This window comes from Rhizobium sp. NZLR11, from assembly GCF_019685115.1.
Classification (GTDB): Bacteria; Pseudomonadota; Alphaproteobacteria; order Rhizobiales; family Rhizobiaceae; genus Rhizobium.
This window is the reverse complement of record NZ_JABDWD010000001.1, coordinates 1-56,484: the sequence shown is the minus strand read 5'-3', so window position 1 is coordinate 56,484 and position 56,484 is coordinate 1. Positions and strand designations below refer to the sequence as shown.

54 protein-coding genes and 1 pseudogene (1 of these 55 only partly in view) are annotated in these 56,484 nt (G+C 61.8%); 36 read left to right on the top strand and 19 right to left on the bottom strand.

Annotation, left to right across the window (positions count from 1 at the left end; translation table 11 throughout):
- Positions 1-293: the 3' portion of a hypothetical protein gene (locus HJB83_RS00275; RefSeq protein WP_221117573.1), read on the top strand. The gene continues 217 nt to the left of window position 1, outside the view; only the last 293 of its 510 coding nucleotides appear in the window; the start codon falls outside the window, past its left edge; it ends in the stop codon at positions 291-293.
- Positions 294-313: 20 nt separating this feature from the next.
- Here the strand turns inward: HJB83_RS00275 and HJB83_RS00270 are convergent, their stop codons facing one another.
- A complete protein-coding gene (locus HJB83_RS00270; RefSeq protein ID WP_207583085.1) occupies positions 314-1,018 on the bottom strand; it encodes an HAD family hydrolase in 705 nt (234 codons plus the stop codon).
- Between the two features lie 364 nt (positions 1,019-1,382).
- Here HJB83_RS00270 and HJB83_RS00265 point away from each other — a divergent pair, with 364 nt between their 5' ends.
- Positions 1,383-2,432 carry an aldo/keto reductase gene (locus HJB83_RS00265; protein WP_221117572.1) on the top strand — a complete coding sequence of 350 codons (1,050 nt, stop codon included), beginning with the start codon at positions 1,383-1,385 and terminating at the stop codon, positions 2,430-2,432.
- A gap of 72 nt (positions 2,433-2,504) precedes the next feature.
- On the opposite strand, the gene HJB83_RS00260 is transcribed toward HJB83_RS00265, so the two are convergent.
- From HJB83_RS00260 to HJB83_RS00250, 3 genes are all read right to left on the bottom strand, one after another.
- Positions 2,505-2,864, bottom strand: a complete 360-nt coding sequence (locus HJB83_RS00260; RefSeq protein WP_221117571.1) for a DUF305 domain-containing protein — start codon at positions 2,862-2,864, stop codon at positions 2,505-2,507.
- 71 nt (positions 2,865-2,935) lie between these two features.
- Positions 2,936-3,319: a hypothetical protein gene (locus tag HJB83_RS00255; RefSeq protein WP_207583088.1), complete on the bottom strand. Its 384-nt coding sequence runs from the start codon at positions 3,317-3,319 to the stop codon at positions 2,936-2,938.
- 83 nt (positions 3,320-3,402) lie between these two features.
- Positions 3,403-4,164, bottom strand: coding sequence for a hypothetical protein (locus HJB83_RS00250; RefSeq protein ID WP_221117570.1), 762 nt, complete (start codon positions 4,162-4,164; stop codon positions 3,403-3,405).
- Between the two features lie 129 nt (positions 4,165-4,293).
- Between HJB83_RS00250 and hisS the strand changes: the two genes are divergently transcribed.
- The 3 genes from hisS to hisG are packed head-to-tail and all read left to right on the top strand — an operon-like array spanning position 4,294 to position 7,673.
- The gene (hisS, locus tag HJB83_RS00245; RefSeq protein ID WP_221117569.1) at positions 4,294-5,817 is read left to right on the top strand and encodes a histidine--tRNA ligase; all 1,524 of its coding nucleotides are present in this window, start codon (positions 4,294-4,296) and stop codon (positions 5,815-5,817) included.
- Between the two features lie 42 nt (positions 5,818-5,859).
- Positions 5,860-6,981 carry an ATP phosphoribosyltransferase regulatory subunit gene (locus tag HJB83_RS00240; RefSeq protein WP_221117568.1) on the top strand — a complete coding sequence of 374 codons (1,122 nt, stop codon included), beginning with the start codon at positions 5,860-5,862 and terminating at the stop codon, positions 6,979-6,981.
- Positions 6,978-7,673 (top strand): ATP phosphoribosyltransferase, encoded by a 696-nt coding sequence (gene hisG, locus HJB83_RS00235; protein ID WP_221131108.1) that lies wholly within the window; start codon positions 6,978-6,980, stop codon positions 7,671-7,673. The genes HJB83_RS00240 and hisG overlap by 4 nt, the downstream gene beginning before the upstream one ends.
- Before the next feature lie 74 nt (positions 7,674-7,747).
- Here hisG and HJB83_RS00230 read toward each other — a convergent pair whose 3' ends face one another.
- Positions 7,748-8,185: a DoxX family protein gene (locus HJB83_RS00230; RefSeq protein ID WP_209887339.1), complete on the bottom strand. Its 438-nt coding sequence runs from the start codon at positions 8,183-8,185 to the stop codon at positions 7,748-7,750.
- Positions 8,186-8,397: 212 nt separating this feature from the next.
- Here HJB83_RS00230 and HJB83_RS00225 point away from each other — a divergent pair, with 212 nt between their 5' ends.
- Positions 8,398-9,108 carry a glutathione binding-like protein gene (locus tag HJB83_RS00225; RefSeq protein WP_221117566.1) on the top strand — a complete coding sequence of 237 codons (711 nt, stop codon included), beginning with the start codon at positions 8,398-8,400 and terminating at the stop codon, positions 9,106-9,108.
- A 66-nt stretch (positions 9,109-9,174) separates the two neighbouring features.
- On the opposite strand, the gene HJB83_RS00220 is transcribed toward HJB83_RS00225, so the two are convergent.
- The 3 genes from HJB83_RS00220 to groES form a co-directional block, all read right to left on the bottom strand.
- On the bottom strand, positions 9,175-9,621 hold the full coding sequence (locus tag HJB83_RS00220) for a hypothetical protein (RefSeq protein ID WP_207583095.1): 447 nt from the start codon (positions 9,619-9,621) through the stop codon (positions 9,175-9,177).
- Between the two features lie 675 nt (positions 9,622-10,296).
- Positions 10,297-11,940, bottom strand: coding sequence for a chaperonin GroEL (gene groL, locus HJB83_RS00215; protein ID WP_207583096.1), 1,644 nt, complete (start codon positions 11,938-11,940; stop codon positions 10,297-10,299).
- Positions 11,941-12,009: 69 nt separating this feature from the next.
- Positions 12,010-12,306, bottom strand: coding sequence for a co-chaperone GroES (gene groES / locus HJB83_RS00210; protein ID WP_003545797.1), 297 nt, complete (start codon positions 12,304-12,306; stop codon positions 12,010-12,012).
- Between the two features lie 284 nt (positions 12,307-12,590).
- Here groES and HJB83_RS00205 point away from each other — a divergent pair, with 284 nt between their 5' ends.
- From HJB83_RS00205 to HJB83_RS00190, 4 genes are all read left to right on the top strand, one after another.
- Positions 12,591-13,439, top strand: coding sequence for a TIGR01459 family HAD-type hydrolase (locus HJB83_RS00205; protein WP_207583097.1), 849 nt, complete (start codon positions 12,591-12,593; stop codon positions 13,437-13,439).
- Positions 13,440-13,453: 14 nt separating this feature from the next.
- Positions 13,454-14,437, top strand: a complete 984-nt coding sequence (locus HJB83_RS00200) for a bifunctional riboflavin kinase/FAD synthetase (RefSeq protein ID WP_221131107.1) — start codon at positions 13,454-13,456, stop codon at positions 14,435-14,437.
- Between the two features lie 287 nt (positions 14,438-14,724).
- Complete coding sequence (ileS, locus tag HJB83_RS00195) at positions 14,725-17,616, top strand: isoleucine--tRNA ligase (protein WP_221131106.1); 2,892 nt, start codon at positions 14,725-14,727, stop codon at positions 17,614-17,616.
- Between the two features lie 131 nt (positions 17,617-17,747).
- A complete protein-coding gene (locus HJB83_RS00190) occupies positions 17,748-18,377 on the top strand; it encodes a hypothetical protein (RefSeq protein WP_221131105.1) in 630 nt (209 codons plus the stop codon).
- A gap of 41 nt (positions 18,378-18,418) precedes the next feature.
- Here the strand turns inward: HJB83_RS00190 and HJB83_RS00185 are convergent, their stop codons facing one another.
- Complete coding sequence (locus tag HJB83_RS00185) at positions 18,419-18,856, bottom strand: nucleoside deaminase (RefSeq protein WP_209888859.1); 438 nt, start codon at positions 18,854-18,856, stop codon at positions 18,419-18,421.
- A gap of 90 nt (positions 18,857-18,946) precedes the next feature.
- On the opposite strand from HJB83_RS00185, the gene HJB83_RS00180 reads away from it, so the two are divergent.
- From HJB83_RS00180 to HJB83_RS00170, 3 genes are read left to right on the top strand one after another with little or no spacing between them, the layout of a single operon-like run.
- Positions 18,947-21,142 (top strand): pseudouridine synthase, encoded by a 2,196-nt coding sequence (locus HJB83_RS00180; protein ID WP_221131104.1) that lies wholly within the window; start codon positions 18,947-18,949, stop codon positions 21,140-21,142.
- Complete coding sequence (gene rsmD / locus HJB83_RS00175) at positions 21,123-21,683, top strand: 16S rRNA (guanine(966)-N(2))-methyltransferase RsmD (protein ID WP_039618105.1); 561 nt, start codon at positions 21,123-21,125, stop codon at positions 21,681-21,683. The genes HJB83_RS00180 and rsmD overlap by 20 nt, the downstream gene beginning before the upstream one ends.
- Positions 21,684-21,695: 12 nt before the next feature.
- Complete coding sequence (locus HJB83_RS00170; RefSeq protein ID WP_221131103.1) at positions 21,696-22,577, top strand: patatin-like phospholipase family protein; 882 nt, start codon at positions 21,696-21,698, stop codon at positions 22,575-22,577.
- 12 nt (positions 22,578-22,589) lie between these two features.
- Here the strand turns inward: HJB83_RS00170 and HJB83_RS00165 are convergent, their stop codons facing one another.
- On the bottom strand, positions 22,590-24,404 hold the full coding sequence (locus tag HJB83_RS00165; protein WP_207583103.1) for a monovalent cation:proton antiporter-2 (CPA2) family protein: 1,815 nt from the start codon (positions 24,402-24,404) through the stop codon (positions 22,590-22,592).
- A gap of 119 nt (positions 24,405-24,523) precedes the next feature.
- On the opposite strand from HJB83_RS00165, the gene HJB83_RS00160 reads away from it, so the two are divergent.
- The 6 genes from HJB83_RS00160 (at position 24,524) to lpxK (ending at position 30,661) form a co-directional block, all read left to right on the top strand.
- Complete coding sequence (locus tag HJB83_RS00160; protein ID WP_221131102.1) at positions 24,524-25,870, top strand: TldD/PmbA family protein; 1,347 nt, start codon at positions 24,524-24,526, stop codon at positions 25,868-25,870.
- A gap of 78 nt (positions 25,871-25,948) precedes the next feature.
- The gene (locus HJB83_RS00155; protein ID WP_207583105.1) at positions 25,949-26,758 is read left to right on the top strand and encodes a 3'(2'),5'-bisphosphate nucleotidase CysQ; all 810 of its coding nucleotides are present in this window, start codon (positions 25,949-25,951) and stop codon (positions 26,756-26,758) included.
- 61 nt (positions 26,759-26,819) lie between these two features.
- A complete protein-coding gene (locus tag HJB83_RS00150; RefSeq protein WP_207583106.1) occupies positions 26,820-27,068 on the top strand; it encodes a DUF4170 domain-containing protein in 249 nt (82 codons plus the stop codon).
- Between the two features lie 265 nt (positions 27,069-27,333).
- Positions 27,334-28,653 carry a lipid IV(A) 3-deoxy-D-manno-octulosonic acid transferase gene (gene waaA / locus HJB83_RS00145; RefSeq protein WP_207583107.1) on the top strand — a complete coding sequence of 440 codons (1,320 nt, stop codon included), beginning with the start codon at positions 27,334-27,336 and terminating at the stop codon, positions 28,651-28,653.
- A 9-nt stretch (positions 28,654-28,662) separates the two neighbouring features.
- On the top strand, positions 28,663-29,385 hold the full coding sequence (locus HJB83_RS00140; RefSeq protein WP_209887293.1) for an HAD family hydrolase: 723 nt from the start codon (positions 28,663-28,665) through the stop codon (positions 29,383-29,385).
- Between the two features lie 202 nt (positions 29,386-29,587).
- Positions 29,588-30,661, top strand: a complete 1,074-nt coding sequence (gene lpxK / locus HJB83_RS00135; protein ID WP_221131100.1) for a tetraacyldisaccharide 4'-kinase — start codon at positions 29,588-29,590, stop codon at positions 30,659-30,661.
- 89 nt (positions 30,662-30,750) lie between these two features.
- Here the strand turns inward: lpxK and HJB83_RS00130 are convergent, their stop codons facing one another.
- Positions 30,751-31,635 (bottom strand): GntR family transcriptional regulator, encoded by an 885-nt coding sequence (locus HJB83_RS00130; protein WP_207583110.1) that lies wholly within the window; start codon positions 31,633-31,635, stop codon positions 30,751-30,753.
- A 99-nt stretch (positions 31,636-31,734) separates the two neighbouring features.
- Here HJB83_RS00130 and HJB83_RS00125 point away from each other — a divergent pair, with 99 nt between their 5' ends.
- The 3 genes from HJB83_RS00125 (at position 31,735) to HJB83_RS00115 (ending at position 34,551) form a co-directional block, all read left to right on the top strand.
- Positions 31,735-32,793, top strand: a complete 1,059-nt coding sequence (locus tag HJB83_RS00125) for an ABC transporter permease (protein ID WP_221159348.1) — start codon at positions 31,735-31,737, stop codon at positions 32,791-32,793.
- Entirely contained in the window at positions 32,790-33,554 is a 765-nt protein-coding gene (locus HJB83_RS00120; RefSeq protein ID WP_221159347.1) for an ATP-binding cassette domain-containing protein, read from the top strand. Before HJB83_RS00125 ends, HJB83_RS00120 begins: the two co-directional genes overlap by 4 nt.
- Positions 33,555-33,633: 79 nt before the next feature.
- Entirely contained in the window at positions 33,634-34,551 is a 918-nt protein-coding gene (locus tag HJB83_RS00115) for a sugar ABC transporter substrate-binding protein (RefSeq protein WP_221159520.1), read from the top strand.
- A gap of 115 nt (positions 34,552-34,666) precedes the next feature.
- On the opposite strand, the gene HJB83_RS00110 is transcribed toward HJB83_RS00115, so the two are convergent.
- Positions 34,667-34,897, bottom strand: coding sequence for a DUF2093 domain-containing protein (locus HJB83_RS00110; protein ID WP_003588271.1), 231 nt, complete (start codon positions 34,895-34,897; stop codon positions 34,667-34,669).
- A 171-nt stretch (positions 34,898-35,068) separates the two neighbouring features.
- Positions 35,069-36,871 carry a DNA mismatch repair endonuclease MutL gene (gene mutL, locus HJB83_RS00105; protein WP_221159346.1) on the bottom strand — a complete coding sequence of 601 codons (1,803 nt, stop codon included), beginning with the start codon at positions 36,869-36,871 and terminating at the stop codon, positions 35,069-35,071.
- A 184-nt stretch (positions 36,872-37,055) separates the two neighbouring features.
- On the opposite strand from mutL, the gene HJB83_RS00100 reads away from it, so the two are divergent.
- Together HJB83_RS00100 and HJB83_RS00095 are read left to right on the top strand one after the other, a co-directional pair.
- Positions 37,056-38,777, top strand: a complete 1,722-nt coding sequence (locus HJB83_RS00100) for a response regulator (RefSeq protein ID WP_221117559.1) — start codon at positions 37,056-37,058, stop codon at positions 38,775-38,777.
- Positions 38,778-39,021: 244 nt separating this feature from the next.
- Entirely contained in the window at positions 39,022-40,386 is a 1,365-nt protein-coding gene (locus tag HJB83_RS00095; RefSeq protein WP_221117589.1) for an EAL domain-containing protein, read from the top strand.
- Between the two features lie 115 nt (positions 40,387-40,501).
- Here HJB83_RS00095 and HJB83_RS00090 read toward each other — a convergent pair whose 3' ends face one another.
- The 5 genes from HJB83_RS00090 to HJB83_RS00070 all read right to left on the bottom strand — a co-directional run bounded on the left by HJB83_RS00090 (position 40,502) and on the right by HJB83_RS00070 (position 44,561).
- Positions 40,502-41,107 (bottom strand): PRC-barrel domain-containing protein, encoded by a 606-nt coding sequence (locus HJB83_RS00090; protein WP_221159345.1) that lies wholly within the window; start codon positions 41,105-41,107, stop codon positions 40,502-40,504.
- Positions 41,108-41,341: 234 nt separating this feature from the next.
- Positions 41,342-42,229: an SMP-30/gluconolactonase/LRE family protein gene (locus HJB83_RS00085; RefSeq protein ID WP_207583117.1), complete on the bottom strand. Its 888-nt coding sequence runs from the start codon at positions 42,227-42,229 to the stop codon at positions 41,342-41,344.
- Positions 42,230-42,233: 4 nt separating this feature from the next.
- A complete protein-coding gene (locus HJB83_RS00080) occupies positions 42,234-42,866 on the bottom strand; it encodes a 2-dehydro-3-deoxy-6-phosphogalactonate aldolase (protein WP_221117558.1) in 633 nt (210 codons plus the stop codon).
- Positions 42,867-42,879: 13 nt separating this feature from the next.
- Positions 42,880-43,794, bottom strand: coding sequence for a 2-dehydro-3-deoxygalactonokinase (locus tag HJB83_RS00075; protein WP_207583119.1), 915 nt, complete (start codon positions 43,792-43,794; stop codon positions 42,880-42,882).
- Positions 43,794-44,561: an SDR family NAD(P)-dependent oxidoreductase gene (locus tag HJB83_RS00070; RefSeq protein ID WP_207583120.1), complete on the bottom strand. Its 768-nt coding sequence runs from the start codon at positions 44,559-44,561 to the stop codon at positions 43,794-43,796. Before HJB83_RS00070 ends, HJB83_RS00075 begins: the two co-directional genes overlap by 1 nt.
- Before the next feature lie 108 nt (positions 44,562-44,669).
- Here HJB83_RS00070 and HJB83_RS00065 point away from each other — a divergent pair, with 108 nt between their 5' ends.
- From HJB83_RS00065 to HJB83_RS00010, 12 genes are all read left to right on the top strand, one after another.
- Positions 44,670-45,467: an IclR family transcriptional regulator gene (locus tag HJB83_RS00065; protein WP_207583121.1), complete on the top strand. Its 798-nt coding sequence runs from the start codon at positions 44,670-44,672 to the stop codon at positions 45,465-45,467.
- Between the two features lie 282 nt (positions 45,468-45,749).
- Entirely contained in the window at positions 45,750-46,484 is a 735-nt protein-coding gene (locus HJB83_RS00060) for a LuxR family transcriptional regulator (protein ID WP_207583122.1), read from the top strand.
- A 152-nt stretch (positions 46,485-46,636) separates the two neighbouring features.
- Positions 46,637-46,993, top strand: a complete 357-nt coding sequence (locus tag HJB83_RS00055; protein ID WP_221117557.1) for a hypothetical protein — start codon at positions 46,637-46,639, stop codon at positions 46,991-46,993.
- 24 nt (positions 46,994-47,017) lie between these two features.
- Positions 47,018-48,199 (top strand): Mrp/NBP35 family ATP-binding protein, encoded by a 1,182-nt coding sequence (locus tag HJB83_RS00050; RefSeq protein ID WP_221131093.1) that lies wholly within the window; start codon positions 47,018-47,020, stop codon positions 48,197-48,199.
- 477 nt (positions 48,200-48,676) lie between these two features.
- Positions 48,677-49,654, top strand: a complete 978-nt coding sequence (locus tag HJB83_RS00045; RefSeq protein ID WP_207583125.1) for a magnesium transporter CorA family protein — start codon at positions 48,677-48,679, stop codon at positions 49,652-49,654.
- Between the two features lie 18 nt (positions 49,655-49,672).
- Positions 49,673-51,571, top strand: coding sequence for a potassium transporter Kup (locus HJB83_RS00040; protein ID WP_207583126.1), 1,899 nt, complete (start codon positions 49,673-49,675; stop codon positions 51,569-51,571).
- 363 nt (positions 51,572-51,934) lie between these two features.
- Positions 51,935-53,128, top strand: a complete 1,194-nt coding sequence (locus HJB83_RS00035) for a cell wall hydrolase (protein WP_221131092.1) — start codon at positions 51,935-51,937, stop codon at positions 53,126-53,128.
- A 271-nt stretch (positions 53,129-53,399) separates the two neighbouring features.
- On the top strand, positions 53,400-53,732 hold the full coding sequence (locus tag HJB83_RS00030; RefSeq protein ID WP_207583128.1) for an AtpZ/AtpI family protein: 333 nt from the start codon (positions 53,400-53,402) through the stop codon (positions 53,730-53,732).
- A 63-nt stretch (positions 53,733-53,795) separates the two neighbouring features.
- Complete coding sequence (locus HJB83_RS00025) at positions 53,796-54,548, top strand: F0F1 ATP synthase subunit A (protein ID WP_207583129.1); 753 nt, start codon at positions 53,796-53,798, stop codon at positions 54,546-54,548.
- A 68-nt stretch (positions 54,549-54,616) separates the two neighbouring features.
- Positions 54,617-54,844: a F0F1 ATP synthase subunit C gene (locus HJB83_RS00020; RefSeq protein ID WP_207583130.1), complete on the top strand. Its 228-nt coding sequence runs from the start codon at positions 54,617-54,619 to the stop codon at positions 54,842-54,844.
- Between the two features lie 77 nt (positions 54,845-54,921).
- On the top strand, positions 54,922-55,545 hold the full coding sequence (locus HJB83_RS00015) for a F0F1 ATP synthase subunit B (protein WP_207583131.1): 624 nt from the start codon (positions 54,922-54,924) through the stop codon (positions 55,543-55,545).
- A 3-nt stretch (positions 55,546-55,548) separates the two neighbouring features.
- The gene (locus HJB83_RS00010) at positions 55,549-56,040 is read left to right on the top strand and encodes a F0F1 ATP synthase subunit B (protein WP_207583132.1); all 492 of its coding nucleotides are present in this window, start codon (positions 55,549-55,551) and stop codon (positions 56,038-56,040) included.
- A gap of 241 nt (positions 56,041-56,281) precedes the next feature.
- On the opposite strand, the pseudogene HJB83_RS00005 reads toward HJB83_RS00010, so the two are convergent.
- Positions 56,282-56,484 (bottom strand): annotated as a pseudogene (locus HJB83_RS00005) (IS110 family transposase); the annotation flags it as partial.

Genomic DNA, 56,484 nt, shown 5'->3' with positions numbered 1-56,484 from the left:
ACTTTGCCACCAAAAGCAAGTTCGCCTACCTGGCGATCTTCGACCTGTCGAAACCGGATGACGAGGCGTTTTTCGGCACCGACGAGGACGGCTTGAGCTTCGAGACGACGGTCAAGGAAAACACCACTTGGCTGTTGCGTCCCTATTATTCCAAGGTCTCGCCGCGCCGCGGCCTTGGCGCCCCCTTCAGTATTCTGATCGAGCCTTTGGCCACTGCGCCGAAGCAGCCGCAGCCACCAGCCGAGCCGGAACGCCCGTCGCTGTTTCCGAAGGCGCCAGCCAAGCCGCAATAAAACAGAGCGCTTTTGTCCGCCTATGCCAGCCGGTCGATCAAGTCGCGCAACTCGCCGAGATGGCCGATCTTGCGGAAACGCGGCGCCTCCGTCGGCTCTTCCACATGTTCCAGCACCCAGGTGAGTTCGTGCGGCACGAAGACGCCGTAGCTGCCGGCGGCGATCGCCGGCACGATGTCGGATTTCAGCGAATTGCCGACCATCATCGCCCGCTCCGGCCCGTCGCCGACCTTGGCGAAGATGCGCCGATAGGTGACGGCGGTCTTGTCGGAGACGATCTCGACGGCATCGAAGAAGTCGCCGAGCCCGGATTGGGCGAGCTTGCGCTCCTGGTCGAACAGATCGCCCTTGGTGATCATCACCAGCAGGTATTTGCCGGCAAGCGCCTCCAGCGTGTCGCGCACATGCGGCATGGTCTCGACGGGATGGCTGAGGAGGTCGCGGCCGGTATCGAGGATTTTGGCGATCACGCTCGAGGGAATCTTACCCTCGGTGATCTCGATCGCCGTCTCGATCATCGACAGCGTGAAGCCCTTGATGCCGAAGCCGTAGTGGCGAAGGTTGCGTTTCTCGGCTTCCAGCAGCCGCTCGGAAATCTTCGGCCCTTCGGCGAAATCGGCAAGAAGCCCGGTGAAATGCGCTTCCGTCAGCCGATAATATTGTTCGTTCTGCCAGAGCGTGTCGTCGGCATCGAAGCCGATCGTGGTCAGTGGTCGCGTCGTCATATGCGTACCTTTGAGCATGATGCCGAAAAGTGTGAGCGGTCTTCTTATGACATCATGCTCTAACTCTTTCATTGAGAACAGGATTCAGATTTTAGGCCGCTCGGCCTAAAATCATCCTGTTCTTGAAATATGGCCGGCAATCTATCGCTCGCCTGTGTCGAGACAAGGGCTGTGTGGAGACAAGGGCACTTATCTCCGCTTGGAAGGCGCAACGTTGAAAATCGCCGCCGCCGCACTAGATCGACTTTGCCTCACCTTGCAGCCAGCCACGGCTGTGCCTGTCACGCGCAGGCCAATAATCAAAAAATGAAGTTCTTAAGTTCGCAAACCCCTCTTGCGGCAGACACAAAGGATTTTTTCGACCATGCGTTACAATCAACTTGGAAATACGGGACTTTTCGTCTCGGAAATCTGCCTGGGCACGATGACCTTCGGCGAAGCCAAACAGGGCAGCATGTGGGGCGCCATCGCCGATGTCGACCAGAATGCCGCCGACCGGATTGTCGAGCGCTCGCTTGCATCAGGCGTCAATTTCATCGACACGGCCGACGTCTATTCATCCGGCGAGTCCGAAAGGCTGCTCGGCCAGGCGCTGAAGAACCTCGACATCCCACGCAAGGACGTCGTCATCGCCACCAAGGTCTACGGCGTCATGGGCGACAAGCCGAATGACCGCGGCGCTTCGCGCGGCCACATCATGGATTCGATCGAGGCGAGCCTCAAGCGCCTGCAGACCGATCATATCGACCTCTATCAGATCCACGCCACCGATACGGTGACGCCGATCGAAGAGACGCTGCGCGCCTTCGACGATCTCGTTTCCCGCGGTCTCGTGCGCTATATCGGCGTCTCCAACTGGCAGGCCTGGCGCATCTCCAAGGCGCTCGGCCTCTCCGAACGCCGCGGCTTTGCCCGTTTCGAAACGGTGCAGGCCTATTATTCGATCGCCGGCCGCGATCTCGAGCGCGACATCGTGCCGATGATGCAGGAGGAGAAGCTCGGCCTGATGGTCTGGTCGCCGCTCGCCGGCGGTCTGCTCTCCGGTAAGTACGGTCCCGGCGCGCCCGGCAACGGCGAGGGCCGTCGCGCCAGTTTCGACTTTCCGCCCGTCGACCAGGACAAGGCCTGGGCCTGCGTTGCCGTCATGCGCGAAGTCGCCGAAAAGCACCGCGTCAGCGTCGCCACCGTGGCGCTCGCCTATATCCTTGCCAAGCCTTTCGTCACGACAGTCATCATCGGCGCCAAGCGTGTCGACCAACTCGACCAGAACCTTGCCGCCGTCAAGCTGAAGCTCGACGGCGACGATATGAAAAGGCTCGACGAGGCCAGCGCCCTTGCTCCCGAATATCCGGGCTGGATGCTGGCGCGACAGGGCGCCGGCCGCCGCCCGGCCGATTTCGAGCCGAAGGATTGATTTGCAAGTCCAAGGGCATTTCGGTGAGGGAACGCCGGAGATATCCGGCGTTCTTTTTTTGCAGACGATCGGTTATTTGCCGTGGGCTTTAAGCCAGGCATTCATCTCGGTGATCTCGGCTTCCTGCGCCTTGATGACGCCTTCGGCGAGTTTGCGGATATCGGCATCCTTGCCGTATTGAAGTTCGATCCTCGCCATGTCGATCGCGCCTTGATGGTGCGGGATCATGCCGCGGACGAAATCCACATCGGGATTGCCGCTATATTTGATCGTCATATCCTTGTGCATCTTGGCGTTGGCCTCGCTGAATGCGTGGCTTGCTGCATCGTGACTGCCCATCGGCTTGCTCATGTCCATCGACATGTCTTCGGCAAGGCTGGGGGCGGCAACGAAGGCAAGCATTGTAGCAAGCGTAATGATTTTCAGAGACATGAGAGATCCTTCCTCTGTCTGACAATAGGTCTTCCAGGCAGCAGCGCTACCTGATTGGCATGGATGGGGTGTCAGGACAGTCGGGGAGGGGGCGCCTGCGGCGCGGGCCTTTTATCATCCAGGGCGCGGGCAAGTGCCGGGGCAGGATAGCCGAAAACGGATTTTCCGCCGTCCATGACCGTCACCGTCGGCGGCAGCAGAAGACAGGCGGCGCAAAGCGGCATATGCGCAACGTCGCCGCTAGCGCAGGGATCTTTCAGGGGAGCGATTTGCCTTGGCCCCTCGGGCATATTCCCTTTGGACACATCCATGCCGGCCATCTGATGGTGCATGCTGCCGGCCTCGACGGTGACCGGCGCATTCATCGACGCGCATGTCGGACAGCCCGCCCATGCAGACATGGCGCTGTAGACCAGCCAGCCGAGTAACATCGTGATGAGGGCGAGTGTCCGCATGATGTTTCATATAGGCGAATGCGGGCCGCACGCCAAGCTGGCCGACGATGACAGGCTGACGGATCACGGCATTGTCATGCCTCTCACCAGGCGGCGATCACCTGGTGCTCGATCCGGTAATCCCGGCTCTCCTCGCCGAGCGGCGCGACCGGCCATGTCCAAGTCGCTTTTGCCGGTGGCTGCGAGACACCGTGCAGCAGGTCGGCCTCTTCCTGCACCCTGCCGTTGCGGTCGATGACGGCATATGCGATGTCGGTCACCAGACAGCTGCGGCAGGCAAGCCCCGAAAGCCCGGTCAGATGCGCGGCGATCAACCCTTCCACCGTATCTTTAGGCATGCGGCCTGCCTCGGTCTCGTGGCGCCGTTTCACGCCGCGGCCGATCTGCGACAGCAGGTTGGCCGAAACGACGAAATCGAGATAAGGCACCGAACGCAGGAAGCCCAGTGGTTCGGGCTCCCTGCCGGCGGCGAGATCGTCATAGCCGGAGAGATCGCGCTCGATCAGCCGGACATTGCGGTAGCCCTTGGCCGTCAGCCACAGGCGCACCGAGGCGAGATGGACGAGGTCGACCAGCACGACAGTGTCGAAGTCTCTCGCCAACTCTTTGATCGGCACGTCGCGCAGCAGGCCCGAACCGAGCACGACCGCCGTCCGTTTCTGCCTGAGATCGGCTGCCGCCGCGCGTATCGCATTCCGGCTCTTCTCTTCGTGTTCGGCCCAATCCTTGGAGCAACGTCCGGCCCGGGACCACAGATTGACGGAATAGCGGATGAACTTTCTGTAGGACTTGCCGGTCAACGGCAATGTCGCGGTATAGAGAAGCGCCTCGGCGATCATGAGCATATCCGCATTTCTGATGGACGCCTCTGCTTCAATCGATTCTGCCTGCGGCTTCAAGACCCTTCGCCCTTGCCGCTCCCGGCCCAATCCGCTAGGAAACCGCCACTGTCACAGTCAGCGGAATTCCCGGAAATGAACGATAAACAGAAGAAACCGCAAAAGCTCAAGGCCCGCCTGCCGCGCGGCTTCGTCGACCGCACGGCCGCCGATATCCGTGCCGTCAATGAGATGACGGCAAAGATCCGGGAAGTCTACGAGCATTATGGTTTCGATCCGCTCGAAACGCCGCTGTTCGAATATACCGATGCGCTGGGCAAATTCCTGCCCGACAGCGACCGGCCGAATGAGGGCGTCTTCTCGCTGCAGGACGACGACGAGCAGTGGATGTCGCTGCGTTACGACCTGACCGCGCCGCTCGCCCGTCATGTCGCCGAGAATTTCAACGAAATCCAGCTTCCCTACCGCACCTACCGCGCCGGTTACGTCTTCCGCAACGAGAAGCCCGGCCCCGGCCGCTTCCGCCAGTTCATGCAGTTCGATGCCGATACGGTCGGCGCGCCGGGCGTCCAGGCCGATGCCGAAATGTGCATGATGATGGCCGATACGCTTGAGGCGCTCGGGATCAAGCGCGGCGACTATGTCATCCGCGTCAACAACCGCAAGGTTCTGGACAGCGTGCTGGAGGCGATCGGCCTCGGCGGCGACGACAAGGCCGGCCAGCGGCTCAACGTGCTACGCGCCATCGATAAGCTCGACAAGTTCGGGCCGGAAGGTGTGGCCCTGCTGCTCGGTCCCGGCCGCAAGGATGAATCCGGCGACTTCACCAAGGGCGCCGGCCTCGACCAGGCGCAGATCGACAAGGTGCTGTTCTTCGTCGGCATCAAGGACTATGCCGAAAATGCTTCGCGGCTGGCCGAGCTCGTCGCCGAAACCTCGAAGGGCGTCGAAGGCGTCGAGGAACTGAATTTCATCGGGGCGTTGGTCACGAGCGCCGGCTATCAGTCCGACCGCATCAAGATCGATCCCTCCGTCGTGCGCGGCCTCGAATATTATACTGGCCCGGTCTACGAGGCCGAGCTCAGCTTCGACGTCACCAACGAAAAGGGTGAAAAGGTCGTCTTCGGTTCGGTCGGCGGCGGCGGCCGTTATGATGGCCTGGTCTCCCGCTTCATGGGTCAGCCGGTTCCGGCAACCGGCTTTTCGATCGGCGTCTCCAGGCTGATGACGGCGCTGAAGAACCTCGGCAAGCTCGGCGCCAGCGAAGTGATCGAGCCCGTGCTGGTAACCGTCATGGACGGCGATGTCGAGGCGATGGGCCGCTATCAGAAGATGACCCAAGAGCTGCGCGCCGCCGGCATCCGCGCCGAGATGTTCCAGGGCAACTGGAAGAAGTTCGGCAACCAGCTGAAATACGCCGATCGCCGCGGCTGCCCCGTCGCCATTATCCAGGGCGGCGACGAGCGCGCCGACGGCGTCGTGCAGATCAAGGATCTGATCGAGGGAAAGCGGCTCTCCGGCGAGATCGAGGACAATGCCAGCTGGCGCGAGGCCCGCGTGGCACAGGAGACGGTGCCGGAAGCCGACCTCGTCGCCAAGGTGAGGGAGATTCTTGCGGCGCAGGCAGAGGATCGGAAGAGGGCGGGCGGCGATGTCTGAGGCCGTTCCGACACGCTCGTCGCTTATCGTTCGGAGCGCGGCATGCCCCTGATCAACCTCCCCGAATTTGCCAACGATCTGCTGGCCGAATTTACCGCCCGCAACACCGAGCGCATCGACACGCCGGTGATCCAGCCGGCCGAACCCTTTCTCGATATCGCCGGCGAGGACCTGCGCCGCCGCATCTTCATGACGGAGAGCGAAACCGGGGCGAGCCTCTGCCTGCGTCCCGAATTCACCATCCCCGTCTGCCTGCGCCATATCGAGACGGCAACCGGCACGCCGAAGCGTTACGCCTATCTCGGCGAGGTTTTCCGTCAGCGCCGCGACGGCGCCAATGAATTCTATCAGGCCGGCATCGAAGATCTCGGCGATATCAACCTGTCCGGCGCCGACGCCCGCGCCATCGGCGATGCCACCGGCATTCTCGCCCGCCTGCTGCCGGGCCGGCGCCTGTCGGTGACATTAGGCGACCAGGCGGTGTTCGAAGCCGTCGTCCAGGCGCTCGGCCTGCCGCTCGGCTGGCAGAAGCGCCTGATCCACGCCTTCGGCAACATGACGCAGCTGGAAGCCCTGCTTGCCGGCCTCGTCAGCCCGCAATTCGTCACCGGGCTGGACGACGATATTGCCAAGCTTGTCGCGTCAGGCGATGAGCAGGCGCTGGTCGCCCATATCGAGCAGGAAATGCAGACCACGGGTTATTCGGCCAATGCCGGCCGCTCGCCGCTGGAAATTGCCCGGCGGCTCAAGGAAAAGCTCATCCTCTCCGAAACGCGTCTCGACGACGCGGCCTTCCATGTGCTGGAGGAGTTCCTGTCGCTCCACGTGCCGCTCGTCAATGCGTCCGCGGCCCTGGCCGGTTTCGCCGATGCGGCCGGCCTGAAACTCGGCAACGCACTATCCCGCTTCAACGGCCGCGTTGCCGCCCTTGCCAATGCCGGTGTCGACCTCTCTTGCGTTGACTACCGCGCCGCCTTCGGACGGCCGCTCGATTATTACACCGGCCTCGTCTTCGAGGTGACGGCGGAAGGCTCGGCGGCGGTTCTGGCCGGTGGTGGCCGCTTCGACCGGCTGCTGACCTTCCTCGGCGCAACGGACCGCATTCCGGCCGTCGGCTTCTCCTTCTGGCTCGACCGCATCGAAACCGAAAGGGCAGCTGAATGACCATCACCATCGCGCTTCCCTCCAAGGGCCGGATGAAGGACGATGCTTCGGCAATCTTCGAGCGGGCCGGCATGCCGATCGCAGCTGTCGGCAACGACCGCTCCTATCGCGGCCGCGTCGAAGGCTGGGACGATGTCGAAATCGCCTTTCTCTCGGCCTCCGAAATCTCCCGCGAGCTCGGCAACGGCACTGTCGATTTCGGCGTCACCGGTGAAGATCTGATGCGGGAAGGGTTTGCCGAAGTCGACAAGCGGGTCGAATTCTGCGCCCGGCTCGGCTTCGGCCATGCCGATGTCGTCGTCGCCGTGCCGGAGATCTGGCTGGATGTCGAGACCATGGCCGATCTCGTCGATGTCGCCGCCGATTTCCGTGCCCGCCATGGTCGGCGCCTTGCCATCGCCACCAAATACTGGCGGCTGACCCAGCAGTTCTTTTCGAGCCAGCACGGCATCCAGCTTTATCGCATCGTCGAAAGTCTCGGCGCCACCGAGGGGGCTCCGGCGTCCGGCTCGGCCGATATCATCGTCGACATCACCTCCACCGGCTCGACGCTGCGCGCCAACCGCCTGAAGGTGCTTCAGGACGGCGTCATCCTGCATTCGCAGGCCTGCCTCGTGCGCGCCCGCAGGGAAAGCCATGCGGACGAACCGGTCGTGCAGGCAATCATCGACGCGGTGCGCGCCGCCCTCTGATCTCCAGGCATAAGAAAAACCCGCCGTCGGATGTGACGGCGGGGTTCTCTATGTCTGGGAGGATGTCTGCTTGTTCAGGCGGCCGCGTAGGCGCCGCGGCGGGCGTCGAGCGAGTAAGCGCCTGCGCCGTTGGTGGCGAGCATGATATAGGCGCCGGCGAGCGTGACGTTCTTCATGAAGTTGACGAAGTTCAGGGCGTTGATCCAGCCGTTGGCAGCGGCCGGGAAATCAGGAACGTTGACCGGCGAAAGGTGGAAGACGACGCCGGTGAACACACAGAACACGGCGAGCAGCCAGCCGACGATGCGGACCTGAAAGCCGACGAGCACGGCGAGACCGGTTGCAAGTTCGAACAGGCCGGCGAGATAGGTGAGCGCCGTGGAAGCGGGCAGACCTGCACCGGCGATCATGCCGGCGGTCGAAGCCGGATCGGTCAGCTTGCCGAAGCCGGCGAAGATGAACATGAAGGAAAGCAGGATACGGGCAATCAGGGTAATGACGTTGTTCGACATGGACGTTGTCTCCGTTTGACTGGTTCTGGAGATCTTGGTGCCCCGGCACCGTGTGGACCTCTGATGCCTCCTATGTCGCTCATTTCTCCCATTGTGGAAAGATAAACGAACGGGGACACTTTGTTCAATAATATAGAACGATGCCCTACAGGCGGCCGCTTGCCTTTGCCGCGTCCGGTCTCTTATGGTCGGCGCCCAACAAGGAGAATCCGATGGCAGATCTGTCCGCATTTCCGATCACGGCGCGCTGGCCGGCGAAAAATTCCGACATCATCCAGCTTTATTCGCTGCAGACGCCGAATGGGGTGAAGGTATCAGTCGCGCTCGAGGAGCTCGGCCTTGCCTACGAGGCGCATTATATTTCCTTCGCAGCCAACGAGCAGAAGTCGCCGGAATTCGAATCTCTCAACCCGAACGGCCGCATTCCGGCGATCATCGATCCGAACGGGCCGGATGGTAAGCCGATCGGCCTGTTCGAATCCGGCGCCATCCTGCTTTATCTCGCCGAAAAAACCGGCAAGCTCATTCCTGAAGACGCCGCTGGCCGCTACGAGTGCATCCAATGGGTGTTTTTCCAAATGGCCGGCATCGGCCCGATGTTCGGCCAGTTCGGACATTTCTACAAGTTCGCCGCCGACAAGGTCGCCAATAATTCCTATCCGGTGGAGCGCTATCGCGACGAGTCCAAACGGCTGCTCGGCGTGCTCGAAGACCGGCTGAAGGGTCGGCAGTGGATCATGGGCGACCAGTATACGATTGCCGACATCACCACCTTCACCTGGGTTCGCGGCGCCGATATCTTCTATGGCGGCCGCGAGGTTCTCGACTATGCGAAATTCCCCGCCGTCATGGACTGGCTGCAGCGCTGCATCGCCCGCCCGGCCAGCGAGAAGGGGCTCAACATTCCGGTCAAGCCGGAGTGACGAACAGGCCGCCGCAAAGCAGAAAGGCCGCCCATCGGGACGGCCTTGGTGTTCTACCTCCGGCCTCTATCGGTGGCTTGCAATCTGCCTTGCGCCTTCAAGCTTGAAGCGCGGAAAGATGAAGACGCCGACCATGCTGCCGCTGTATTTCTCTTCGAGCCCGTTCGACTCGCCCATGCAGAACAGCGGCTGGCGCAAGCCGTTCGGCATGATGATCGTCGTCGAAAAACAGAAGGAGGAGCAGCGTGTCGCCGCCTGCTCGAACAGTTCCAAGATGTGGCCGCGGTCCTTGGTATCGTAGCAGCGGATCAGGCTTAGGAGCCCGCATTCCTGTGCGGAGAGGCCGTGCAGCATCGCGCTCCATTCGCCGAGACGTAACATGCCGCTCGACAAATCTCCGGTCCAGGCTTCGGAAATCGAAAACTGCGCCACGATCTCGTCATTTTGATTGTGGTGCTCAAGCGAGCCGGGTGTCAAAGGTACGGCTGCATTGGCTTTGGCGATCTTAAACAAGGCGTTCCCCCGTTCGCATGCAGCTCCTCCGCCGCACGCTCGGTAAACACAAAAACAGGATCACGCAGCAGCAGGCATGATGCCCGTGCTTTTACCTGCGATCGTTGCCGCGGCCATCGGGCCTGCGGAACGTCAAGGATCGACTCTCGCGCCCGCTTGGTGGGCGCACTTCAATTGCAGCGCGGATTTATAGGAGCTTTTGAACAAACGGCAACGGCTTTTTAAGGGGTGTTCGGATCGGCATTTTTCCTGGGATGCCGGCATCCTCAGCCTATCCAGCGGGGAAGCGGCGCCGAAACATCAATTTTGCGGGCTTTGGATGCGGTTCCACTCGACATGAGGTGAGAAAGGGCGCCGCAACGCCGCAATCTCCCGCCAAGACCAGAGGCTTGAAAAAGCGCGGCAACGCAAGCCTCGCGAAAGCTTCCCGGGCGGGAGCGGGCGACGCGCCATGAAATTGCGCACAACGGACCGAATCGCCGGAGACGGGAAATGCGCGCAAAAGAAAAGGGCGACCCGAGGGCCGCCCTTCCTGTTCCGGAGACCGGAATGATGGCAGTGCAGGCTTTCGCCTATCACATCATGTCCATTCCGCCCGTTCAGCGCGCTTGACGCGCTGACCCATTTTAGATGATGGGCGGTTTCATGAACGATGCTGTGAAGGCCGTAGGCCTATCACATCATGTCCATTCCGCCCATGCCGCCCATGCCGCCCGGCATGCCGCCGCCAGCCGAGTCTTTCTTCGGCAGTTCGGCGATCATGGCTTCGGTGGTGATCAGCAGCGATGCGACAGAAGCAGCGTTCTGCAGCGCCGTGCGGACAACCTTGAGCGGGTCGACGATACCCATGGCGATCATGTCGCCATATTCGGATGTCTGGGCGTTGTAGCCGTAGTTGTCTTCGTTCTTGTCGAGGACCTTGCCGACAACGATCGAGGCTTCGTCGCCTGCGTTTTCAGCGATCTGACGAACGAGCGACTGCAGGGCGCGGCGAACGATGTTGATGCCGGCTTCCTGGTCGTCGTTTGCACCCTTGACGGTGATCTTCGTGGAAGAGCGCAGCAGAGCGATACCGCCGCCGGGGACGATACCTTCCTGAACGGCAGCGCGCGTCGCGTTGAGCGCGTCGTCGATGCGGTCCTTCTTTTCCTTCACTTCAACTTCCGTCGAGCCGCCGACGCGGATGACGGCGACGCCGCCGGCGAGCTTGGCAAGACGTTCCTGCAGCTTCTCGCGGTCGTAGTCGGAGGTGGTTTCTTCGATCTGAGCCTTGATCTGGGCAACACGGCCTTCGATGTCGGACTTGGCGCCCGAACCGTCGACGATCGTGGTGTTTTCCTTGGAGATCGAAACCTTCTTCGCACGGCCGAGCATGTCGAGCGTGACGGATTCGAGCTTGATGCCGAGGTCTTCGGAGATCACGGTGCCGCCGGTCAGGATGGCGATGTCTTCGAGCATGGCCTTGCGGCGGTCGCCGAAGCCAGGAGCCTTGACGGCAGCGATCTTGAGGCCGCCGCGCAGCTTGTTGACGACGAGCGTTGCGAGGGCTTCGCCTTCGACGTCTTCAGCGATGATCAGGAGCGGCTTGCCGGTCTGAACGACAGCTTCGAGAACCGGAAGCATCGACTGCAGGTTCGAGAGCTTCTTCTCGTGAAGGAGAATGAAGACGTCTTCGAGGTCGGCGATCATCTTTTCCGGGTTGGTCACGAAGTAGGGGCTGAGGTAGCCGCGGTCGAACTGCATGCCTTCGACGACTTCGAGTTCGGTTTCGGCGGTCTTGGCTTCTTCAACCGTGATGACGCCTTCGTTGCCGACCTTCTGCATGGCTTCAGCAATGTCGAGACCGACCTGCTTGTCGCCGTTTGCGGAAATCGTGCCGACCTGTGCAACTTCTTCCGAAGTGGAGATCTTCTTGGCCTTGGCCTGGAGATCCTTCACGACGTCAGCAACAGCGAGGTCGATGCCGCGCTTCAGGTCCATCGGGTTCATGCCGGCTGCAACAGCCTTGTTGCCTTCGCGAACGATCGCCTGGGCAAGAACAGTTGCGGTCGTGGTGCCGTCACCGGCGATGTCGTTGGTCTTCGAAGCAACTTCGCGGACCATCTGTGCGCCCATGTTTTCGAACTTGTCTTCGAGTTCGATTTCCTTGGCGACGGAAACGCCGTCCTTGGTGATGCGCGGAGCGCCGAAGGACTTGTCGATGATGACGTTACGGCCCTTCGGGCCGAGCGTTACCTTGACTGCATCGGCGAGAATGTCGACGCCACGCAGCATTTTTTCGCGCGCGGTGCGACCAAACTTGATTTCTTTAGATGCCATGATTGAAACTCCTCATTTCGAGTGTCCGGGTTCTGGACCCGTCGGCTACGTGGGAAGGCCAGCGGCTGATCAGCCGATGATGCCCATAATGTCGGCTTCCTTCATGATCAGAAGGTCTTCGCCGTCGATCTTGACTTCGGTGCCGGACCACTTGCCGAACAGAATGCGGTCGCCAGCCTTGACGTCGAGTGCGACGACCTTGCCGGACTCATCGCGCGCGCCGGAACCGACGGCGACGATTTCGCCTTCCTGCGGCTTTTCCTTGGCGGTATCGGGAATGATGATGCCACCCTTGGTCTTGGCTTCGGACTCAACGCGGCGAACAACGACGCGGTCGTGAAGGGGGCGGAAGTTGGTGCTTGCCATTGTCTAATCCCTCGATCGAATGACATTCGCGGGCCGGAGCGGCCCACATGGATAGATGTTAGCACTCCCTTGCGGTGAGTGCTAGCGACGAGCATTTAGGGATGGCTCCGAAAGGAGTCAATGAGAGCAATCACGAATTTTTGTGCCGGAATTGTGAAGAGGCGGAAGAATTGCGGAGATTGCCGCCGAAACCGGCGCGGCGGGTCGACGGCGAAGAAAATGCCTTGCCATCGCCTTGCGCCTTTGCAATGTCACCGGTGACTGCAGCAAATCGGGAAATCGGAATGGCCAGGCGGATAGAAAACTTCTCGGAGATAACAGGTCATTACGACGTGGTGCTCTGCGATGTCTGGGGCGTCGTTCACAATGGCGTCGATCCGTTTCCGAAGGCAGCCGCAGCCCTTGAGGCGGCGCGCGCCAACGGCGTCGTCGTCGTCCTCATCACCAATTCGCCGCGCCTTTCCTGGCAGGTGGTCGAGCAGTTGCGCCAGATCGGCGTTCCCGACGGCGCCTATGATAGGATCGTCACCTCCGGCGACGTCACGCGCCGGCTGATCGCCGAAGGGCCGAAGACGGTCTTTCTGCTCGGCCCCGAGCGCGACAAGGCGCTTCTCGAAGGCATCGGCGTCGAGCGCAAGCCGGCGGGCGAAGCGCAATCGCTCGTCTGCACCGGCTTTTTCGACGACGAGACTGAGAAGCCGGAGGATTACACCGACATGCTTCTGGAATTCAAAGCCCGCGAGGTGCCGATGATCTGCGCCAATCCCGACCTCGTCGTCGAGCGTGGTCACCGCATCATCCCCTGCGCCGGTGCCATGGCCGCCTATTATGAGCAGCTTGGCGGCAGCACCCGCATCGCCGGAAAACCGCACCGGCCGATCTATGAGGCGACGCTGGCCGCTGCCCGCGAGCTTCGCGGCGATTTCTCGGTCGACCGCGTGCTGGCGATCGGCGACGGCATGCCGACCGATGTGCGCGGCGCCTTGAATTACGGCCTCGACCTTCTCTACATCAGCGGCGGTATCCACGCCAAGGAATACACCCTGAACGGCGAGACCGACGAGGCGATCCTCAACGCCTATCTCGATCGGGAAAAAGCCGCGCCGAAGTGGTGGATGCCACGCCTTGCATAAAGAGAAGCCAGCCGATGACCGTCTTCCACCGCAATGAAACCCGGGAACCCTTGCCTGCCCATCTAAAGGGCGGCGTCATTGCCATCGGCAATTTCGACGGCGTGCACCGTGGCCACCAATCGGTGCTCAGCCGCGCGCTCGAAATCTCCAGGGCCCGCGGTATCCCCGCTTTGGTGCTGACGTTCGAGCCGCATCCGCGCACGGTCTTCCGGCCTGAGACACCGGTCTTCCGCCTGACGCCCGCACCATTGAAGGCCCGCATCCTGGAAACGCTCGGTTTCGGCGCCGTCATCGAATATCCCTTCGATTATGAGTTTTCGCAGCGCTCGGCCGATGATTTCATCCATTCGATCCTCAAGGATTGGCTCGGCGCCTCAGAGGTCGTCACCGGCTTCGATTTCCATTTCGGCCGCGGCCGCGAGGGCGGTCCGGCCTTCCTGATGAATGCCGGCCAGACCTATGGCTTCGGCGTCACCCTGATCGACGCCTTCCGCGACGAAAACGCCGACGTCGTCTCTTCGAGCCATATCCGCGCGCTTTTAAGCGACGGCAATGTCAGCGAAGTCGCCGGCATGCTGGGCTATCATTATACGGTTGAGGCCGAGGTGATCGACGGCGAAAAGCTCGGCCGGCAGCTCGGGTTTCCCACCGCCAACATGCGCCTGCCGCCGGAGGTCGAACTCGCCGCCGGTATCTACGCCGTCCGCTTCCGCCGCCAGGACGGCACGCTGCACGACGCCGTCGCAAGCTACGGCCGCCGCCCGACGGTTACGGAAAACGGTGCACCGTTGCTCGAAACCTACCTTTTCGATTTCAGTGGCGATCTCTACGGCCAGCGCTGCGCCGTCTCCTTCTTCGGCTATATCAGACCGGAGCTGAAATTCGACGGCCTCGATCCGCTGGTCGCCCAGATCAAGCGCGACGAGGAGCAGGCGAGGGCGCTGCTTTCCGGTGTGAAACCGCTGGGCGAACTCGACCGGAAGCTTTGTTTTTCCTGACGTCGCCGTGAGCGTGGCGGCAGCGGGGAGACCAGCGATTCCTGCCACCGATGCCGATGGCGCAACCGCGAATTCTGCTCTTCCTTTTCCAGGCAAAAACGCCTATGAACCGCCGCTATGACGAAATTTCGGCTGGCGATGACGATGCGAATTATCGGCCCGGCCTTCCGCGCGCGCTAAGCGGCCGGAAGGTCCGGGTTTTTGGCGCTTGGATACAAGCGCTTCCGTCACCAGCTTTTTCACGCCCGTTGCGCCCCTTCCTGGGCCGCCAGAAACGATTGTCCGATATGACCGACACAGCCGAAAAGATCGACTATTCGAAGACCCTCTATTTGCCCGAAACCGATTTCCCCATGCGCGCCGGCCTGCCGCAGAAGGAGCCGGAGCTGGTCAAACGCTGGCAGGAGATGGGTCTCTACAAGAAATTGCGCGCTTCGGCCGCCGGCCGCGAAAAGTTCGTGCTTCACGACGGCCCGCCCTATGCCAATGGCAACATCCATATCGGCCACGCGCTGAACAAGATCCTCAAGGATGTCATCAACCGCTCGTTCCAGATGCGCGGTTACGACGCCAATTACGTGCCCGGCTGGGATTGCCACGGCCTGCCGATCGAATGGAAGATCGAAGAGAAGTACCGCGAGAAGGGAAAGAACAAGGACGAGGTCCCGGTCAACGAATTCCGCCGCGAATGCCGTGAGTTTGCCACCGGCTGGATCAAGACCCAGGCCGAAGAGTTCAAGCGTCTCGGCATCGAAGGCGACTTCGACAATCCCTATACGACGATGAACTTCCACGCGGAAGCGCGCATCGCCGGCGAACTCCTGAAGATCGCCGCAAGCGGCCAGCTTTATCGCGGCTCCAAGCCGATCATGTGGTCGGTCGTCGAGCGCACGGCGCTGGCCGAGGCCGAAGTCGAATACCAGGATTACGAGAGCGACACGATCTGGGTGAAATTCCCCGTTGTCGAAGGTCCGGCTGCGCTCAAGGATGCGTTCGTGGTCATCTGGACGACCACGCCCTGGACGATCCCCGGCAACCGCGCGATCTCTTTTTCCGCACGTGTCTCCTACGGTCTCTACGAGGTAACGGCTGCCGAGAACGATTTTGGTCCGCGTCCCGGCGAAAAGCTGATCTTTGCCGACAAGCTGGCTGAGGAATCCTTCGCCAAGTCCAAGCTGCAGTACAAGCGCCTGAGCGATGTCTCTGCGGCCGACTTCGCAGCGATGGCCTGTGCCCATCCCTTCAAGGGTCTGGACGGAGGCTATGAATTCGCCGTGCCATTGCTTGATGGCGATCACGTCACCGATGATGCCGGCACCGGTTTCGTGCACACGGCACCCAGCCACGGCCGCGAAGACTTCGATGCCTGGATGTCGGCCGTCCGCACGCTGGAGGCTCGTGGCATCGACTCCAAAATCCCGTTCCCGGTCGACGACGGCGGCTTCTACACATCGGATGCCCCCGGCCTCGAGGGCGCACGCGTCATCGACGATAACGGCAAGAAGGGCGATGCCAACGACCGCGTCATCAAGGAACTGATCGCCCGCGGCGCGCTCTTTGCCCGCGGCCGGCTGAAGCATCAGTATCCGCATTCCTGGCGCTCGAAGAAGCCGGTGATCTTCCGCAACACGCCGCAATGGTTCGTCCATATGGACAAGACCCTTGCCGACGGCACGACGCTGCGTTCGCGCGCTCTCGGTGCGATCGACGACACCCGCTTCGTGCCCGCCGCCGGCCAGAACCGCCTGCGCGCCATGATCGAAGGCCGCCCGGACTGGGTTCTTTCTCGTCAAAGAGCATGGGGCGTACCGATCGCCGTCTTTGCCGACGAGCAGGGCGAGGTCCTCGTCGACGAAGCCGTCAGCGCCCGCATCCTCGACGCCTTCGAACAGGAGGGCGCCGACGCCTGGTTTGCCGAAGGCGCCAAGGAGCGCTTCCTCGGCAACGATCATGACCATGCCCGCTGGACGCAGGTCATGGATATCCTCGATGTCTGGTTCGATTCTGGCTCGACGCACACCTTCACGCTCGAAGACCGCCCGGACCTGAAGTGGCCGGCCGACCTTTATCTCGAGGGTTCCGACCAGCATCGCGGCTGGTTCCATTCGTCACTGCTGGAATCGGCGGCCACCCGTGGCCGCGCCCCTTATAACGCCGTCCTTACCCATGGCTTCACCATGGACGAGAAGGGCGAAAAGATGTCGAAGTCGAAGGGCAATGTCACCGCGCCGCAGGAAGTGATGAAGGACGCCGGCGCCGACATCCTGCGCCTCTGGGTCATGACCTCGGACTATGCCGACGACCTGCGCGTCGGCAAGACGATCATCCAGACCAATGTCGATGCCTATCGCAAGCTGCGCAACACCATCCGCTGGATGCTCGGCACGCTCGCCCACGACACGGGCGAGGAGATCGAGTTTGCCGATCTGCCGGAGCTGGAGCAGTTAATGTTGCACCGGCTTGCCGAACTCGACGAGCTGGTGCGCGAAAACTACGATGCCTTCGATTTCAAGAAGATCGCCCGCGCACTGATCGATTTCGCCAATGTCGAGCTGTCGGCCTTCTATTTCGATGTCCGCAAGGATGCGCTCTACTGCGACGCGCCATCGAGCCTGCGCCGGCGCGCCAGCCTGCACGTCATCCGTCAGATTTTCGATTGCATGGTGACCTGGCTTGCCCCGATGCTGCCCTTCACCACCGAAGAGGCCTGGCTGTCGCGCAATCCGTCCGCCGTTTCCGTGCATCTGGAGCAATTTGCCCCGGTTGCAAAGGAATGGCGTAACGATGCCCTGGCCGAGAAGTGGAAGAAGATCCGCGCGGTCCGCTCGGTTGTCACAGGCGCGCTGGAAATCGAGCGCAAGGACAAGCGCATCGGCTCCTCGCTGGAAGCGGCGCCGGTCGTCCACATCGCCGATCCGGAATTGCTGAAGGCGCTGGAAGGCCAGGACTTCACCGAAGTCTGCATCACCTCGGCAATCGAGGTCAGGGCCGGCGAAGGCCCGGCTGAAGCTTTCCGCCTGGCCGAAGTGCCTGAGGTTAGCGTCGTGCCGAAGCTTGCAGAGGGTGAGAAATGCGCCCGCTCCTGGCGGATCACCAGGGACGTCGGTTCCGATCCCGAATATCCCGACGTCTCGGCCCGTGATGCTGCAGCCCTTCGCGAGCTTGCGCTGCTCGCGTGAAGAATATTGCCGGGTGAATTGCGTTTTCGCGGTTCATCCGGTAAAAGCTGCCTGAAAATGGCCGGATTTTTGCGTCAGGGGGACGGTTGTCCGGTTGGGCAACGATTGCACCGGTGGCTGGAAGGGTTTTCATGTTCGCAACGCATTGGTTCCGTATGGGCGCCTGCCTGTCTGTCGTCATGGCGGGATGCTCCCTGGTCTCCAGCTGCGCCAGCAGCCCGACCTACGGCACCGACAAGACTGCCATGGAGCAATTGACCGACGATCTCGGACAGTCCGTGTCGCTGACCGGGCCCGACCCGAAGAACAAGGGCGTCAAGTACACGCCGCGCCCGACGCTGGTACTGCCGGCCCAGGCGCAGAAGGAAACCCTCGTTGCACCGCAGCAGACGGTCGCCAACAAGGACAATCCGCAATGGATTGAATCGCCGGAGGAAACGCGCGCCCGCCTCGTCGGGGAAGCAGACGCGAACTCCGACAATCCGAACTACCGCTCGCCGCTCGCCAGCTCGGCAATCGAAGGCGGACGGCGCACGACGGAAGCGCAGACCAAGGCCTATCGTGAAGCCCGCGACCTGCAGAAGGGCTCCTATATCGATCAGCGCCGCTATATTTCCGATCCGCCGCCGGGCTACCGCACCGTCGACGATCCGGCAAAGCTCGACGATGTCGGCGAGCCCGAGCTCAAGAAGCAGAAAAAGCGCAAGAAGGATGCGGCGGTCGCCAACACCGGCAAGCAGTGGTGGAACCTCCTGCAATAGCGGCCTTTGAGCGTTTGAAAAGACGCGCGGCGCTGTAAAGATTACGGCGCCTCTCTCTTTTGCGAAAAGAATCGTCTTAGGATGTCGGCCGATTGCACCTCGTTGAAGCCGGAATAAACCTCCGGAGCGTGGTGACAGGTGGGCTGCGCATAAAATCGCACGCCATTGTCGACGCCGCCGCCCTTCGGGTCTTCGGCGCCGTAATAGAGCCTGCGGATACGCGCAAACGAGATGGCTGCCGCGCACATGGTGCAAGGCTCGAGCGTCACATAGAGATCGGCGCCGACGAGACGCTCCTGTCCGAGCGTTTCGCAGGCAAGCCGGATCGCAGCGATTTCGGCATGCGCGGTCACGTCTTTAAGCTCGCGCGTGCGGTTTCCCGCCCGGGAAATGGCGATATCGTCGATAACGATGACGGCGCCGATCGGCACCTCGCCGCGTTCTCCGGCGGCACGCGCTTCTTCAAGCGCCATCTCCATGAAACGATTTGTCTTCACGATCGCAAGAATTTCCACTTAACCGCAGATGCGTGACCTGATAGACAGGCCCAAAAGGCAGGCAAACAACAAATGACACCCAAAGACAAGCCAAAACGCCCGGGCGCGAAGCCCTTTTCACGGGACGACGGGCCGAAGGCCGGCGCGAAGCCTGGCGGCGCGAAGCCGGCAAAGGCTGCGATCGCCGCCGAGGCCGATAGCGAGGCCAAGGCCGAACGCATTTCCAAGGTGATGGCACGCGCCGGCGTCGCGTCCCGCCGCGACATCGAACGGATGATCATGGAAGGCCGTGTAACGCTGAACGGCAGGGTTCTCGACACCCCCGTCGTCAACGTCACGCTCGCCGATCGCATCGAGGTCGACGGCGTGCCGATCCGCGGCATCGAGCGCACCAGGCTATGGCTCTATCACAAGCCGGCCGGTCTGGTGACGACCAATGCCGATCCGGAAGGCCGGTCGACCGTCTTCGACAATCTGCCGGAAGAACTGCCGCGCGTCATGTCGATCGGCCGCCTCGATATCAACACCGAAGGCCTGCTGCTGCTGACCAATGACGGCGGTCTCGCCCGCGCGCTCGAGCTGCCGGCGACCGGTTGGCTGCGCCGCTACCGTGTCCGCGCTCATGGCGAGATCGATCAGGACGCGCTCGACAAGCTGAAGGACGGCATCGCCGTTGACGGCGTGCTCTATGGCTCGATCGAGGCGACGCTCGACCGCACGCAAGCGTCGAACGTCTGGATCACCATGGGTCTTCGCGAAGGCAAGAACCGCGAAATCAAGAACGTGATGGGTGCGCTCGGCCTCGACGTCAACCGCCTGATCCGCATTTCCTATGGCCCGTTCCAGCTCGGCGACTTGCCGGAAGGCCATGTCATCGAAGTGCGCGGCCGCACGCTTCGCGACCAGCTCGGCCCGCGCCTGATCGAGGAAGCCAAGGCGAATTTCGACGCGCCGCTCTACAACGCGCCGGCCGTCGCGGCCGAGGAAGAGGCTGAAGCCCCAGTACCGGAAAGGCGCGAGCAGCGTCCGCGCCGCGACGAAGACAAGCGCGAACGGGCGCTGAGCCGCCTCGACACCAAGCGCGACGATCGCCACGGTGGCGGGCGTAGAGATGACGATCGCCGCGATAGCGGCCGCAGGGATGATGACAAGCCCAAGCGTCCTCAGCCGCTCGGCCAGCGTCGCAGCGCCAATGTCTGGATGGCGCCCGGCGCCCGGCCACTTGGCGAAAAGGCTGCAGCGAAAGCCGCCAAGAATGAGCAGACCGCGCGCCGGCGCGGCGAGCAGGCGCCGGCAAAGGGTGCCGGTTCCCACCATATCGAGGATCGCCCGCGCACGCAGATCAATCGCGTGCGCGAGGAGGACGGCGAATGGATCCGTTCGAGCGAGCAGCCCCACCGCAAGGATGAGGGCGAAGGCTCCGGCCGCAAGCGCTCGTTCGGGGATCGGCCTGCCCGCGAAGACCGCGGTTTTGGCGACCGCCCGGCGCGCGGCGAACGCCCCCCCCGTGAAGGGGGTGACGAACGTCCGCGTACCAGAAGCTCTGCCGGCGAAGGCCGTGCGGAGCGTCCGCGCGGCGACCGGCCTTTCGGCGATCGTCCCTCGCGCGGCGATCGGCCCTTCGGCGACAAGCCGCGTGGTGATCGCAAACCGCGTGCGGATGGCGACGAGCGTCCTCGTGCCGCCAGAGCCTCCACCGGTGAGGCCCGTTCGGAGCGTCCGCGCGGCGACCGGCCTTTCGGTGATCGTCCTTCCCGCGGAGATCGCCCCTTCGGCGACAAGCCGCGTGGAGATCGCAAGCCGCGTGCGGATGGTGACGAGCGTCCTCGTGCCGCCAGAGCCTCCACCGGTGAGGCCCGTTCGGAGCGTCCGCGCGGCGACCGGCCTTTCGGTGATCGTCCTTCCCGCGGAGATCGCCCCTTCGGCGACAAGCCGCATGGTGATCGCAGACCGCGCGAGGACGGTGATGAACGTCCGCGCGCAGCCAGGGCCTTCGCCGGCGAAGGCCGCTCTGAGCGTCCACGTGGAGAACGAACCTTCGGCGACAAATCTACGGGCGGCAGGCCTTCGGGCGACAAGCCTTCGGGTGACAAGCCGCGCGGCAAGGGCTTTGGTGCCAAGCCGGGTGGGGCCAAGAATTTTTCCGGTAAGCCGAAGGGCGCCAAGCCAGGCAGTGACAGGCCGGGCGGCGACAGGCCTGCGGGCGGGCCGTCCAGAGGTGGTGCAAAAGGAAAGGGAATGACACGCGGTGCGGATCGTCGGCGGTGAATTTCGCGGACGGCCTCTCGCCGTGCCAAAATCCAACGATATCCGGCCGACTGCCGACCGGACGCGCGAGAGCCTGTTCAATATATTGAGCCATGCCTATCCGGAATGTGTCGACGGCACCCGGATACTCGACCTTTTTGCCGGAACCGGCGCCGTTGGCCTCGAAGCCGTTTCACGCGGCTGTCGTCATGCGCTCTTCGTCGAAAACAGCGTCGAGGGCAGGGCGCTGCTCTGGGAAAACATCGATGCGCTCGGCCTGCACGGCCGCACGCGCATCCTGCGCCGCGATGCCACCGATCTCGGCAGCGTCGGCAATCTCGAAGCCTTCGACGTGCTGTTTGCCGACCCGCCCTATGGCAAGGGTCTCGGCGAGAAGGCAATGGCGGCCGCCGCTCAGGGCGGCTGGCTGCGGCCTGGCGCGATCGCGGTGCTGGAAGAACGCGCCGATATTGTCGTTTCCGTGCATCCTTCCTATGTTTTCCTCGAAAACCGCATCTTTGGCGATACGAGGGTGCATTTCTTCCGGTATCAGCCGCAATAAGCGGGGGCGGGCGTGCAGGAGGCAGAGATCATCAGCCCGAAACTGTCGGCGATCAGTGATCTCCCAACGGTCGCCGTCGCTTTCGGCGGCGGCGGCGCGCGCGGGCTTGCCCATATCCATGTGATCGAGACGCTCGACGAACTCGGGATCCGGCCAGTGGCGGTGTCAGGCTCGTCGATGGGTGCGATCATGGGGGCCGGCATGGCCGCCGGCATGTCCGGCGCCGAAATCCGCGAACATGCGCTGGCGACCGTCGGCAACAGGACGGCCGTCGTCAGCCGCATCTGGGGCCTGAGGCCGGCGACGGTGCGGGATGCCGTGGCCAAGGGCATCCGCATCGGCCAATTCAATCTGGAGCGGATCCTCAAGGCCTTCCTGCCGTCCGAGCTGCCGGCCCGCTTTGAAGATCTGCTGGTGCCAATGAAAGTCATCACCACAGATTATTACGGGCAGTGTGAAGTCATCATCAAAGAAGGCGAGCTGTTTCCGGCACTCGCTGCCTCATCCGCCATCCCCGCCGTCTTCATGCCGGTGCGCCTGCGCGACCGCGTGATGATCGACGGCGGCATCAGCAATCCGGTGCCTTACGAATGCCTGATGGATCTTGCCGACATCGTCGTCGGCATCGATGTCGTCGGCGCGCCGGAAGGCGACGGCACCCATATCCCGAACCGCATGGAGAGCATCTTCGGTTCCGGCCAGCTGATGATGCAGACGGCGATCACGCTGAAGCTGAAGCTCCGCCCGCCGCATATCTTCCTGCGCCCGGCAGTCGGCCGCACCGGCGTCATGGATTTCCTCAAGGCCCGCGATGTGCTGGCCATGTCCGTCGGTGTCAAGGACGACCTGAAATTCGCCCTCGACCGCGAGATCGAAGCGCGGCTGAAGCGCTGATGTTCTCTTGATTTACGCCTCCGCCGTCGCATCCACGGTGCCTGCCAGCGGATCGTCCTCGAAAGCATCGGCGGCACGTTTCGGCTTGACCAGCGGTTCGGGGCGGACGGGATGGGAAAACAGCATGTCGCGGCCGGCCTGCAATCCTTCGGACACCTGCAGCACCAGGCGCGCCTCGTCGCGCTTGCGGATATCCTCGCCGATTTCATAGGCATCGACCTCGGGCACACCAAGCGCCTCCAGCGTCCGCCGCCCGAAGAGCAGGCCTGATTCCAACGTTTCGCGCAGTTCGTAGTCGATACCCTTGTTACGCAGCTCGATCGAATGGATGCGATCGTAGGAGCGCACGTAAAGCCTGGTGTGCGGATAGTCCGCCTGCACCAGTTCCACCACCTTGTCGGTGATTTCCTTCTTCTGCGTGCAGACGAGCACGATCTTTGCCCGGTCGATGCCGGCCGAGCGCAGCACGTCCTTGCGGGCGCCGTCGCCGAAATAGATGCGAAAGCCGAAGGCGGAGGCCTGGCGGATACGGTCCGCCGAAAAATCGATGACGGTGACGCTGCGCCCGCCGGCAAGCAGGATCTGGGCGGCGATCTGGCCGAAACGCGAGAAGCCGACCATCAACACATCGGCGCCGGCACCCTCGAAATCCTCGTCCAATTCCTCATGCTCATCGCCGCTGAGCAGCCGCTTGGAAAGAGCCGCGCCGATCGGCGTCAGCGCCATGGACAGCGTGACGATCGCGACCAGCAGCGATGCCGTGCTCGCCGACATCAGCCCGACGGTTGCCGCCGCGGTAAACAGCACGAACCCGAATTCGCCGCCTTGCGGCAGCAGAAAGGCGATCCGGATCGCATCGTTGTGCGGAGAGCCGGAGATCCGGCAAAGCCCGTAGATGATGATCGCCTTGACCGCCATGATGATCGGCACCGCAACGATGACGAAGAGCGCGTTGTCGGCAAGCACGTCGAGCTGCAGCGACAGGCCGACGGCGATGAAGAAGATGGCGAGCAGCACGCCGCGGAAGGGCTCGATATCGGCCTCCAGCTCGTGCCGGTAGGAGGATTCGGCGAGCATCACCCCGGAGAGGAAGGCGCCCATCGCCATCGAAAGCCCGGCAAGCTGCATCAGGCTTGCCGATCCCATGACGACGAAAAGGGCGGCGGCAATCATCGCCTCGCGCGCGCCGGTCCGGGCGATGATCTGGAAGAGCGGCGTCAGCAGGTAACGCCCCATGACGACCATTGCCGCGACCGCGCCGACGGCGACGGCGAAATCGGCGAGCGGCGCATTGCTGCCCTTGCCGCCGCCGTCGAGAACGGTGATCAGCGCCAAGAGCGGCACGATCGCCAGGTCCTGGAACAGCAGCATCGAGAAGGAACGCTGCCCGTATTTCGTATTGACGTCGCCGTCGCCCTCGAGGATCTGCATGGCGAAGGCCGTCGACGACAGTGCCAGGCCAAAGCCGGCGACGATGCTGCCGCGCCAATCGAGAACGTGGGAAAACCAGGCGAGCGCGGTCAGCGCCAGCCCGGTCACCACCACCTGCGCCGTGCCGAGGCCGAAGATGTCGCGCCGCATCTGCCAGAGGCGGCTGGGTTTCAATTCCAGTCCGATGATGAAGAGCAGGAAGACGACGCCGAGTTCGGCGACCGCAAGGATCTGTTCACCGTCGGTGATGCCGTGGAAGACAGGGCCGATGACGATGCCGGCAGCGAGATAGCCGAGCACCGTGCCGAGCCCAAGCTTCTTGAAGATCGGCGCGGCGACCACGGCTCCGCCGAGCAGCAGGATCGTTTCGGAAAAAAAGGCATTGGACGCTGACATCAGGGCAATTTCTTTCGACGGCGGGAAGCAGGCGGGCAACCCCGACAAAGAATCGGCGGCGGCGGCCTTGATGCTTGGGAGAGTGCACAATAAATGGAAGCCGAAGGAAAGGCCAAATCATGTCCTCAGAAATTGATTCCTCGACACTTCTTTCCCGCGCAAGTCAATTGATCGATCTGGCCAGGAAGGCGGGGGCCGACGCCGCCGACGCCGTCGTCGTCCGGTCGCGCTCGCAATCGGTCAGCGTCCGCCTCGGCAAGGTCGAGGGCACCGAATCTTCCGAAAGCGACGATTTTTCGCTGCGCGTCTTCATCGGCAAACGCGTCGCCAACGTTTCGGCCAATCCGGGCTTCGATCTCCAGGCGCTTGCCGAACGCGCCGTCGCCATGGCCAAGGTCTCGCCGGAAGATCCGTTCGCCTGCCTGGCGGATGAGGCGAGCCTGTCGAAATCCTATCCCGACCTGCAATTGCTCGATACCACCGAGGTCTCCTCCGAGATGCTGCGCGAGGCGAGCCTCGCCGCTGAGGCAGCCGCTCTGGCGGTCGAGGGTGTCACCAATTCCTCCGGCGCCGGCGCCTCGGCCGGCATGGGCGGCCTCGTCCTTGCCACCTCGCACGGTTTTGAGGGCAGTTACATGGCGTCGCGCTTCGGCCATTCCGTCAGCGTCATATCGGGCGAAGGCACCGGCATGGAACGCGACTATGACTACGACAGCCGCCTCTACTATGCCGAACTCGACGATCCCGCTGAAATCGGTCGTCGCGCCGGCGAACGGGTGGTAAAGCGCATCAATCCTCGCCAGGTGCCGACCAGCAAGGATGTTACCGTGATCTTCGACCCGCGCGTCGCCCGCGGCTTCGTCGGCCATATCGCCGGCGCGATCAATGGTGCTGCCGTCGCCCGCAAGTCCAGCTTCCTGCGCGACAAGATGGGTCAGCAGGTGCTGAAGGCGGGCCTGTCGATCACCGACGATCCGTTGATCGTGCGCGGCCCCTCCTCGCGGCCATTCGACGGTGAGGGCGTGTCGGGCGAGCGGCTGGTGATGATCGAGGACGGCGTCTTGAACCACTGGTTTCTCTCGACCTCGACCGCCCGCGAATTGGGTCTGGAAACCAATGGCCGCGGCGTGCGCGGCGGCACCGCCGTCTCGCCGTCCTCCACCAATCTTGCCCTTGAACCCGGGGACATCTCGCCCGAGGAACTGATCCGCAGCGTCGGCAACGGTTTTTATGTCACCGAATTGATCGGCCACGGCGTCAACATGATCACCGGCGAGTACAGCCGCGGCGCCACCGGCTTCTGGATCGAGAACGGTGAACTCACCTTCCCGGTTTCCGAGGTGACGATTGCCTCGAACCTCAAGGACATGTTCATGCGCCTGACGCTGGCAAACGACATCGATCGCAAATTCGGCGTCGCGGCTCCGACCTTCGCCATCGAAGGCATGACGCTCGCAGGGCGCTGAACATCCCTTCGCAAAAATGTGCGGCGGTTTCGGACGATATCATGCTGCTACTATTGAACTGAGAAACGGATAGGCGAGATGAGCGATAGGGAAAAGTCTCGCTGGCAGGGCGATCTCACGTTGATTGCCGATGCTGCGAAAGAGGCCGGTGCGGTTGCTTTCGGCTTTTTCAACCAGTCTCCTGAGGTCTGGTGGAAAAACGGCGACCGCTCCCCCGTCAGTGCCGCCGACTTCGCCGCCAACAAGACGCTCGAGACCATTCTGCGCAAGGCCCGGCCGGATTATGGCTGGTTGTCTGAGGAAACTGACGATGATGCCGACCGCCTCCTGCGCGAGACGCTGTTCATCGTCGATCCGATCGACGGCACGCGCGCCTTCCTCGGCGGGCAAAAGGTCTGGTGCGTCAGCGTCGCGGTCGTTCATCGCGGCCGGCCGGTCGCCGGCGTGCTCTATGCCCCGGCGCTCGAGGAACTCTATGAGGCGACCGAAGGTGGCGTGGCGATGAAGAATGGCGCGCCCTTTACCGTCTCCGCCGCAGGACCGGAGCAGGTGAGCCGCCTGGCGATCGGCGAGGATCTGTTGAAGACCTTCCCGCCGGAGTTTCGCGACCGGGTCACCCGCCAGAAGCACATACCCTCGCTTGCCTATCGCATCGCCATGGTGGCGGACGGTCGTCTCGAAGGCACCTTCGTCAAGAGCAATTCGCATGATTGGGACCTTGCCGCCGCCGATCTTATCCTGGCCTGCGCGGGCGGTGGCCTTGTCGACCTTGAAGGCAGGCCGATCGTCTACAATCGCGCCGCCGTTACCCACAACGTCCTCTGCGCAGCACCTACGCCCCGTCTCGACGAATTCCTCGTGGCCTTTGCTGGGCGACGAGACAGTTGACGTTTCCGTCAAAATCCCGCAGATGGGGTGGCGGAGGAGAATAGCAGAAAGAGAACAAAAAATGACTGACTCCGGTGACAAGAAGCAGCTTCTGCATCTCGTTTTTGGCGGCGAACTGGAAAGCCTCGATGATGTCCAGTTCCGTGATCTGAGCGGTCTCGATATCGTCGGCATTTTCCCGGATTATGCCACGGCGCTGACGGCCTGGAAGGCGAAAGCGCAACAGACGGTCGACAATGCGCATATGCGCTACTTCATCGTCCACATGCATCGTTTGCTCGATCCGCAGGAAAAGGCCAGGGGCAACTGACCTCGCTAGAAACAGGTTGATTTCAGGCCGGGTCGGCCCCAAGTCTGAATCCTGTTCTGAATTAATTGGTTAGGGCATGGTGTCGTGAGAAAACCGCTTGCACCTTTCGGCATCACGCTCTTGTGCCGCCGGCGAGCGGGGCTTTCCGGCATCGGGCGCTCCGGATTGTTTGACGCATTCTGAACAAATTGATCGGTCATTGCGGCCGCAACGATAATGAGGGAATGGGTTTGATGTCGATCGGTTTGGATCGGAGACTGGCGCGATGAGTTCCCGGATGGCTCGGTTCGGTCTGAGCGCATACCGTCTGGCGGGAACCGTGGCCTCTCCTGTTGTCGGCCTCTATATCACCTACCGCACCGCCAAGGGCAAGGAAGACCGAGCGCGCCGCCTGGAACGCTTTGGCTATCCGAGCGCCAATCGGCCGCAAGGCCCGCTCGTCTGGTTCCATGCCGCAAGCGTCGGTGAAACCAATGCCGTCATCCCGCTGATCCGCGAAATCCGCCGCCGCGATATCCATGTCATCCTGACGACCGGCACCATCACCTCCGCCAAGCTCGCCGCCGAGCGGCTCGGTCAAGACGCAATCCACCAATATGTGCCGCTCGACCTGAAGCCGTCGGTCAGCCGCTTCCTCGATTACTGGCAGCCCGATTGCGCCATCATCGCCGAATCCGAGATCTGGCCGGCAACGGTGCTGGAGCTTGGCCGCCGCCGCATTCCGCAGATCCTGATCAATGCCCGCATGTCGGACCGCTCCTTTACCCGCTGGCGCCGCCGCCCGGCGATAGCCGAAGCCCTGTTCGAGAATCTCGCCCTCGTCATCGCCCAGTCGGATATGGATGCAGAACGTTTCCGCGATCTCGGCGCTGTTCCCGTCATCACCTCCGGCAATCTGAAGGTCGACACCGACGCACCGCCTTATGACAGCGCTGTCCTCGCCCGCTACAAGAAGCAGATCGGCGACCGCAAGACCTGGGCGGCGATCTCGACCTTCGACGGCGAGGAGAATGCTGCTGCCATCGTCCATCGGGCGTTGAGGGAGCGCGATCGTCAATTGACGATCATCGTGCCGCGTCATCCGGAGCGCTGCGACGAGATCGAGGCGGCCCTGGTCAAGCTGGGGCTGAAGGTCGCCCGCCGCACCCGTGACGATGTCTTGTCGGCCGATGTCGATATTTTCCTCGGCGATACGATCGGCGAAATGGGCCTCTATTTGAGACTGACGGAAATCGCTTTCGTCGGCCGCTCGCTGTTTGCCGAAGGCGGCCAGAATCCGCTGGAGCCCGCCATGCTCGGCTGCGCCGTTCTCTCCGGCGGCCATGTGCAGAATTTCCGCGATGCTTATCAGAAGCTTGCTCGCAGCGGCAGCGCCCGCATGGTGCGCGATACCGAAATGCTGGCCAAGGGCGTGCATTATCTGCTGATCAATGATGAAGCCCGCCGCAATATGATCGAGGCCGGCATCACCGCGGTGCACGAGATGCGCGGTGCGCTGACCGCGACCGTGAAGGGGCTGGAACCCTACATCAATCCGCTGACGGTGAAGGCGCGGCTGCTGCCCAAGGCCGTGGCCCAGGTCTGAGGATATATCATGTCGGCAGCGTCCCATATCAAAGGCATTCTCTTCGACAAGGACGGCACTCTGCTCGACTATGACGAGAGCTGGCTGCCGGTGAACCGGGAGCTTGCCCGCATCGCCGCGGAAGATGACCCGCTTCTGGCCGACCGGCTGCTGTCTGCCTGCGGCATGGATCCGGTGACCGGCCATATCGTTCCCGACAGCCTGCTTGCTGCCGGCAATACCCGCCAGATTTCCGAGGGTCTGGTTGCTGCGGGCTCGATGGTCGATGTCGACGAACTGACGGTGCGCCTAGACGCCCTGTTTTCCAGCGCCGCCGAATTTTCCGTGCCGGTGACCGACCTCGCCGGCTTCTTCGCAAGGCTGCATCGGCGCGGCTTCAAGCTCGGTGTCGCCTCCAGCGACAACGAACGGTCGATCCGCCAAACGGCGGAACGCTTCGGTTTTGCCCGCTACGTCGATTACATCGCCGGCTACGACAGCGGTTTCGGGGTCAAACCGGAGCCGGGCATGGTACTCGGCTTCTGCGCCGCGACCGGACTTTCGCCTGAGGAAGTTGCCATGGTCGGCGACAACAATCACGATCTGCACATGGGGCTGAATGCCGGCACAGGGCTCAGGATTGCAGTGCTGACCGGCACCGGTTCGCGCGATTCGCTTGCCGCCGCGGCCGATCATGTGCTCGACGATATCACCGCTCTCGAGACGCTGCTGCCGGATCTGCAGCCAGCCTGACCGGCAGCATTCAACCTCGAAGATCGGAATCGATTTTCGAGGTTGAATGCCAGTTCAAAGTCATAGAGCGTCCTTGACGCGTCCAATCGGGCGCGCGGCGCTCTAAGGGCTTGCATTTTCATCGATTTTGGCTTCTCAATCCGGCCGGTCGAAAAGCAAGGGGCTGGTTGCCGTAGGGCGGGCAGGGGAGCGGGACGGCAAGATGATATCCGAAGCGCCGCCGTTCTGGTGGCGGAAAGCCGATTGGCGGGCCTGGCTGCTGCTGCCGCTTTCCTTTGTCTACGGCCGTATCGCCGGCCACCGCATGGCCCATGCGCGCCGCGCCTCGGTTCCTATTCCCGTCATCTGCGTCGGTAATTTCACTGTCGGCGGCGCCGGCAAGACGCCGACGGCGCTGACCATTGCCCGTGCCGCCAAGGCGAAAGGGCTGAAGCCCGGCTTTCTCAGCAGGGGTTACGGCGGATCGCTCGATGTGACGACGGTGGTCGATCCCGATCATCACCGTGCGGTCGCCGTCGGCGATGAGCCACTGCTGCTTGCCCAGGAGGCGTTGACGGTGATTTCCCGCCGGCGCGTCGACGGTGCTCAGCGGCTGGTGGCGGAGGGCGCCGACCTCATCATCATGGATGACGGTTTCCAGAGTGCCCGGTTGGCGATCGACTATGCCCTGCTCGTCATCGATGCGACCCGCGGCCTCGGCAATGGCCATATCGTGCCCGGCGGCCCTGTCCGCGCGCCGATCGGCCAGCAGCTGCGTTCTGCGACAGCCCTGCTGAAGGTCGGTGGCGGCAATGCCGCCGACAAGATCGTCCGCATGGCGGCGCGCGCCGCAAAGCCCTATTTCACCGCATCGCTGAAAGTGCGCGGCGACAACACGCTTGCCGGCATGAAGGTGCTCGCCTTCGCCGGCATAGCCGATCCTGCCAAATTTTTCCGCACGGTCGAATCGCGCGGCGCCGAAATCGCCGTCGCCAAGACCTTCGGCGACCACGAGCACCTGACCGAAGAGGAGATCGACGACATTCTGACGACCGCAGAGCGTCAGGATCTGCTGATCGTCACCACCTCCAAGGATTTCGTCCGCCTCTCCGGCCATCACGGCAAGGCGGCGCAGCTGACTGAAAAGTGCCGGGTGATCGAGGTCGATATGGTCTTCGAGGATCATCTCGCCGCGAACCTGATCATCGACCGGGCGATCGCCGCCTGCCGCGAGCGCCGCCTCAGGGAATTGAAGGCTGAGGTTAAAGCGATTCCAGGAAAGACCGAACCGCTCTAATCAGGCTGCAGCAAAACGTCCTCCCGTGGCAGAGACACCGGAAGTCAGACCAAGCCAGAGTGCTGCTCACATCTGTCCGTGCAATGTTATCACACGATCGAGTGAAGCAAAGTTTCGCGCGCCGAGGTCAGATGCGACCGGCAAGCGTGATTGATCAACGCGAGATTGCGGCTTTCGAGGGCATCGATCAGCGCCAGATGTTCCCCAATGGCGACCTCATTCCGCGCGCGTTCATCCCGCTTGTTCCACTGATAGTGATAGTGGAAGACCATGGCGATCACGTCTTGGAAGCTTTCGATAAAGCGGTTTGGCGCGACAGCCACAATCAGCCGATGGAATCGGCTGTCCAGTTCCGAGAAATCCTGAAACCGTGCATCGATATCCGCGAGCAGTTCCAGATGTGCCGCCCGTATAGCACGCACCTGCTTCCAGATGGGCGAGCCGTCGGGCAGGCTAGCGAACAGGCGTGCGGAGCGCATTTCGAACATCTCTCTGATCTCGAACAGTTCGAGTGCGAAACTCGCTGTGAACCCTTTAAAAACCCAGCCTGCATTCTGACGCTTCTCGATCAGCCCATATTTCTGAAATCGATTGAGAAACTCACGGACTATGGTTGTCGCGACGCCGAATTTCCGAGCTAATTCAGCCTCATTGATTTCTGTGCCCGGACAGGCATCGCCACGCAGCATCCATTCCATGAAACTCGTCTCGACCTGTTCCGAAATTGCTAAGGTCTCTTCCTTCGGATAGCGCTCTGTCTGCCGCGGCTGCTTCCGTATGATCCGCCTATGCGCTTCGGATATGATGATCCCACGTGCGGACATCGCCGCCAGCACCTTCCGCACAGTTGTTCTGCTTACGCCAAGCTGGGCGCGCAGTGCGTTTTCGGACGGCAATTCCTCCCCAAGATCGAATGTCCGAAGGATATCGATCATATCATTGAAGGCCCGCTTAAAGGTCGTATCCGTTCTCACTGAGCAACTCCCGGTATGTTTAGATATCCATAAAAAACAATTTGACGTACGTGTATCATATGTTTCTTATGTATAAAAAACCAGGGAGGCTCGGGAAATTTGGAAGACTCTGGGATTCTGCCTCAGAATTCGTCCCGGCCTGGTGGTTCGCAAGGTGCAACCTTCCACCCGAGACAATCTGGCATCACATTGGGACTGAAGCTTTTGAGCTTAGGCCCATTATTGATCCTCATTATACTCATTGCCGTCGTCAGTTTGATCACGCCGGCTTTTCTAAAGCCCAGCAACCTGGGGAACATCCTGGCGCAGACGGCGGTGATTGCTCTTGTGGCAATGGGGCAGCAGCTCGTTATCCTGACACGCGGGGTCGACCTGTCTGTCGGCTCAAATCTCGCGCTCGCGACAGTAGTCGGCGGACTCGTCTACCAGCAGGTTGATGCCTCGATCGCCGTCATTATGGCCATGTTGCTTGCGGGTGCTGCCATCGGGGCGGTAAACGGCGTGGTGTTTGTCTACGGTCGGCTGCCACACCCCTTCATTATTACCCTTGCGACCTTGAGTATCTGCCGTGGCCTGGCACTTGCATTGGCGCCCGGCCACACCACCATGCGCGGGATGCCCGATACAGTTACTGCGATCGGTGGCGGCACGACGTTTGGTGTGCCCAATTCCTTCTTTGTCGTCGTGATGTTCGGGTTCCTTTTTCTGATCCTGACAAAGTCAATGGTCTGTGGCAGATGGATCTATGCGGTCGGCGGCTCGCCGAATGCTGCCAGAAGCATGGGCATACCGGTAAAGGGTGTCCTGCTCTCGACCTACATTATCTCAGGCTTTTGTGCCGGTGCCGGCGCGGTGCTGCTGGCAGGACGGACCGGCGCCGCCTCGCCAATCTATGGCAATCTCTTGGAGCTCGACACGATTGCGGCGGTGATTATCGGTGGTGCTAGCTTCCTTGGCGGACGGGGCCATCTCGGCCACGCCCTGATCGGCGCCGTGCTGATCGGCGTCATCCGCAACGCCCTTAATCTTCTCGGCGTCGACGTGTTCTTTCAAATGATCGCGATCGGGCTCGTCATCGTCATCGCCGTAGAGGCTGACGTGCTTCGTAACCATCTCGAGGGGCGCGCGCGTGTGCTTCAATCGGCGAGAGTGCAATGAACGCTGCATCCGCCCCACCGGTCCTTTCGGTTCGAAATGCGCAGAAGCGCTTTGGCGCCATCCATGCCCTGAAAAATGTAAGCTTTGATGCATATGCAGGGGAGGTAACCGCTCTCCTGGGTGACAACGGCGCCGGCAAGTCGACGCTCGTCAAATGCATCAGTGGGCTTCATAGTCTCGACGAAGGAGAGATCCTTGTGGATGGTGCTCCCGTATTGCTCCATTCAACGGCGGCGGCCCGCCGCGCCGGCATTGAAACCGTCTATCAGGATCTGGCGCTTTTCGACAACCTGACCCCTGTGCAGAATTTCTATTGCGGGCGAGAAATCTCTTTCCCTTCTTGGCTGCCACGCCCGCTCCGCTTTCTCAACACGGGCGTGATGAAGCGGGAAGCAGCGCGTGTAATCGATCGTCTGAAGGTTAAGCTGCCGCGGTTCGACGCGCCGGTCGCGATGATGTCTGGTGGACAGCGACAGGCGATTGCGGTCGCGCGTGCCATTGTTTTTGCACGCAAGCTGGTGATCCTTGACGAACCAACGGCCGCCCTCGGTGTCCGAGAGTCTCGCCAAGTTCTTGACCTTGTCAATCAGCTCAAAGCCGAAGGCAATGCCGTGATCATAATCACGCACAATATGGAACATGTCGTCGAAATCGCCGATCGGGCAGTGGTGCTGCGGCAGGGTCGTAAGGTGGGTGAACTGAAGCCAACCGAAGCGAACAAGCAGGACCTTGTCGCGATGATTGTCGGCGCCGAGACTTAAAGGAGATCGCTGCTTCGATAGGGCAGTGGACAACGAGATCGCTCTAGAGGAGGGCGATCGAAACATGGGAGGTGTTATGATGAAACCGCAATCCCTGCTGGGAGCTCTCGCTCTCCTGGCTGTCGCTGTAGTCCCGTCCTTGGCGCAGGAGCCGGTCAAGCTCGGCTTTATAACCAAATTCCCGGTACCGTTCTTCGCAACAATGGAGAACGCAGCCAAAGATTATGCAAAGAGAAATCCCGGCGTCGAGATCATCTACGGGCAGGGCACGTCCGCAACCGACATCGAGGGTCAGATTGCACAGATCGAGTCCATGGTGACACGAGGCGTGCAGGGCATTGCGCTCACGCCCGTCGATCCGACCGTGTCCACTGCCCTGGACAAGGCGGTGGCAGCCGGTATCAAGGTCGTACTGATGGATAACAATATTCCGGATTGGAAAGGTAGGACGGCGCTTGCCACGACCAATAATTTCGCCGCGGGCAAAATCGCCGGCGAATATCTCAAAACTGTTCTTAAAGCCGGCGACACGCTCGGGATTCTCGAGGGTGTGCCCGGTGTGCCAGCGCTTGATGACCGTGTGAAGGGTATGCTTGAAGGGCTGCAGGGCCTTGACGTCAAGATCGTCGGGAAAGGCGCAACAAACTGCACCGAGGAACTCGGGATCAGTGTCGCCGAGGATCTGCTCACGAAGAACCCAGACCTCAAGGCCATTTACGCCGCTTGCGGCCCGCCCGCTGCTGGCGCGGCGCGTGCAATCAAGAATGCCGGCACTGCCAATGACAAGATTGTGCTGGTCGGTTTCGACTTCTGCTGCGGCGAAGAGGAAGCGCTGAAGAGTGGAATCGAGGATGCTTCAGTGGCGCAGTTCCCCACCAAGATGGCTGAACTCGGTGTGGATGCGCTGGTAAAATCGATTCGCGGAGAGACGGTGGAGTCTTTGATAGATTCTGGCGCCGCGCTCGTGACGCCTGAGAATATGGCGCAATTCAAGTAAACACTTGCCGCTCTGTGCAATTCGCAAAGAGCACATGGACCATGTTGTTGCTCAGCAAACGGCCCGTCCTGCGTGGGGCGGGCCGGACCTGTGGCCGCTCGCACGCGGCCGCGCTCTAACGCCGCTGGTTTGGCAGCACGCCGGCGCGTTTGTCGGCTTCGATGGCCGAGATCACGTCGGCATAGGGTTCCTGCCGGGCGACGCTCCAATAGCGCAATTCGTCGAGCGGGATCTGTTTTCCGGTCATCGCGCAGACGACATAGGAGCCGGGCGAGAGAATCTGGAAATCGCCGTCGAGGTACCGGATCTTCGCCTCGCGGTTTCCGTGTCCTTCGAACAAATTCATGCGCTCCGTTCCCTGCAGCCTGTCATTAAAGCATGTCGCGCAAAAGTGTGCCGCGGATTTGCGATCACGACATGCGGAAAACCAAAGACCTAAAGCGTGGAAAGCGAATCTGAAAGATCGCGGCACGCTTCAGTCTGCCATACTCCCGCAAGGGCTGCTTTTCCAGCTTTTTTAGCTTCTGCCGAAAAGCCGCTCGATATCACTGAGCTTCAATTCGATATAGGTCGGCCGGCCATGATTGCACTGGCCGGAGCCTGGCGTCACTTCCATTTCCCGCAGCAGCGCGTTCATTTCCTCCGGCCGCAGCCGCCGTCCGGAGCGCACCGATCCGTGGCAGGCCATCGTCGCTGCCACATATTCGAGCTTGGCCGACAGGCCCGACGCCGTATCCCATTCGGCAATCTCGTCGGCAAGCTGGCGGATCAGGCCATGCGCATCGACCTCACCGAGCATGGCCGGCGTCTCACGCACGGTGATCGCCCCGGGACCGAAACGCTCGATCGCCAGGCCGAGTTCGGAAAGCTCGGCCGCATGCTGCATCAGCCGGTCGCAATCCTCTTCCGGAATGTCGACGATCTCCGGGATCAGCAGCACCTGCGAGGCCAGCCGCTTCGAATGCAGCGCCTTGCGCATCGCCTCGAAGACCAGCCGCTCGTGTGCGGCATGCTGGTCGACGATCACCAGCCCGTCCTCGGTCTGGGCGACGATATAATTGGCGTGGATCTGCGCCCGCGCCGCGCCGAGCGGATAGCGTGCGACCGTCTCGGCTGCTGCCGGCTGCGGCGAAAACTGCGGCTCGGCCCGCGCCGTCGGCATCGACAGCCCGTCGAAGGAGGCCTGCGGCCGATCGCCGAAACCTGTTGCCGGCTGGTAGGGACGAAAGGGCGAGGTCTCGGCCGACCATGCCGTCTGCGGCCGTTGCGCGTGTGGCTGAAAACCGGGGCGGAAGGAGCGCAGCATATCGCTTGCCCCGGTCGTTGCCGCCCGGCTGCCGTCGCGCGCCAAGGCCTCGCGGATGGCGCCGACGATCAGGCCGCGTACCAGGCCGGGGTCGCGGAACCGCACGTCGGATTTTGCCGGATGCACGTTGACGTCGACGAGCGCCGGATCGAGTGTGATTGACAGCACCGCCACCGGATGGCGCCCAGACGGGATCGTCTCGGCATAGGCGCCGCGGATCGCCGAGAGGATCAGCTTGTCCTGCACCGGCCGGCCGTTGACGAAGGCGTATTGATGGGCGGAGTTGCCGCGATTGAAGGTTGGCACGCCGGCAAAACCGGTCAGCGCGATCTCCTCGCGTTCGGCGTCGAGCGCAATGGCGTTGTCGCGGAATTCCTTGCCGAGCACCTGCGCCATACGCGCCAGATGGTCGTCGCCGGTCGCTGGGAATTCCAGCGTCGTGCGGTCCGAGCCTGACAGCACGAAGCGCACAGCCGGGAAGGCGATTGCCATGCGCTTGACGATTTCGGTGATTGCGCCGGCCTCGGCTTTCTCTGTCTTGAGGAATTTGAGCCGGGCGGGCGTCGCGAAGAACAGGTCGCGCACTTCGACGATCGTGCCGGGATTGGCGGCCGCCGGGCGCATATGCGCAATCTTGCCACCGTTGACGGCAATCTCGTGGCCGCCGGCGCTGTCGCGTCTGCGACTGGCGATGCTGAGCCTTGCGACCGAGCCGATCGAGGGCAGCGCCTCGCCGCGGAAGCCGAGCGTGCGGATATCCTCGAGCGTCTCCGATAACTTCGAGGTGCAGTGGCGCCTGACCGCCAGTTCCAGATCGGCAGCGTCCATGCCCGAGCCGTTGTCGCTGACGCGCAGCAGCGCCTTGCCGCCGCCTGATGTGGCGATTTCGATGCGCGTCGCGCCTGCATCGAGCGCGTTTTCGATCAGTTCCTTGGCAGCGCTCGCCGGCCGTTCGATGACTTCGCCGGCGGCGATCTGGTTGATGAGCGTTTCGGAAAGCTGTCTGATGGCCATGGGCTATTTTCGAGGATTCGTGGGCCGGAGGGAAGGGGTTTCGATGGGCTTTCCCAAAGCGTGATCCGGGGGCTCCCTCAAACTTGGGGGTCGCTAGTGTTAAGCAGGTTTTAACATAAAAATGGCATTTCTATTCATATACCTCCGGAAGCTGTGAAATCGAACAGATGTGGGACGCAATGGAATGAGTGCCGGCTTCGAAAAGGCGGACACATCATCGGAAACCGACGGGATTTCCGCCGATGCCGATCTGCAGACGGCGCTTTTCGATGTGGTGTGCGACAGCCTTGCGGCAGCCTTCATCATATATGACAAGAACGATCATCTGATCTTCGCCAGCCGCCAGACGCTGGAATTTTTCCCACTGCCGCCCGAAATGCTGAAGCCCGGGACGCGGCTTCGCGATTTCCTCGGCGCGATGTACGACACCGGCATTCGCCAGCAATATGATGTGAAGCAGCGCGGCTCGCTGAGCCGCGAGGACTGGCTGTCGCAGAAAATCGCCTCGCACTGGCGCGAGCGCTTTGACTCAGTCGAGCGTCACGGGACCGACAGCTGGGTCCGTTTCGTCAAACGCCGGCTGCCGGGCGGTTACGGCGTCACCGTCATTTCCGACATTTCAGAGGACAAGAAGCGCGAAGAGCAATGGCGCTCGGATCTCGAGCGTGTGCAGCTCACCGAGGACATTCTCGACAATCTGCCGTTCCCGCTCTTCGTCAAGGACCGCAACCTCACCTATGTCGCGGTCAATCTCGCCTTCTGCGAGAAATATCAGACCACCGCCGACGAGGTGCTCGGGCGCAAGAGCGCCGATCTTTTTTCAGATGAGATCGCCAAACGCTTCGAGGAAAGCGATCGTCATGTGCTGGAGACCGGCGAGATGTCGATCTCCCGCCAGCGTCAGATCTCCCGCGACGGTATCGAGCGCGACATTGTCAGCCGCAAGCACCGCATCGGCAAGTCGGGCCGCTATTTCCTGGTGTCGACCATGCAGGACCTGCCACGCGACGGCGCCGATCTCGACGAGTTCGGTCGTGCATCGACGATCACCACTTCCAGCAATCAAAGCTATCGTCGGGCCTATGTGCCGGCGCCGAGCGCCGTCGAGCGCCGCGAGCCGGCGGCGATGGAAGCGATCGTTCCGGAGAATTTCTCTGGCCGCAAGGTCCTCGTCGTCACTGCCGACCTCGCCGCCGAGACCGCCGCACTGCGGACGCTGTCGAAATACGGTTTCGAATCCTGCTCGGTCCGCGGCGAGGACGAGGAGGAGCGGTTCCTGGAAATTGCCACCTCCTCCGGGATCTCGCTCGATCTGCTGATCATCGATAATCAGATGGGCATGCGCTGCCTCGAGCTTGCCGAGCAATACGGTATCCCGGCGCTGGTCATGGACGGCTTTCAGATCGCCAATGAGCTCACCTTCCAGATCGCCCGCCATTTCAACCGCAACAGCCGCAATAGTGGCGCCGGTGCGGATACGGATTGGGAGATCAGCATTTCCGACGACGTCGTCGGCCTGCAAGTTCTCGTCGCCGAAGACAATGATATCAACCAGATCGTTTTTTCGCAGATCCTCGAAGGCCTTGGTTATCGCCATATGATCGCGGCAACCGGTGACGAGGTCGTGCGCCTGTGGGCCGAGCACCGGCCGCAGATCGTGCTGATGGATATTTCCCTGCCGGGCTTCAACGGCTTCGAGGCCGCCCGCCTTATCCGGCAGATGGAGGAAACCGGCGGAACCCGCACCCCGATCGTCGGCGTGCTTACCCAGGCCTTCGAACGAGACCGTGCCGAATGCGCCAAATCGGGCATGGACGATGTCATCATGAAACCCGTCAGCCCTGACATGCTCGAGGCTGTATTTCAGAGATACCTGATGGAAGAGGCCGTGCGAGCGCGAGGCTAGAACAGGATGATTTTAGGCCGGGTCGGCCTAAAATCTGAATCCTGTTCTACCTTATAGAGTTAGAGCATGATGTCATAAGAAAACCGCTCACACTTTTCGGCATCACCCTCTAGGTGTTTAGTCCCGGAAATAGCCGTTAACTCCCTGGATTTCGGAGGGTCCGAGCGGCAAGGGCTGCCGATCTACTATCGAATTGTTAAGATATGCCGGTCATTCTCTGCGTGGCGCGGGAAAGCTCGGGTGGATAATGAAATCGGCGGAAATGGCCTTCTCGACCGTCGGTCAGAATGAGCTTCAGGCAATGGCCTATAGCGATCCGCTGACCGGATTGGGAAACCGCAATCGCATGCGGGACAAGGTCTTGCAGATCTCTTCGGAGCGCGCCAGCGATCCGGCCCCCTTCACCATCGGCATCGCCAATCTCGACAGTTTCAAGCCGATCAACGATCTCTTCGGCTCGACAGCCGGCGATGAAATCCTGTGCCAGGTCGCCCATCGCCTGAGGGCCTGTATTCCTGATGGCGCGCTGGTTACCCGCCATGACGGAGATGAATTCGCCTTCGTGCTGCCGCTGATTTTCGAGCGGGCGAGTGCCGAGAAATTTGGCCAGATGATCCGCGAGGTGCTATCGGCCCCCTATGACCTCGGCGACCGCAACGTCCGTCTCTCAGCCTCCCTCGGCTTTGCCATCTACCCGTTCGCCGGAGAAGATTGCGAGGAACTGCTGAAGAGCGCCGAAACCGCACTCTACCGTTCCAAGCGCCGCGGCCGCGGCCAGGTCACCGTCTATTCGCGCGAGATCGCTCAGGAAATGAAGCGCGCAACGCAGCTGGAGCAGGCGCTCAGAAACGCCATCATCACCGACGTGATCGACGTGCATTTCCAGCCGATCGTCTCGCTCTCCAACAATCAGGTCGTCGGCTTCGAAGCGCTCGCCCGCTGGAACGATCCGGATCTCGGCTTCGTCTCGCCCGGCGTCTTCGTGCCGCTGGCCGAAGAGCGCGGCTTTATCGATGCGCTGTCGGAGGCGCTGCTGCGCAAAGCCGCCGAAGCCGCCCTTTCCTGGCCGCGCGAACTCTTCCTGTCGTTCAATCTTTCCTCGGCCCAGCTGATGGATCCGGGCACGAGCAGCAGCGTCCTGTCGATCCTCGGCCGCGTCGGCTTCGATCCGCATCGTCTGGAGCTGGAGATCACCGAGACCGCGGTGATGAGTTCGGCCGATACCGCCCACCGCATCATCGCCGATTTGCGCGCCGCCGGTGTGCGCATTTCGCTTGACGATTTCGGCACCGGCCAGTCGAGCCTCGGGCGCCTGCGCGACTTCATCTTCGACAAGATCAAGATCGACCGTGCCTTCGTCTCCCGCATCAACTCCGACCGCGCCTCCGAACACATCGTCAAGGCGATCCTGACCATGTGCGAGGGCCTGGAACTGGAAGTCGTGGCTGAGGGCATCGAGGATTATGCCGAAGCGGTGAAGTTGCGCACGCTGGGCTGCGGCATGGGCCAGGGCTACCATTTCGGCCGTCCGGCCGACGGTATCGCCACGCTGCGCTTCCTGCACGAGAACTATTACGATCCGGCCATGGTCGAGCGTGTTAGCGCTTAAGCGATGCCACAGCAAAAAAAGCGATGGCGCCCCTGGGAGCACCATCGCCTACGCTATACGACCCGCGCGGGTACTTGGGCCGAGTGTATTTGGCCCGAGTCTACTTGGCCCTGGCTCACTTGGCGGTCGTCGAGCCGGTGGCCGTGGTATCGGTGCCGGTCGCCGCCGGGGCCTTTTCAGCTGACTGCATGGCCAACGTCTTGAACTCAGGTGCGGCCTTCAGCGATTCAGCCGTTTCGCTGGTCGTCAGCTTGACGCTGCCGTCCTGGGTGTTCTGAGCGACGGTGATTTTTTCCATCGGTACGGCGACGTTCTTTTCGCCGATGCCGAGGAAGCCGCCGACGCCGATGATCGCAGCAACGAAGCCGCCGTCCTTCTTGAGGATCAGGTCGTTGACGCTGCCGATGCTTTCATTGTTGCCGTTATAGACCGATTGGCCGATATAGGTGTTGGCGCTGACCTGGTCCGGAGCCTGCTCCGTGATATAGCCGGTCTGAGCCGTGTCTGCCGTCGGGGCTGCAGCCGGCGCCTGTGCGGCATCGCCTGCGGGCTTGGTGACATCAGGGGTCATCGGCTTCGGTGCCGCCGGATCGGCAGGCGCCGCCTGCGTCGGAGCGGCCGGGTCCGCCGGCTGCGGGGCCGCCTGCGAGAATGCCGCCGGTGCGAAAGCCGTGGCAAACAGAGCGCCAGCGGCAACGGTCGTCAAAAGTTTGCGTGTCATTTCGAACCTACCTTCGTTTTTCCCTAGAGTGATCCCTGGGCGGCATCGCCTGTTTTCAGGTCCACTACCGCGCCGGTTCGAAGAGGAAATGACTGGTGCGCCGATTGGTTCCGGTTGAAAACACGGAAAATTTCTCGATTTTCACGGAACATTTCTCAAGAGGCGGCAGCCGAAATGAGAAAAGGCGCCCCGGTCGGGAGCGCCTCTGGCAAGCAAATTCAGATGATCCGATGTTCAGATCACATAGACCGGATCGAACACGCCTTTGACGTCGATGCCGAGTTCCAGCAGCGCGCCGGCGCTGGGCTGCGCAGAACGGGCATCCTCGTCCAGCCCCTCCCAGGCGGTCGTTACCGCCAGCCGATCGGCGTTGACGCCGATGAAGGCAGGGCAAGAGGGCTGGACGGCGGGAACCTTGTAGCGCGAGATGCGCAGGCCATCGGGATTGTAACGGTCGACGACGCCGGCGCCCCAGCGCGAATTCCAGATATACCCGTCGGCATCGACCACCGAGCCGTCGATATCGCCGGGCTCGTTGGCGCTGTCGACCAGTACGATCGGTTCGCCCGAGGGCAGGCCGGTCTGCGGATCGACCATGACGCGCATCAGCCGGTTGAGGCGCGAATCCGTATAATAGCCGATCGTGCCGTCAGGCGAGAAGCAGATCGAATTCGGGATGCTGATGCCGTTGAAGATCTTCGTCACCTTGCCGCTAGCGACATGATAGATGGCGCCGGCCTGGTTTTCCGCCCGCTTGCTCATCGTGCCGATCCAGAGCGCACCGGAGGGATGGGTGCGGCCGTCGTTCGAACGGTTTTCCGGCCTGTCGTTTTCGAGCGCAGCGTAGAAGGTGAGGCCGCCGCTGGCCACATCGCGGACGAAAAGCCCTTCTTCGGTCGCGATCAGCTGCCGTCCGGCGTCGATACGGGCAAGCACGCTGGCCATGGCAGGCAGCGGATGCACCTTTTTCGCGCTCGTCGAAAGATTGAGCTCGTGCAGTTCCTTGCCGAGGATGTTGAACCACCAGACGGTATTGCTGTCCGGATCATAGGTCGGGCCTTCGCCGAGAACGGAATTGGTGTTGCAAAGGGTCTTGCCCTCGAACTCGTAGATATCGGTCATACGTTCACGCTCCAATGGCTGCATCATAGGCGTAAATGGTCGCCTTGGCGCGCTCGGCAACCTCTGCCGCGGTCATTCCCGGCTTGTAGAGGCTGGTGCCGAGGCCGAAGGAGAAGATGCCAGCCTTGGTGTAATCGCCGAAATTCTTGTCCGATACGCCGCCGACGGCGGCAATCACCAGTTCCGGCGGCAGGATGGCCCGGATCGCCGTGATGCCGGATGGACCGAGCACGCTGGCCGGAAAGAATTTGAGACCGGTGGCGCCGGCGCGCGCGGCGGCCAGCGCCTCGGTCGGCGTAAACACACCCGGCATCGTCACCATGCCGTAGTCGCGGGCCCGGATGATCACCTCGGGCTCGACATTCGGTGTGACCAGCAGCTTACCGCCGGCGGCATGCAGGCTGTCGACCGCCTCGACCGTCAGCACCGTGCCGGCGCCGATCAGCACCTCGGCCGGCGCCATCTTCGCGGCGATCTCGATGGATTTGAACGGCTCCGGCGAGTTGAGCGGGATCTCGATCGCCGTCAAGCCATTATCGATCAAGGCGCCGACGATGCTCTCGATCTCGTCAGGCCGGATGCCGCGAAGGATGGCGATCAGCGGGCGCTTCATGTCGGGGAAGGGGATACGGTTCATCGTGTCAGCTTTCTCAATTCGGCCAGATGGTTTCGGCAGCGGCCGAAAGCCCGCGGCGCACGGCGGCGTCCGCATCGATGGCGGTGAAGGTAAGGGAGAGTGTTCTGAACGCCTGTTCGTAGAGCGCCTGCAGGCGTCCGGAAGCGACGAGGGTGATGTCTGAGTTGGCGGCATCCTGCAGCGCGCCGGCGATTTCGAGACCGATCAGCGTGCCGGAAAGCCGGGCTTGCGCGGCAGCGGCAGATATGCCGTGCAGAAGCTGGCCCGAGCGGGCGGTAAACAGCAGGTTGGAGGCAAGTGCTGGACGCTGGAAGGCCGCCGATACCGCCGCCTCGAAGGCCGCCGTGTCCGCCGGCTGCTCTCCCGCACCGGCAACCGCATGCGAAAGGATCGTGTGTTTGCTGATGACGTCGAACAGCTCGCCGGTCATGAAGGTCGAAAAGCCGGTGACCTTGCTATCCCTGACATGCACCCATTTCGAATGGGTGCCGGGCATGCAGACCGCCTGCGCGCCCGAGCTTGCGGTATCGAGTGCGCCGAGAAGCTGGGTTTCCTCGCCGCGCATGACGTCGGGCGTCGCCTTATCCCGCTGGGCAAGGCCCGGCAGGATGCGGACGTCGCGGCTTTCGCCAGGCACGGAGACTGCCGCGGTCAGGATCGAGGTGAGCGGGGCCGGCACGTCGATATAACCGGCCTCGACCCAGCCCTGCCGGGCGCCGGCCATGCCGCAGACGATCACCGGCAGGTTTTCCGGCGCCTCGACGGCGGTGAGATGGCCTGATAGCACGGCTGAAAAGCCGGTTTTTACAGCGCTCGTCATGCCTTCGCCGCTTCGGCGCTCGGCAAGGATGCTGCCGTCCCTGGCGATCAGCCAGAGCCGGAAACTGCTGGTGCCCCAGTCCACCGCGACATAAGCGGGATTTGCCATTACAGAACGCCTCCATCGACAATCAGGGACTGGGCGGTCATTCCCGCAGCACAGTCGGATGCAAGAAACAGGCAGGGGCCGACGATCGCGTCGGCCTGGAGGGGTATTTTCAGGCACTGCTGCTCGACGGAGCGCGCAATGCTCTCCTCCGTCAGCCAGAGCTGCATCTGCCGTTCGGTGACGACCATGCCGGGCAGGATGCAGTTGACCCGGATGTTCTCCGGCCCGAGCCTGCCCGCCATGCTCTTTGTCAGCCCGACGACCGCAGCCTTCGCCGCCGCGTAGGAGGGAAAGCCGCCCATGTTCAGTTTGAAGGCGATCGACGACATATTGATGATCGCCCCACCGCCGGCCGCCCGCATCGACGGCGCCACCGCCTGCGAGGCGAAGAATACATGCCGCAAGTTGACCGCCTGGTTGTTGTCCCAATAGGCCTCGGTTACCGCGTCGAAATCATGACGGTCGTCCCACGCGGCATTGTTGACCAGCACCCGGATCGGCCCTGAACTTGCGACGACGGTGTCGACCGTGCGCCGGATCGCCTCGATGTCGCGCAGGTCGGCATGGTAGAAGGAGACCGGATGGGTCGTCTCCCGCGATAGCCGTTCGGCGAGCTCGCGGCCTGCCGCCTCGGCGATGTCGATGAACGCGACCTTGGCGCCTTGGCGGGCGAAACCTTCGACGATCGCAGCACCTATGCCCGATCCGCCGCCGGTCACCAGCACGGCTCGTTCTTTGAACTCGGGAAATTGTGCTGCTGGCATCATGGTCACCGTCTCCTCCCGAGTTTGCCGCCGTTCCATTATTTGGAACTTAATTTGACTATATGGAATTATCGGTTTACGCTGGCCTTTCTGTCAAGGGTGGATGAGGCGATGAATTCAAACGGCGAGAGCGCAGCACGGGCACGCGAGACCGGCACGCTCGGCAAACTGATGGTTCTGCTCGATCTCGTCACCCATGCGGATGCGCCGCTGCGTTTCACCGATATCCTGGCCCTTGCCGGCCAGCCGCGCGGCACATTGCATCGCCAACTGAGCCATCTGCTGGAGGAAGGCCTGCTTGAACTTGATGGCGACGGCCGTTATGCGCCCGGCCTGCGCCTGCTCGACTTCGCCGCGCGCAGCTGGGCGCGCAACGAATTCCGGCTGATTGCCGAGCCGCACCTTTCCGATCTGCAGCAGGCGACCGGTGAGACGGTGCATCTCGGTGTCCTCAGGGGTCAGTCGATCATCTATCTCGATAAGGTCGACGGCCGTCAGCCGGTGCGCATGTATTCGCAGATCGGCAATGCCTCGCCCTGCTACTGCACCGGTGTCGGCAAGGCCGCGCTTTCGCTGCTTCCGGCCGAAAGCCTCGTCGATCTCCTCACCGGCCTGAGCTTCACCAGCTTTACCGCCTCGACCCATGTCTCAGCCGAAACGCTGCTGGCCGAAATCCGCGAGATTGCCGACCAGGGCTATGCTTTCGACCGCGAGGAGCATGAAGCCGGCATCCGCTGCGTTGCCGCACCCGTCTGGTCGCAGGACCGAACCTTTGTCGGCGGCATTTCGATCACCGGCCCGGCCTACCGCTTGTCGATGGAACTTCTGCGTCAATGGGCCGTTCCGGTTCAGTTGGCGGCTGGGAGGATCATGGAAGACATGCGCATCCGGCTCGGCCCCCGCCGCTAGAGCACGATGCCGAAAAGTGTGAGCGGTATTCGGACGACATCATGTTGGAGTGGAGAATAAATTGCCCTCCGCCCCCTTGCCGAATGCGATCTGAGAGCATGCTTATGATGAGGGCGATATTGAGATTTGCCGGCGAATCACGACAACTGCAAATAGTCTGCGAAATCGATTAACCACTTGCCGGCCGAACGCTGCATGCCGAGGCCGATTCCGTTAGATCCAAGCGATCGTCATTCTCCGATGCAATCGAACCGGCCGCAGCGCCGAAGATGAAGAAATGTGATGGCACCCTTGTCGCAAACATCCCCGGAAGACGACGACTACATCAACGAAATAGCCGGCCTGAAGACCCAGTTTGATATTTTCCGGTTCCTGAAACGCGTGACCGAAGCCTATCGCAGCCGCGCCTTCATGGTTCTCAATCTGCCGCCGATCACATCCCTGGATATCCAGGGCAGCACCGTCATCACCAGCTGGCCGGCCGAGTTTCTGGCCCTTTACGACCAGGAGGGCCTGTTGGTGAACAGCCCGGTTCTGAGACGCCTCAGAACATCGGCGCGGCCTTTCTCCTACGACATGTCGCGCCAGAACTGGTCGCGGGACGACGGCAAGTCCGGCCTCGTCACCACGCTGTTCGAACGGTTCAGGATGATGCGCGGCGCCTATTTTCCGACGCATGAGCCATCCGGCCTGCGCGGCGCCATCTCTTTCACCGGCGACCGCGAGCCTTTCAGCCCGGCGGAGATGCGTGAACTCTGCTACATCTCTATCCATGTCTACGACAGGCTCGCCGAGATCCGTAACCTCGATACGCGCATGACGGACACGCTGACCGACCGGGAAATCGACTGCCTCAACTGGACGGCGGCGGGCAAGACCAGTGCGGAAATCGCCGAAATCCTCACTCTCTCCGAGCACACAGTCAATCACTACCTCAACCGCGCCACCAAGAAGCTCGACACGGTCAACCGGACCCAGGCGGTTGCCAAGGCGCTGCGCATCGGCCTGATCAAATAAGTTGCAAAAAGCACGGCATGGTTTCGCCGACGCCCAGCGCTTGGGCATTTCCTTGCCGTTGTCGCCGTCTTCAGGCCGCTTTTGTGCCATTTCCGCCCGATTTCCGTCTGGCACGCTTTCTGCATCTCTTTTGCCAAAGGCCCAGAGGGGACTTGGACCAGCGCCAGCAAATGGCGCGGCCGACACGCCGCTGCCCGACGCCGATGCCGCTTTCCCTAGCCTTCGGTGTCGGCGGCGGTTGTTGCGTTTTGGCACCGCTTGCATCGCAGCTTGTGGTGATCTGGCCTTTCCCCTTCGTTTTTTTCTGGCCTTTTTGTCGGCTTGCGCTAGTTCGCCCCGGATTGCGCCGGTTCTCGGGGAGACCGTTGCGGCCATCAGGGCGAAAGCCCGGCGGACTTGATGGCCGCAACGGATCGCCGATTCTCCCCGCGCTTTTTTTGCTGGCCGGCAAATCGATTTTCCCTGCGATGATTTTGTTTGGCGAAGGCGTCCGCCTCCACTATCTGTGATCGAGAAGAAGCAGTGAGGGTGGAATGACCGACGTCACCAAGGAACAGGTTCTCGAAACGCTGAAGACCGTGCGTGGACCGGATCTCGAGCACGATATCGTCGAGCTCGGCATGGTTTCCGACGTCTTCATCTCCGACGGCAAGGTCTATTTCTCCATCACCGTTCCGGCTGATCGCGCCAAGGAGCTGGAGCCTATGCGGCTCGCCGCTGAGCGCGTCGTCAAAGCAATGCCGGGTGTCAAGGGCGCGCTCGTCACACTGACCGCCGATAAGAAGGCCGCCGCCGCCGCTCCGGCTGCCCGCCCAGTACCGAACCCGCCGCACGGCCATGATCATCAACATGATCACCAACATGAACACCAGGGCCACGCCCATGCCCCGCAACAGCCGCCGCGGGCCGGCAAGATCGGCGTTCCCGGCATCGGCGCCATCATCGCCGTCGCCTCGGGTAAAGGGGGAGTTGGCAAGTCGACCACCGCCGTCAACTTGGCGCTCGGGCTGCTTGCCAATGGCCTCCGTGTCGGCATTCTCGATGCCGATATCTACGGTCCCTCGATGCCGCGGCTCTTAAAAATATCCGGCCGTCCGACGCAGATCGACGGCCGCATCATCAATCCGATGGAGAATTACGGCCTCAAGGTCATGTCGATGGGTTTCCTCGTCGACGAGGAGACGGCCATGATCTGGCGTGGCCCGATGGTCCAGTCGGCACTGCTGCAGATGCTGCGCGAAGTCGCCTGGGGTGAACTCGACGTGCTCGTTGTCGACATGCCGCCCGGCACCGGCGACGCGCAGCTGACCATGGCCCAGCAGGTGCCGCTTGCCGGTGCCGTCATCGTCTCCACGCCGCAGGATCTGGCGTTGATCGATGCCCGCAAGGGCCTCAACATGTTCCGCAAGGTCGAGGTGCCTGTGCTCGGCATCGTCGAAAACATGAGCTATTTCATCGCGCCCGATACCGGCACCCGCTACGACATCTTCGGCCATGGCGGGGCCCGCAAGGAGGCCGAGCGCATCGGCGTGCCCTTCCTCGGCGAAGTGCCGCTGACGATGAACATCCGTGAAACCTCCGACGCCGGCACGCCGCTCGTCGCCTCCGAGCCGAATGGCGTCGTCGCCGGCATCTATCGCGGCATCGCCACCAAGGTCTGGGAACAGGTCAGTGGCCAGCCGCAGCGTCCTGCTCCGGCGATCGTCTTCGAATAAGCCTCGTCCATCAAAAAGTGTGCAGCAGCTCGAGGCGCGCGCAAAACAGAGACTTTCGAACCTCGAATCACCGCGGCGGATACCCGAAATTGCGAGGGAAACGTGGTGAAAAGCCGCGGATCACGGAAGATGTCTTGATTATTGCATGGCTTTGCTTCATATGCCGCGGCGCCATGATGGCGTTTGCTGCAGATGCTCAATGACGGCCATCTTCGTTTTCGAAGGGTCGCCTCGCCTGCAAGTTCGGAGTTGTCTTGTCGATCGAAGGATTGGTAGCTGCGATGCGGTGGAGCACAATGCGCATGCTGGCCGTTGAGGTTGCATGCAGCCGGAGTTGTATGAACTTTCTTGATCCGCTGTCGCTTCGAGCGACGCACACGAGCGACCGTCGCGTTGCCGCGCTGGCGGCCGCATGGAAAGGCTTTCGATGAAAAGCGCAATGGCCGCGAAGCGTCGTGAGCATCGGAGAGGCTGCCGGTGATCACCGCTTACTGTTCCAATTGCACGTCGGTCGAGATCCGCGATCTGTCGCATGCCACATCCTTTCCTGGGGATGTCGTATGGATCGACATGATCGAGCCGACCCGCGACGAGGAACTCTATGTCGAGAAGGTTCTCGGCATTGAGGTTCCGACCCGTGACGACCTCAAGGATATCGAGCCTTCCGCCCGCCTCTATGTCGAAAACGATGCCGTCTTCATGACCGGCTCGCTTCTCTGGAAGGCTGATACCGAGGCCCCGACGCTGACCGATGTCGCCTTCATCCTGGCCGGAAACCGGCTGGTCACCATCCGCTACGCCCATCCAAAATCCTTTGCGCTGTTCATCGCCGCCCTTCACCGGCTGCCGGAAAACTGGCGCAGCGGTGCTGCCCTTCTCGCCAAGCTGTTGGAGACGATCGTCGACCGCACCGCCGAAATCCTCGAGGTTTCGATCTTGCGCCTCGACATCCTGTCGATGCATGTCTTCGGCGACCGGGCGAAGAAAACGCGCAAGCCCTCGAACTACCTCGAGGAGAAGTTGCGGGATATCGCCGGCCATCACCGGATGATCAGCAAGGTGCGCGACAGCCTCGGTTCGCTTTCCCGCCTGCTTACCTTCTTTCACACGATCCCGGCGATCCAGCAGGACCGTGAGGCGAAGGAGCTCTGCCGCACCGTCTCGCGCGATATCCAGTCGCTGTCGGAGCATGCCTCCTTCGTCGCAGGCAACATCACCTTCCTGCTCGACGCGTCGCTCGGTCTGATCAACATCGAGCAGAATTCGATCATCAAGATTTTCTCGATCGCCTCGGTGGTGTTCTTGCCGCCGACATTGGTCGCCTCCGTCTATGGAATGAATTTTCAGGTCATGCCGGAGCTGGCCTGGGCCGCGGGTTATCCCTATTCGCTGGCTCTGATGGTGGTCTCCGCCGTCATCCCCTTTTTCTTTTTTCGCTGGAAAGGCTGGCTCTGAGGAGCCTGTTGCAACTTCATGTCTGAAGAGAGCCATCCGAACGAATCCCAGATGACGCCGAAAAAGCTGTTCTATCTGACGCTGGGTTCCGTCGGCGTCGTCTATGGCGATATCGGCACCAGCCCGCTCTATGCCTTTCGCGAGGCGCTGAAGCCCGTGGCCCATGACGGCCTCACCCGCTTCGAGGTCATCAGCCTGATTTCGCTGATGATCTGGGCGCTGACGATCATCGTCACCATCAAATATGTGCTCTTCCTGCTGCGCGCCGACAACGAGGGGGAGGGCGGCACGCTGTCGCTGCTTGCCCTTCTGATGAAGACCGCCAATGGCCATACCGCCATACTGATGCTGCTCGGCCTGATGGGTGCTGCCCTCTTCCTCGGCGATGCGATGATCACGCCGGCGCTTTCGGTGCTTTCGGCCGTCGAAGGCCTGAAGCTCGTCACACCGAGGCTCTCGGAATATATCGTGCCGATCTCGGTGGTGATCCTGGCGCTGCTTTTCGTCGTGCAATCGCGCGGCACCGGTGCCGTCGCCAGGTTCTTCGGCCCGATCACCGCCGTCTGGTTCATCGTCATCGCCGCCGCCGGCATTTCCCATATCTCGGACGATTTCGGCATCCTCGCCGCCTTCAATCCCTATTATGCCGTCAGCTTCCTGCTGCATGAGGGCTTCTACGGTGTCGTCGTGCTTGGCGCCGTCTTCCTGACGGTGACGGGCGCCGAGGCGCTTTATGCCGATCTCGGCCATTTCGGCCGCCGGCCAATTCAATGGGCCTGGTTTGCGCTGGTGTTTCCGTCGCTGACGCTGAACTATCTCGGGCAGGGCGCCCTCGTGCTCGGCAAGCCGGAGACGATGTCCGATCCCTTCTATCTGATGTTTCCGCAATGGGCGCTGCTGCCGGTCGTCATCCTGGCGACCGCCGCGACGATCATTGCCAGCCAGGCCGTCATCACCGGTGCCTTCTCGCTGGTGCGTCAGGGCATTAACCTCGGCTTCCTGCCGCGCATGGAAATCCTCTTCACCTCGGAAACCAATACCGGCCAGATCTTCCTTCCTTCGGTCAATGCCGTGCTGTTCATCGGCGTCATCTTCCTGGTCCTGAGTTTCAAGACGTCGGACGCGCTGGCGACCGCCTATGGCATCTCCGTCACCGGTGCCATGGTCGTCACCTCGATCATGGCCTTCGAATTCGTTCGCGCCCGCTGGAACTGGTCGCTTCCGGTTGCGGTGATCGCGCTCGCGCCGCTGGTCGTGCTCGAATTGATCTTCCTCGGCGCCAACCTTCTGAAGATCCACGACGGCGGCTATATCCCGATCCTGATCGCCACGGCCTTTACCGTCGTCATGTGGACCTGGCGCCGCGGCACCGCGATCCTGATGGAAAAGACCCGCCACACCGATATTCCGCTCGCCTCCTTCGTAAGCTCGATCGAGCGCAAAAGCGACCATTCGCCGGCCCAGGTTCCGGGCACCGCGATCTTCCTGACCAGCGATCCGGAATCGGCCCCCGCCGCCTTGCTGCACAATCTCAAGCACAACCATGTGCTTCACGACCGCAACGTCATCCTGACGATCCGCACCGTCAACAAGCCGCGCGTCCCAAGCCAGGACCGCTACAAGGTCGAGCAGATTTCCGAGCGCTTCTCCCGCGTCGAACTGCTCTTCGGCTTCATGGAATCGCAGAACGTCTCGCAGGCCTTGGCGACGTTGCGCAAGACGGGACTGAAGTTCGATATCATGTCGACCTCCTTCTATCTCGGCCGCCGCAAGCTGGTGCCGGACGCCAAGTCGGGCATGCCTTACTGGCAGGACCGGCTCTACATCGCGCTGGCCAACGCCGCCGCCAACCCCTCCGACTACTTCCGCCTGCCGGCCAACCGCGTGGTGGAACTGGGGTCTCATGTTATAATTTGATGGGTGGGAGCTGTTAGTTTCTCCTGTGGCGAGCCAGGTAGCAAGGCACAAGCGGCGTTCCACAGGCGACGCTTGACGGTGCCACGATTCCCCTTCTCCCCAGCGGGGAGAAGATGCCGGCAGGCAGACGAGGGGGTGAGCGGCAAAGCCGCGAATGCTCGTCGCGCAAGCGAAGGGCAATGAAGGGCGTGCCGTGTGGCCCCCTCATCCGACCCTTCGGGCCACCTTCTCCCCGCTGGGGAGAAGAGAGAGCAAGCCTGACCTCGGCCATAGCCACATTCCGGTACGGCCCGTTAACCCGACGTCAAGGTTAATGAGAGATTTTCGATGGAATGATCCCGCGTTCCATTGCCGGAGTTGGTTTTGCGTCGAAAGAGCTCTTCCCGTAGCAAGCTGCGTCTTTTCCCCGAGAACTGGGTATCGCCGATGATCTTCGGGCTTGCCTGCTGGCTGATCTTCCCGAGCGTCACGTCCCATGCCGATCTCGCCGCCATGCTTGCCGGCCTCGATCATGAGGGTGGGAACTGGCGCATGGTGCTGACCAATTCGCCGGCCGGTTCCATCCATCAGGCCGAACTTGCCTTCGCCGACCCGACGGTGACAGGCACGATCTCGTCAGGGGCCGGCATGGTGCTTCCCGATGGCCGCAAGGTTGCTTTCACTGCCAAAGACAAGGGCACCGCCAAGGACAAGGGCCACGAGGACACGCCGGACGAGGATCGCGTCAACCGCGCCACCAAGAAGGGCCGCGTCGTCGCCGTCGAGAGGATGCAGCCGCCGAAGGACTTTTCCGCCGGCTCTATCCTCGAGCGCACCAAGATGCTGTTCACCCCGAGCTTCGATCTCAATGACAGGTCGGCCTTCGTCAAGCCGAAGATCCAGGGCAAAGAAATCGAGATCGCCACATCTTTCTATAAGAAGCTGCCGGTGGTGACCGATGATGGCGTGCCGGCGATGCTTGCAAGCCTCGTCACCAGCGACAAGGCCGATGTGCTTGCCACTGCCTATGGGCCGGCCGCACCCGACTATTCCCGCCAGTCGCCCTTCGATTCCATACTGACCGAGCAGGACAGCGGCCGCTTCGTTCCGGAGATCGGCCCGCGCGACCATGCCTGGGCCGCAAGCATATTGGCGCCGAGCGTCTTTTCCGCCCGCGAACAGCAGTGCCTTGCCTCCGGCATCTATTTCGAGGCGCGTGGGGAATCGGTGAAGGGCCAGGCGGCAGTCGCCCAGGTCATCCTCAACCGCGTCCGCAACCCTTCCTATCCGAAAACCATCTGCGGCGTCGTCTACCAGAACGAAGATTGGCGCAACCGCTGCCAGTTTTCCTTCGCCTGCGACAGCATCAAGGACCGGGTGAACTCGGAATACCACTGGCGGATGGCTCGCGATGTGGCGATGGCGGTGACCGCCGGCAAAATCTGGCTGCCGCAGGTGGGCTCGGCGACTCATTACCATGCCGTCTATGTCAGGCCGAAATGGGCAAAGACCATGGAAAAGGTCGGCCGCATCGGTCTTCACGTCTTCTATCGCACCTATGGCGGCGGCTGGAGCTGAGATAAATCGCCTGCACAAGCTGATTTACCGGGCTCAAAAGCGGATTCTTTCCATCGAATTTAAGCGATCGACCCAAAATCGGTTTATCTCTTTGATTCGATGAAATTATTTTCTCGCTGGACAGAAGCTGTCTACGCCTTGACTATGCTAATCCCTAAAACTATGTTGCGCGCGACTTCAGAACGGGCCGGAAGGGTCTCACCCTTCGCGTCCGGGGTCCGAATGACCGGGGTAGCGGGAGTGCGGGCAACGGGCAAGCGAGGAGAGATCCATGGCGGACGACCGCGAGGAAAGTCTTGAAAAGCGCCGTACGCAACTGGAAGCGAAACTCGCGACCAAGCGTGTCGAGACGGGGAAGGACGAGGCCAGGGAAGCCCGTGCCGAGGTAAGCCGCAAAGGTTATGCCCAGGCGATGAAGCTTTCCAGCGAGTTCATTTCTGCCATCGTCGTCGGTGCCGTCCTTGGCTATGTCTTCGACCGTTTTGTTGGCACGGCGCCTTGGGGGATGATTGTTCTTCTGCTTCTCGGATTCTGTGCCGGCGTTCTGAACGTGCTGCGTTCTGCGGGGGTGGTGGCCCATCCCCTGGACGACGACAAGAAATAGGGACCGGGTTCCGGTCCAGTGCAATGACCCCGCGTCCTGCGGGCCAAAGAGAGAGAACAAGCGGTGTCTAACGATCCGACTCATCAGTTCCTGATCCAGAAGATTGTGCCGATCGAAATCGGCGGAATTGATTTTTCGTTCACCAATGCATCGCTCTTCATGGCCGCTTCCGCTGCCGTTGCCGTCGGCTTCCTTTATTTCGCGACCTCAAACCGTGCCATCGTGCCGGGCCGTTCGCAGTCGGTCGCGGAAATGTCCTATGAATTCATCGCCAACATGCTGAAGGAAGGCGCGGGCAAGCAGGGAATGAAATTCTTCCCGCTGGTCTTCTCGCTCTTCATGTTCGTGCTGACGGCGAACCTGCTTGGCATGTTCCCGTATTTCTTCACGGTGACGAGCCAGATCATCGTGACCTTCGCCCTTGCCCTGCTCGTCATCGGCACCGTCGTCGTCTACGGTTTTTATAAGCACGGCTTCCGCTTCTTCAATCTCTTCGTGCCGCAGGGCGTGCCGGTCGCGCTGTTGCCGCTGGTGGTGACGATTGAAATCATTTCCTTCCTGTCGCGGCCGATTTCACTCTCGGTTCGTCTTTTCGCCAACATGCTCGCTGGTCACATCACGCTCAAAGTGTTCGCAGGCTTCGTCGCCTCGCTTGGAACCCTGGGTGCTCTCGGTGTCGGCGGCGCCGTTCTTCCCCTCATCATGACCGTCGCCCTGACCGGTCTCGAGTTCCTCGTCGCCTTCCTTCAGGCTTACGTCTTCGCGGTGCTGACTTGCATGTACCTCAACGACGCAATCCATCCGGGCGGGCACTAAGGATAACGACATCGACGTCTCGAGGGCGTCAGTCATTCGCCGCAACAACCATTTCAAAGGAGTTCAACATGGAAGCGGAAGCAGCAAAGTACATCGGTGCAGGCCTGGCTTGCTTTGGTATGGCCGGTACGGCTCTCGGCCTCGGCAATATTTTCGGCAGCTACCTCTCCGGCGCACTGCGCAATCCGTCTGCCGCTGACGCCCAGTTCGGCCGTCTGGTATTCGGTTTCGCCGTTACGGAAGCTCTGGGCATCTTCTCGCTGCTCATCGCTCTCCTCCTCCTCTTCGCCGTCTGATATCGGCGAATAGATGGATCACGGCCTGCGACCGCAAGCCGTGATCCTTTGCATTTGCAGTCCACCTGGAGGTGAGAATGTTTTTTGTGACCCCGGCTTACGCTGAAGAAGCACCGGCGGCAGCGACGGGTACGGATGCGCATGCCGCTCCGGCCGCAGGCGAGGTCCATACCGAGACCGGTGTTGCCGAAGGCGGACACGCCCGCGGCCCTTTCCCGCCTTTCGATTCGACGACCTTCGCGTCTCAGCTGCTCTGGCTGGTGATCACGTTCGGCGTCTTCTATTTGCTCATGCAAAAGGTCATCGCGCCGCGCATCGGGGCGATCCTCGATCAGCGTCACACGCGCCTTTCCCAGGATCTGGAAGAAGCAGGCCGCCTGAAGGCGGAAGCCGACGCTGCCGTCCGGACCTATGAAGGTGAACTGGCCGCTGCCCGCGCCAAATCCAACGCGATCGGCGCTGCCGCACGCGATGCCGCCAAGGCCAAGGCCGAAGAGGATCGCCGCGCTGTCGAGGCGAGCCTGTCGGAAAAGATCAAGGCTGCCGAGCTCCGCATCGGCGAGATCAAGGCCAAGGCCTTTGCCGACGTCGGCACCATTGCCGAGGAAACCGCGGCTGCCGTGGTCGATCAGCTGATCGGCGGCACCGTAGCCAAGGCCGATGTTGCCGCTGCCGTCGCGGCGGCCAAGAAGGAGGCTTGATCGATGGAATTTGCCTTTGACGCGACTTTCTTCGCCTTTGTCGGCCTCGTCCTCTTCCTGGCCCTGGTGGTTTATCTGAAGGTTCCGGGCATGATGGCAAGGTCGCTCGACGACCGTGCCGACCAGATTCGCAACGAATTGGCCGAAGCCAAGCGCCTGCGCGAGGAGGCCCAGCACCTGCTCGCCGAATACCAGCGCAAGCGCAAGGAAGCGGAAGCCGAAGCTGCCCACATCGTAGCCGCTGCCGAGCGCGAAGCCGAAATGCTGACCACTGAGGCGAAGATGAAGACGGAAGAATTCGTCGCCAATCGCACGGCGGTTTCCGAGCAGAAGATCAAGCAGGCCGAGGCCGAGGCGATCAAGGCGGTGCGTTCCGCTGCCGTCGATCTCGCAATCGCCGCCGCCGAAACGGTGCTTGCCAAGCAGGCCGACGCCAAGGTCCAGTCCGAACTCTTCGGCAATGCCGTCGGCCAGGTCAAGACGCGGCTCAACTGAGCGCTTCGAAAAGATTGAGATCGAAGGCCGGGCATGTCCCGGCCTTTCTTGTTGGCAGACGTTTTTATCTATCCCAAGCTGTGCGCCACGGCTGTCGGCTTGGCGCCGAAGACTGCTCCTCACCCTAACTCTCTACCAGTAAACGAGGCGAGGGAACGTGCCAAACGCGGCTTTGAGGTTAAGGAAGCGGGTGCGGCTTGTCCCTTCGCTCCGCGAGCGGGGAGAGCGACTGTCTTATTTGTCAAGCGTTTTGCCATGGTCGTCCGTCCCTGATGATGGCATTGAGGATGGTGAGCAGCTTGCGCATAGTTGCGACGGTTGCGACGATCTTGGGCTTGCCGGCCGCGACCAGACGGTCGCGGAAGGCCTTGAGGTCGGGGTTGTACCGACTGGCGACGAGGGCGGCCATGAACAGCACAGCCCGCACCTTGCCGCGGCCGCCGC

Excerpts from the sequence above, each read along its gene's own strand:
- HJB83_RS00270 (WP_207583085.1), bottom strand. The coding sequence starts at position 1,018 with ATGACGACGCGACCACTGACCACGATCGGCTTCGATGCCGACGACACG.
- HJB83_RS00265 (WP_221117572.1), top strand. The coding sequence starts at position 1,383 with ATGCGTTACAATCAACTTGGAAATACGGGACTTTTCGTCTCGGAAATC.
- HJB83_RS00260 (WP_221117571.1), bottom strand. The coding sequence starts at position 2,864 with ATGTCTCTGAAAATCATTACGCTTGCTACAATGCTTGCCTTCGTTGCC.
- HJB83_RS00255 (WP_207583088.1), bottom strand. The coding sequence starts at position 3,319 with ATGCGGACACTCGCCCTCATCACGATGTTACTCGGCTGGCTGGTCTAC.
- HJB83_RS00250 (WP_221117570.1), bottom strand. The coding sequence starts at position 4,164 with ATGCTCATGATCGCCGAGGCGCTTCTCTATACCGCGACATTGCCGTTG.
- hisS (WP_221117569.1), top strand. The coding sequence starts at position 4,294 with ATGAACGATAAACAGAAGAAACCGCAAAAGCTCAAGGCCCGCCTGCCG.
- HJB83_RS00240 (WP_221117568.1), top strand. The coding sequence starts at position 5,860 with ATGCCCCTGATCAACCTCCCCGAATTTGCCAACGATCTGCTGGCCGAA.
- hisG (WP_221131108.1), top strand. The coding sequence starts at position 6,978 with ATGACCATCACCATCGCGCTTCCCTCCAAGGGCCGGATGAAGGACGAT.
- HJB83_RS00230 (WP_209887339.1), bottom strand. The coding sequence starts at position 8,185 with ATGTCGAACAACGTCATTACCCTGATTGCCCGTATCCTGCTTTCCTTC.
- HJB83_RS00225 (WP_221117566.1), top strand. The coding sequence starts at position 8,398 with ATGGCAGATCTGTCCGCATTTCCGATCACGGCGCGCTGGCCGGCGAAA.
- groL (WP_207583096.1), bottom strand. The coding sequence starts at position 11,940 with ATGGCATCTAAAGAAATCAAGTTTGGTCGCACCGCGCGCGAAAAAATG.
- groES (WP_003545797.1), bottom strand. The coding sequence starts at position 12,306 with ATGGCAAGCACCAACTTCCGCCCCCTTCACGACCGCGTCGTTGTTCGC.
- HJB83_RS00205 (WP_207583097.1), top strand. The coding sequence starts at position 12,591 with ATGGCCAGGCGGATAGAAAACTTCTCGGAGATAACAGGTCATTACGAC.
- HJB83_RS00200 (WP_221131107.1), top strand. The coding sequence starts at position 13,454 with ATGACCGTCTTCCACCGCAATGAAACCCGGGAACCCTTGCCTGCCCAT.
- ileS (WP_221131106.1), top strand. The coding sequence starts at position 14,725 with ATGACCGACACAGCCGAAAAGATCGACTATTCGAAGACCCTCTATTTG.
- HJB83_RS00190 (WP_221131105.1), top strand. The coding sequence starts at position 17,748 with ATGTTCGCAACGCATTGGTTCCGTATGGGCGCCTGCCTGTCTGTCGTC.
- HJB83_RS00185 (WP_209888859.1), bottom strand. The coding sequence starts at position 18,856 with ATGGAGATGGCGCTTGAAGAAGCGCGTGCCGCCGGAGAACGCGGCGAG.
- HJB83_RS00180 (WP_221131104.1), top strand. The coding sequence starts at position 18,947 with ATGACACCCAAAGACAAGCCAAAACGCCCGGGCGCGAAGCCCTTTTCA.
- HJB83_RS00165 (WP_207583103.1), bottom strand. The coding sequence starts at position 24,404 with ATGTCAGCGTCCAATGCCTTTTTTTCCGAAACGATCCTGCTGCTCGGC.
- HJB83_RS00160 (WP_221131102.1), top strand. The coding sequence starts at position 24,524 with ATGTCCTCAGAAATTGATTCCTCGACACTTCTTTCCCGCGCAAGTCAA.
- HJB83_RS00155 (WP_207583105.1), top strand. The coding sequence starts at position 25,949 with ATGAGCGATAGGGAAAAGTCTCGCTGGCAGGGCGATCTCACGTTGATT.
- HJB83_RS00150 (WP_207583106.1), top strand. The coding sequence starts at position 26,820 with ATGACTGACTCCGGTGACAAGAAGCAGCTTCTGCATCTCGTTTTTGGC.
- waaA (WP_207583107.1), top strand. The coding sequence starts at position 27,334 with ATGAGTTCCCGGATGGCTCGGTTCGGTCTGAGCGCATACCGTCTGGCG.
- HJB83_RS00140 (WP_209887293.1), top strand. The coding sequence starts at position 28,663 with ATGTCGGCAGCGTCCCATATCAAAGGCATTCTCTTCGACAAGGACGGC.
- lpxK (WP_221131100.1), top strand. The coding sequence starts at position 29,588 with ATGATATCCGAAGCGCCGCCGTTCTGGTGGCGGAAAGCCGATTGGCGG.
- HJB83_RS00120 (WP_221159347.1), top strand. The coding sequence starts at position 32,790 with ATGAACGCTGCATCCGCCCCACCGGTCCTTTCGGTTCGAAATGCGCAG.
- HJB83_RS00115 (WP_221159520.1), top strand. The coding sequence starts at position 33,634 with ATGAAACCGCAATCCCTGCTGGGAGCTCTCGCTCTCCTGGCTGTCGCT.
- HJB83_RS00110 (WP_003588271.1), bottom strand. The coding sequence starts at position 34,897 with ATGAATTTGTTCGAAGGACACGGAAACCGCGAGGCGAAGATCCGGTAC.
- mutL (WP_221159346.1), bottom strand. The coding sequence starts at position 36,871 with ATGGCCATCAGACAGCTTTCCGAAACGCTCATCAACCAGATCGCCGCC.
- HJB83_RS00100 (WP_221117559.1), top strand. The coding sequence starts at position 37,056 with ATGAGTGCCGGCTTCGAAAAGGCGGACACATCATCGGAAACCGACGGG.
- HJB83_RS00090 (WP_221159345.1), bottom strand. The coding sequence starts at position 41,107 with ATGACACGCAAACTTTTGACGACCGTTGCCGCTGGCGCTCTGTTTGCC.
- HJB83_RS00085 (WP_207583117.1), bottom strand. The coding sequence starts at position 42,229 with ATGACCGATATCTACGAGTTCGAGGGCAAGACCCTTTGCAACACCAAT.
- HJB83_RS00080 (WP_221117558.1), bottom strand. The coding sequence starts at position 42,866 with ATGAACCGTATCCCCTTCCCCGACATGAAGCGCCCGCTGATCGCCATC.
- HJB83_RS00075 (WP_207583119.1), bottom strand. The coding sequence starts at position 43,794 with ATGGCAAATCCCGCTTATGTCGCGGTGGACTGGGGCACCAGCAGTTTC.
- HJB83_RS00070 (WP_207583120.1), bottom strand. The coding sequence starts at position 44,561 with ATGATGCCAGCAGCACAATTTCCCGAGTTCAAAGAACGAGCCGTGCTG.
- HJB83_RS00065 (WP_207583121.1), top strand. The coding sequence starts at position 44,670 with ATGAATTCAAACGGCGAGAGCGCAGCACGGGCACGCGAGACCGGCACG.
- HJB83_RS00060 (WP_207583122.1), top strand. The coding sequence starts at position 45,750 with ATGGCACCCTTGTCGCAAACATCCCCGGAAGACGACGACTACATCAAC.
- HJB83_RS00050 (WP_221131093.1), top strand. The coding sequence starts at position 47,018 with ATGACCGACGTCACCAAGGAACAGGTTCTCGAAACGCTGAAGACCGTG.
- HJB83_RS00040 (WP_207583126.1), top strand. The coding sequence starts at position 49,673 with ATGTCTGAAGAGAGCCATCCGAACGAATCCCAGATGACGCCGAAAAAG.
- HJB83_RS00030 (WP_207583128.1), top strand. The coding sequence starts at position 53,400 with ATGGCGGACGACCGCGAGGAAAGTCTTGAAAAGCGCCGTACGCAACTG.
- HJB83_RS00020 (WP_207583130.1), top strand. The coding sequence starts at position 54,617 with ATGGAAGCGGAAGCAGCAAAGTACATCGGTGCAGGCCTGGCTTGCTTT.
- HJB83_RS00015 (WP_207583131.1), top strand. The coding sequence starts at position 54,922 with ATGTTTTTTGTGACCCCGGCTTACGCTGAAGAAGCACCGGCGGCAGCG.
- HJB83_RS00010 (WP_207583132.1), top strand. The coding sequence starts at position 55,549 with ATGGAATTTGCCTTTGACGCGACTTTCTTCGCCTTTGTCGGCCTCGTC.